Source organism: Methanobrevibacter sp., from assembly GCF_045130115.1.
Taxonomy (GTDB): Archaea; Methanobacteriota; Methanobacteria; order Methanobacteriales; family Methanobacteriaceae; genus Methanocatella.
Genome location: NZ_JBGUPC010000008.1, coordinates 1 through 51,638, shown reverse-complemented (window position 1 = coordinate 51,638; position 51,638 = coordinate 1). Strand labels below are relative to the sequence as shown.

The 51,638-nt window shown below is 35.6% G+C and carries 41 protein-coding genes; 9 read left to right on the top strand and 32 right to left on the bottom strand.

The genetic code is table 11. From position 1 onward, the window contains the following. The 17 genes from ACJMML_RS01735 to rfbD form a co-directional block, all read right to left on the bottom strand. Positions 1–1,275: 4Fe-4S binding protein (locus ACJMML_RS01735; protein ID WP_405305681.1), on the bottom strand; the 1,275-nt coding region annotated here is incomplete at its 3' end. Between the two features lie 298 nt (positions 1,276–1,573). Then, on the bottom strand, positions 1,574–2,479 hold the full coding sequence (locus ACJMML_RS01730; protein ID WP_405305680.1) for an AEC family transporter: 906 nt from the start codon (positions 2,477–2,479) through the stop codon (positions 1,574–1,576). 57 nt (positions 2,480–2,536) lie between these two features. After that, entirely contained in the window at positions 2,537–3,472 is a 936-nt protein-coding gene (gene radA, locus ACJMML_RS01725; protein WP_296782346.1) for a DNA repair and recombination protein RadA, read from the bottom strand. Positions 3,473–3,497: 25 nt separating this feature from the next. Next, positions 3,498–6,098 carry an OB-fold nucleic acid binding domain-containing protein gene (locus tag ACJMML_RS01720; RefSeq protein WP_405305679.1) on the bottom strand — a complete coding sequence of 867 codons (2,601 nt, stop codon included), beginning with the start codon at positions 6,096–6,098 and terminating at the stop codon, positions 3,498–3,500. 158 nt (positions 6,099–6,256) lie between these two features. After that, complete coding sequence (locus tag ACJMML_RS01715) at positions 6,257–7,660, bottom strand: undecaprenyl-phosphate glucose phosphotransferase (protein WP_405305678.1); 1,404 nt, start codon at positions 7,658–7,660, stop codon at positions 6,257–6,259. 53 nt (positions 7,661–7,713) lie between these two features. Beyond that, the gene (locus tag ACJMML_RS01710; RefSeq protein WP_405305677.1) at positions 7,714–8,571 is read right to left on the bottom strand and encodes a glycosyltransferase family 2 protein; all 858 of its coding nucleotides are present in this window, start codon (positions 8,569–8,571) and stop codon (positions 7,714–7,716) included. Between the two features lie 12 nt (positions 8,572–8,583). Continuing rightward, positions 8,584–9,543: a glycosyltransferase family 2 protein gene (locus tag ACJMML_RS01705; RefSeq protein ID WP_405305676.1), complete on the bottom strand. Its 960-nt coding sequence runs from the start codon at positions 9,541–9,543 to the stop codon at positions 8,584–8,586. Between the two features lies 1 nt (position 9,544). Continuing rightward, positions 9,545–10,504, bottom strand: coding sequence for a glycosyltransferase family 2 protein (locus ACJMML_RS01700; protein ID WP_405305675.1), 960 nt, complete (start codon positions 10,502–10,504; stop codon positions 9,545–9,547). 1 nt (position 10,505) lies between these two features. Further along, the gene (locus ACJMML_RS01695) at positions 10,506–11,594 is read right to left on the bottom strand and encodes a CDP-glycerol glycerophosphotransferase family protein (protein ID WP_405305674.1); all 1,089 of its coding nucleotides are present in this window, start codon (positions 11,592–11,594) and stop codon (positions 10,506–10,508) included. A 6-nt stretch (positions 11,595–11,600) separates the two neighbouring features. After that, entirely contained in the window at positions 11,601–11,867 is a 267-nt protein-coding gene (locus tag ACJMML_RS01690) for a hypothetical protein (protein WP_405305683.1), read from the bottom strand. Positions 11,868–11,883: 16 nt separating this feature from the next. Next, positions 11,884–12,150, bottom strand: coding sequence for a hypothetical protein (locus ACJMML_RS01685; protein ID WP_405305673.1), 267 nt, complete (start codon positions 12,148–12,150; stop codon positions 11,884–11,886). A 218-nt stretch (positions 12,151–12,368) separates the two neighbouring features. Then, positions 12,369–13,376, bottom strand: coding sequence for a dTDP-glucose 4,6-dehydratase (gene rfbB / locus ACJMML_RS01680; protein WP_405305672.1), 1,008 nt, complete (start codon positions 13,374–13,376; stop codon positions 12,369–12,371). A gap of 8 nt (positions 13,377–13,384) precedes the next feature. Beyond that, entirely contained in the window at positions 13,385–13,942 is a 558-nt protein-coding gene (gene rfbC, locus ACJMML_RS01675) for a dTDP-4-dehydrorhamnose 3,5-epimerase (protein ID WP_405305671.1), read from the bottom strand. 5 nt (positions 13,943–13,947) lie between these two features. Next, a complete protein-coding gene (gene rfbA, locus ACJMML_RS01670; RefSeq protein WP_405305670.1) occupies positions 13,948–14,814 on the bottom strand; it encodes a glucose-1-phosphate thymidylyltransferase RfbA in 867 nt (288 codons plus the stop codon). A gap of 17 nt (positions 14,815–14,831) precedes the next feature. Then, a complete protein-coding gene (locus tag ACJMML_RS01665) occupies positions 14,832–15,059 on the bottom strand; it encodes a barstar family protein (RefSeq protein ID WP_405305669.1) in 228 nt (75 codons plus the stop codon). A gap of 1 nt (position 15,060) precedes the next feature. After that, a complete protein-coding gene (locus ACJMML_RS01660; protein WP_405305668.1) occupies positions 15,061–15,513 on the bottom strand; it encodes a ribonuclease domain-containing protein in 453 nt (150 codons plus the stop codon). Continuing rightward, positions 15,510–16,346 (bottom strand): dTDP-4-dehydrorhamnose reductase, encoded by an 837-nt coding sequence (rfbD, locus tag ACJMML_RS01655; protein ID WP_405305667.1) that lies wholly within the window; start codon positions 16,344–16,346, stop codon positions 15,510–15,512. Before rfbD ends, ACJMML_RS01660 begins: the two co-directional genes overlap by 4 nt. Positions 16,347–16,420: 74 nt before the next feature. On the opposite strand from rfbD, the gene ACJMML_RS01650 reads away from it, so the two are divergent. Continuing rightward, on the top strand, positions 16,421–17,659 hold the full coding sequence (locus ACJMML_RS01650) for a nucleotide sugar dehydrogenase (protein ID WP_405305666.1): 1,239 nt from the start codon (positions 16,421–16,423) through the stop codon (positions 17,657–17,659). Here ACJMML_RS01650 and ACJMML_RS01645 read toward each other — a convergent pair. Then, positions 17,656–18,888: a DUF2264 domain-containing protein gene (locus ACJMML_RS01645; protein ID WP_405305665.1), complete on the bottom strand. Its 1,233-nt coding sequence runs from the start codon at positions 18,886–18,888 to the stop codon at positions 17,656–17,658. The two genes, ACJMML_RS01650 and ACJMML_RS01645, sit on opposite strands and share 4 nt — an antisense overlap. Before the next feature lie 74 nt (positions 18,889–18,962). Here ACJMML_RS01645 and hacA point away from each other — a divergent pair, with 74 nt between their 5' ends. The 5 genes from hacA (at position 18,963) to mmp11 (ending at position 23,187) form a co-directional block, all read left to right on the top strand. Continuing rightward, positions 18,963–20,207: a homoaconitase large subunit gene (gene hacA / locus ACJMML_RS01640; protein ID WP_405305664.1), complete on the top strand. Its 1,245-nt coding sequence runs from the start codon at positions 18,963–18,965 to the stop codon at positions 20,205–20,207. A 4-nt stretch (positions 20,208–20,211) separates the two neighbouring features. Next, positions 20,212–20,691 (top strand): 3-isopropylmalate dehydratase small subunit, encoded by a 480-nt coding sequence (locus ACJMML_RS01635; RefSeq protein ID WP_405305663.1) that lies wholly within the window; start codon positions 20,212–20,214, stop codon positions 20,689–20,691. Further along, the gene (locus ACJMML_RS01630; RefSeq protein ID WP_405305662.1) at positions 20,666–21,673 is read left to right on the top strand and encodes an isocitrate/isopropylmalate family dehydrogenase; all 1,008 of its coding nucleotides are present in this window, start codon (positions 20,666–20,668) and stop codon (positions 21,671–21,673) included. Before ACJMML_RS01635 ends, ACJMML_RS01630 begins: the two co-directional genes overlap by 26 nt. A 148-nt stretch (positions 21,674–21,821) precedes the next feature. Continuing rightward, entirely contained in the window at positions 21,822–22,238 is a 417-nt protein-coding gene (gene ribH / locus ACJMML_RS01625; RefSeq protein ID WP_330025327.1) for a 6,7-dimethyl-8-ribityllumazine synthase, read from the top strand. Between the two features lie 7 nt (positions 22,239–22,245). Then, on the top strand, positions 22,246–23,187 hold the full coding sequence (mmp11, locus tag ACJMML_RS01620) for a methanogenesis marker protein 11 (RefSeq protein WP_405305661.1): 942 nt from the start codon (positions 22,246–22,248) through the stop codon (positions 23,185–23,187). Between the two features lie 245 nt (positions 23,188–23,432). Here the strand turns inward: mmp11 and ACJMML_RS01615 are convergent, their stop codons facing one another. From ACJMML_RS01615 to ACJMML_RS01585, 7 genes are all read right to left on the bottom strand, one after another. Further along, positions 23,433–26,072, bottom strand: a complete 2,640-nt coding sequence (locus tag ACJMML_RS01615; RefSeq protein ID WP_405305660.1) for a PEP/pyruvate-binding domain-containing protein — start codon at positions 26,070–26,072, stop codon at positions 23,433–23,435. Positions 26,073–26,150: 78 nt separating this feature from the next. Beyond that, positions 26,151–27,638 carry a glutamate synthase-related protein gene (locus ACJMML_RS01610; RefSeq protein WP_330025324.1) on the bottom strand — a complete coding sequence of 496 codons (1,488 nt, stop codon included), beginning with the start codon at positions 27,636–27,638 and terminating at the stop codon, positions 26,151–26,153. Then, on the bottom strand, positions 27,639–28,712 hold the full coding sequence (locus ACJMML_RS01605) for a Coenzyme F420 hydrogenase/dehydrogenase, beta subunit C-terminal domain (protein ID WP_405305659.1): 1,074 nt from the start codon (positions 28,710–28,712) through the stop codon (positions 27,639–27,641). Positions 28,713–28,723: 11 nt separating this feature from the next. After that, positions 28,724–29,377, bottom strand: coding sequence for a tributyrin esterase (locus ACJMML_RS01600; protein WP_405305658.1), 654 nt, complete (start codon positions 29,375–29,377; stop codon positions 28,724–28,726). 15 nt (positions 29,378–29,392) lie between these two features. Continuing rightward, entirely contained in the window at positions 29,393–30,310 is a 918-nt protein-coding gene (locus tag ACJMML_RS01595; RefSeq protein ID WP_303738245.1) for a glutamine amidotransferase, read from the bottom strand. A gap of 339 nt (positions 30,311–30,649) precedes the next feature. After that, positions 30,650–31,987, bottom strand: a complete 1,338-nt coding sequence (glnA, locus tag ACJMML_RS01590) for a type I glutamate--ammonia ligase (protein ID WP_296782395.1) — start codon at positions 31,985–31,987, stop codon at positions 30,650–30,652. Positions 31,988–32,314: 327 nt separating this feature from the next. Next, entirely contained in the window at positions 32,315–34,042 is a 1,728-nt protein-coding gene (locus ACJMML_RS01585) for a glycosyltransferase (protein ID WP_405305657.1), read from the bottom strand. 143 nt (positions 34,043–34,185) lie between these two features. Between ACJMML_RS01585 and ACJMML_RS01580 the strand changes: the two genes are divergently transcribed. Next, a complete protein-coding gene (locus ACJMML_RS01580; protein WP_405305656.1) occupies positions 34,186–36,333 on the top strand; it encodes a Tex family protein in 2,148 nt (715 codons plus the stop codon). Here the strand turns inward: ACJMML_RS01580 and ACJMML_RS01575 are convergent. Both ACJMML_RS01575 and ACJMML_RS01570 read right to left on the bottom strand, forming a co-directional pair. Then, positions 36,330–36,752 carry a winged helix-turn-helix transcriptional regulator gene (locus ACJMML_RS01575; RefSeq protein ID WP_405297271.1) on the bottom strand — a complete coding sequence of 141 codons (423 nt, stop codon included), beginning with the start codon at positions 36,750–36,752 and terminating at the stop codon, positions 36,330–36,332. The two genes, ACJMML_RS01580 and ACJMML_RS01575, sit on opposite strands and share 4 nt — an antisense overlap. Continuing rightward, positions 36,749–36,982: a hypothetical protein gene (locus ACJMML_RS01570; RefSeq protein ID WP_296782403.1), complete on the bottom strand. Its 234-nt coding sequence runs from the start codon at positions 36,980–36,982 to the stop codon at positions 36,749–36,751. Before ACJMML_RS01570 ends, ACJMML_RS01575 begins: the two co-directional genes overlap by 4 nt. Positions 36,983–37,208: 226 nt before the next feature. Between ACJMML_RS01570 and purE the strand changes: the two genes are divergently transcribed. Together purE and ACJMML_RS01560 are read left to right on the top strand one after the other, a co-directional pair. Beyond that, on the top strand, positions 37,209–38,231 hold the full coding sequence (gene purE / locus ACJMML_RS01565; RefSeq protein WP_405305655.1) for a 5-(carboxyamino)imidazole ribonucleotide mutase: 1,023 nt from the start codon (positions 37,209–37,211) through the stop codon (positions 38,229–38,231). A 7-nt stretch (positions 38,232–38,238) separates the two neighbouring features. Continuing rightward, positions 38,239–39,495, top strand: coding sequence for a UbiD family decarboxylase (locus ACJMML_RS01560; protein ID WP_405305654.1), 1,257 nt, complete (start codon positions 38,239–38,241; stop codon positions 39,493–39,495). Positions 39,496–39,518: 23 nt separating this feature from the next. On the opposite strand, the gene amrS is transcribed toward ACJMML_RS01560, so the two are convergent. The 5 genes from amrS to ACJMML_RS01535 all read right to left on the bottom strand — a co-directional run. After that, positions 39,519–40,391 (bottom strand): AmmeMemoRadiSam system radical SAM enzyme, encoded by an 873-nt coding sequence (gene amrS, locus ACJMML_RS01555; protein WP_405305682.1) that lies wholly within the window; start codon positions 40,389–40,391, stop codon positions 39,519–39,521. Further along, a complete protein-coding gene (gene thiL / locus ACJMML_RS01550) occupies positions 40,378–41,301 on the bottom strand; it encodes a thiamine-phosphate kinase (RefSeq protein ID WP_405305653.1) in 924 nt (307 codons plus the stop codon). Before thiL ends, amrS begins: the two co-directional genes overlap by 14 nt. 77 nt (positions 41,302–41,378) lie before the next feature. Next, a complete protein-coding gene (locus ACJMML_RS01545) occupies positions 41,379–45,068 on the bottom strand; it encodes a lectin like domain-containing protein (RefSeq protein WP_405305652.1) in 3,690 nt (1,229 codons plus the stop codon). Positions 45,069–45,117: 49 nt separating this feature from the next. Further along, positions 45,118–48,639: a hypothetical protein gene (locus tag ACJMML_RS01540; protein WP_405305651.1), complete on the bottom strand. Its 3,522-nt coding sequence runs from the start codon at positions 48,637–48,639 to the stop codon at positions 45,118–45,120. Positions 48,640–48,733: 94 nt separating this feature from the next. After that, on the bottom strand, positions 48,734–51,638 hold a 2,905-nt coding region (locus tag ACJMML_RS01535; RefSeq protein WP_405305650.1), incomplete at its 5' end, for an Ig-like domain repeat protein.

Here is a 51,638-nt window from a genome sequence, read left to right as displayed (position 1 = left end):
TTCGTGGTCAATACATAATTGAGCGTTTTTCATGGAGTACATACAACATACTCTGGAACAGTATGGTTTACCGATTTGTTCATCTCTGGAACCGACACAGTGGATGAATGCAACACGTTTAGGTTCTTCACCGTCGGAAGGTTTGATTACGTGACCTCCGGTAGGTCCTGATGCGTTGATCATTCTTTCAATTTCCATAGCGGTAATTACGTTTGAGAAACGGCCGTATCCGTATTGGTAAATTCCGGATGGGTCGAATGGGTCGTAACCGATAGCAGCGACGATAGTACCAACTTCTAATTCAATTTCTTCAGGTTGTTGGTTGTGGTCGATAGCTTCTGGTCCACATGCTTGTACACATAAGTTACATTCGATACAGTAGTCTTTGTCGATTGTAGCACATAATGGTACAGCTTGAGGGAATGGGATGTATGCAGCTTTTACCATACCGACACCTTCGTCGTAGTAGTTAGGTATTTCGATAGGACAAGCTTCTTGACAGGATCCACATCCAGTACATAATGCTTCGTCTACGTATCTAGGTTTTTTCTCAACTTTTACAGTGAAGTTTCCGATGAATCCATCAACTTCTTTAACTTCTGCGTAGGAAATTAATTCGATGTTTTCGTGTTTTGCACAGTCTACCATCTTAGGTGCTAAAATACACATTGAACAGTCGAGTGTTGGGAATGTTTTATCTAATTGTCCCATACGTCCACCGATAGTTGGGTTTCTTTCTACAACGTAGGTTTTGAATCCCATATCAGCTAAGTCTAATGAGGTTTGAATACCAGCTACTCCACCACCGATAACTAATGCAGTGTTGTTTACTTCTACTTTAGTAGCTTCTAATGGTTCGAGTAATCTTGCTTTAGCAACAGCCATACGTGTTAAGTCTTTAGCTTTTGCGGTAGCTTCTTCTGGTAAGTCCATGTGTACCCAGGAGTCTTGTTCCCTTAAGTTTGCAAATTCAAATAAGAACTTGTTTAATCCAGCTTCTTCTACACATCTACGGAAAGTAGGTTCGTGAAGACGAGGGGAACATGCTGCTACAACAATTCTGTTTAAGTTTTTCTCTTTGATGTCCTCTTGGATCATAGCTTGTCCAGGGTCAGAACACATGTATTTGTAGTCGGTTGCGTAAACGACGTTAGGTAATGTCTTAGCATACTCTGCAACGTCAGGACAGTCGACTACTCCACCAATGTTTACACCACAGTGACAGACGTAAACACCTATCCTAATTTCTTCGTTATTATTTATTTCTTCTGCCATATTAATTCACCTTGTACAAGTCGTGAAAAATATCTAATATATATAAAAAATTGCAATTTAAAAACAGTTGTAAAAATTTTTACATAGTATTAGATATATAAATGTAGTAAATACACATATATAAAGCTATTCATAAAAGTCTTGGAGTAAAGTTTATATATGAGAAACTGAAATCTCTTTTAAAATAGCTTTAAACTTTAAATAAAAGTTTTTTATATTATATTAATCGAAATAAAGCATAATATTTATTTTTTGATGAAATGAAAAATTTAGGTTAAGATAAATTTTCAATTTTTTATTACAATAACATAATTATTGCCGGGAGTGTAATCAAAGAGATTACAGTGTTGATTAATATGCAGTCAGATGTCAATTCATAGTCGAGCTTGTATGTTATTGCAAGCAGCAGTGACATCATTCCCGAAGGCATTGCAGCCTCAACAATGGAAATCTTAAACTGAAGATCGATTAATCCCAGCTGTGTTGCTACAACGAATGCAACCAATGGGAAAAATGCCAATTTCATAATTGATGTGAACACAATCATGTATTTACTTCTTTTAATGGCAGAAAAGTCAATAGACAATCCTAAAGCAATCATGATTAAAGGAATTGCACCTTGACCCAAATAATTAACGGTATTATCAAAAACGGGACCGATAGGAATGTTAAAGAAATTAAATCCCAAACCGAAAATCACTGCCCATAGCGGCGGGAAAAAGGCAATCTTTTTTACTGCGGTCTTAGCGGTTCCGCCGAATTTCATGATTAAAACAAATGACAATATCAAAAATATGCATAATGTAGCCATGTCACAAAATATCGCTCTTAGAAAACCTTCTTGTCCAAAAATACCCAAGGTGACAGGATATCCCATAAATGCAGTATTGGCAATCATTACCGTTACCAATACGCTCCACAGTGTAATGTCATCCAGTTTTAATTGTTTTAAAGTGAAATATGAAACAATTCCTGTTACAAATGAAGATGCTAGAATAACAAATGGAAGAATGCCCAATTTCGAAAGAAGTGATAAATCGGCCGAATATATAGCATGAAAAATCATGCAGGGCATTAAAATATACATTACTATTCTGTTAAAGGGGTCTATATCCTTTTCACTTAAAAAATCGATTCTTTTAAGGAAATATCCAAGCCCAATCATTATGATGATTGACAAAATAGTAACTTCAATTTCATTCATGAATAAGTATTAGATAAAAAAAGTATAAAAAAGTTAAGAAAAAAAGAAAAATTAAAATTAGCTAACGATACCTTCGCTAGTAATTTTAAATACGCATTCACCTTCAGGCAAATGAGGGGAATCAACTAAACGTGCGATTCTTTTTCCGGCCAAACCTTTTTTAAGCCAGATTCTGTAAGTGGAAGCGTGACCTAAAACGTGTCCACCAATAGCTTTTGTAGGGCTTCCGAAGAATGAATCAGGCTTAGCTTGAACTTGGTTAGTTAAGAACACTGCAACATTGTAAGTGTTAGCTATTTGCTGAAGTGAATGCAAATGCTGGTTTAGCTTTTGTTGCCTTACGGCCAAAGATTCCCTTCCAACATATTCAGCTCTGAAGTGAGCCATCAATGAATCAACAATAACCAATCTGACATTGGCTCCGCTTTGGATAAGCTCGTTGATTTTATCGACCATTAAAATTTGGTGAGCTGAGTTGAATGCACGTGCAACATGAATCCTGCTTAAAACCTGTTCAGTGTCTAATTCGAATCCTTCTGCAATTTGCCTTACCCTTTCAGGACGGAAAGTGTTTTCAGTATCAACAAATACACATTCACCATCAAGACCTCCAAGTTCTTCCGGCAATTGAACGGTAACTGCTAATTCATGGGAAATTTGACTTTTACCAGATCCGAATTCACCAAATACTTCAGTGATGGATTGGGTTTCGATTCCTCCACCTATCAAATCATTGAATTCTTGGCTTCCAACAGTTATGTGTCCAACATCTTTTCTTCTTTCATCAACTTCCAATGCTGTTTCAAAAGTGATGTTTTCAGCTCTACGAGCAGCTTCAATAACTTTTTCTGCAACACCTTCTCCGATTTCAGCTTTCACTGACAACTCTTTAGGAGTAGCTGTAGCTAATCTCATCATATCAGCGAAACCTGCATCTTTTAATTTTTCTGCTGTTTTTTCTCCAACACCTGGCAAATCACTTAATTCAACCATAATTATCATTCCTTAAATTTATTTTCTAATAATATTTTTTCAAAAGTTTTTTAGGGTTTAACCTATTTTCTTCAGAATATTCATTAAAACTAACATTAGCAATAATCTCAATTGTCATACCGACTAAATCTTCAAGCTTTTCTTCAATTCCATAACCATCATCAACAAGAGAAATGATTTCATCTATATCTTTTTCTATCAGCTCTTCTGCTAACTTGCCAAAGAAGGTTACCGGAATTTCGCCTGTGTCATCTTCAACTCTTGTAGGAATCATAAGAGTATAATCAGGCTCATCAAAAATATGGCCACAATTATCGCATATGTATTCATCTTCGGACTCCTCTACATTTTCACGACAATTTGGACATTTTTTAAGTAAGATTCTGTCTGTAAATACCTCTTTAATTCTTGCGGTTATATGAACATTGGTATCATCTTCTAATAATGCTTCAATTGGTTTTTCAACAAATATTGATTCCATCAGCTCCTCTTGTGATGGCAATTCTTCTAGTTCTTTTTCACTAGGTTCTAAAACAGTTGTTCCACCAGAAACAGTAGCTTGAAGACGATTATCCATATCTAGAGATAAACGAGGGTTTTGTAATTTGAGAGGTTGGCCCATCTCTAAATCCATTTTCGCATCATTATCCCATAAAACCACTCTAATTGAACCTGTATCATCAGCAATTTCAATATTTCTAACAGATCCTGTATCACCATTATCCCTATCAAAATTACGTATATCATTTAATTCTATGACTCTTCCGATGATGATTGTATCCTCTTCATCTTCATCCAGGTCTTCAATTTTCTTATAATCATAAATTGCTTTTTCCAATGTAGCAAGTTCAGGAATAAACATTGCAGATGCTTGTTCTTCAGAGAGTCTAATAATTCTAGAACCACTGCCGATGTTTAAATCAACACTGTACATGCCCAGTCTGGTTCTGGCATTTTCGATTCTGTATGCCTCTCCTACTGCATAATCTCCTTCAGCCTTTTCATTCCAGAAAGATAATCTTACCTTACCGGATTCATCAGCAAAGAGTGCAGAGCGAACAATACCTACACTTGAATCATCCCTTTGGAATTCCCTAGGCTCTTCAAGTGAGAGAATTCTTCCGATAATGTCAATCTCAACACCATCCTCATCATAGTCGAACTGGATTTGTCCAATTGAAACAGGATGTAATTCATTTCTGATTCCATCCAACTCATCTATTTTATCGATTGATAGGTTATCGGGATTAACTGTAATCTGAGTGTTGAAATTGGTATTCATTGAGTATTGGCTTTGGGTGTATTGGTCATAACGGACATCCCCTCCGATGACTTTAATGAAATCTCCTTTATTTATCACAATATTAGTGTCATCGCCCCAAACAGTCACTCTTATCTCGCCTGTTGAGTCTCTAACATCAAAGTTTCTTAATTTACCTTCAGTATTATCAGTTTTTCTGGTAAATACTCTGATATCCTGGAGTCTTGAAACAACACCTATAATTGAAACATCTTTTTGTTCACTTAAATCGCCGATAGGCAAGAATTCCTGTTGAATTTCAGGAACATCGTAATCGCCTTTAATGATTCTTCCATCCCAATGGGTTAATGTGATTTCATTTTCACCGTCACGGTTTGGTCTTTCACGTGCTTGTGCCTGAAGAATTTTGACTGTGTCCCCATCTTCCAATTTTAAATCATTGATTAATTCAACATTTTTATTCCATAATGTGTAAGAGATTTGTCCTGAATCATCTTGTAATTCAAGAGATGCAACTTTTCCTTCTTTTCCATTTTTTTCATAGCTTCTGATAGTTGGAATTCTAATGATTCTTGCAATGATATTGACTTTAGTTTCAGGCTGAATATCAGCAATTTTTGTTATTTCTTCTTCATAAGCAGGGTATTTTGACGGATCCTCCTCCAAATGGACAAGAACTGATCTTGGTCTTAAGTTAGCTTCAAGACCGGAGTACCCTTCCTTGATGTCAACATTCTTAATCTGAATGATATCTCCTTCAGTGACATTTTTAAGCAATTTTATATTTTGAGTCCAGAAAACAGCCCTTATTTCACCGGTGTTATCTTTTAACTCAACATTTTGAACTTCACCACTTTGGCCTTTACGTGTTTTAAATGACCTTGGATTTGAAATTGAGATTACTCTTCCTGCAACTGTAACATCTCTGCTATTTGCTTCCAGTTTATCAATTGTGTCAACGGCAAATTCAGGTTTTTCAGAAACAATTTCAGGTTCTTCAGTAACTAGCTCACCAACAACCATGTCAGCCAAACTTGTATCGGTCATGAATGGATTATCTATTTCCTGTTGTCTAAATTTTTCCATCCTTTCAAAGAATTCTTCTTCAGAAAGTTGATCTTTCACCTTATCAAATCTTTCCTTAAGCTCATCAGACATCTGAGATGATGATTCTTCAGCTTTGTTATCAAAAATAGATGTGTCAACACCATTATGATTTTGAACCACTAGTTGTGCAGCACTAAAATCATCTATAAATTCTACATCTTCATTACTTGATTTAATTCTTTCCATTTCTTCTAAGAACTCTTCTTCAGAAAGTTTATCTTTAACTTTTTCGTATTCTTGTAAAATATTTTCTTGCATACCAAACCCCTCATAGAAAAGTTAATTATAATTTTATATTCATGGCCTATATAAAGTTAGAGAGAGAGCATTTGAAAAGTAATCTCACTAACAATATTATTAAAAAAATTTAATATAAATATTAGTTAAGTGAACATATGTGCCGATACACAAAAGTGCTAATATGCATTAGGATTTTTCTTTAAAACTGTCTTAATCATTATAGCCAAGTCCAGACCCATATGCCAGTTTTCTACATATTCAATATCATATTCTATACGCTTTTTAATTGAAGTGTCTCCACGGCAGCCGTGAATTTGGGCCCAACCTGTCAATCCAGGTTTTACTTGGTGTTTAACCATATATTTAGGAATTGTTTCCTTAAACTGTTCTACAAAGTAAGGTCTTTCCGGTCTAGGTCCAACAACACTCATGTCCCCCTTCAATACATTGAAAAATTGTGGCAATTCATCAACACTGGTTTTTCTGATTAAATCCCCAACCCTGGTTTTCCTTGGGTCATCGGGGGTTGTCCATTCGGATTTTTCTTCACTAGGATCCTGAACTTTCATGCTTCTGAACTTATACATCATGAAGGTTTTACCGTTATAGCCCATCCTTTCCTGCTTAAAGATGATTGGGCCCGGAGAGGTTAATTTAATAGCGATAGCTGTAATAATCATTATGGGTGATGTTATAGTGATTGCTATTATGGATATGACATAATCAGAAATGAATTTGAGGAACTTATTGAAATCGTCATCGAGCGGAACATAACGAATATTAATGATCGGAATATCTTCAATCATGTCAATAGACGGTTGTGCTGGGAAATATCTGATATAATCAGGGATGATTTCCGCCTTAATCCCCACTCTTTCACAACTTTCCACTAGTTCGTCGATTTTATAATAGTACTTTAAAGGAATGGCCAAAACAACTCTGTCATACCTATTGTTTTCGAGAATAAAATCCAACTGTTCAAATGAACCGATGACTCTGCTACCTTCTATTTCCATGCCGACATGCTCTAGCCTTCCTATAAATCCGCTGACGACAAATCCCAAATAAGGATTTTCACGGATCTTGTGGGCAAATGAATATGCCAAATCATTATCTCCAACAATCAGTATATGCTTCAGATTCTTGTTGTTAATTCTTAAATTCCTCAGAATACTTCTAATAATGAATCTTTCGATTATTCCAAAGAATGTTGCAATTACTGACAGCAAGAACAGCATTATCCTTGAAAAGTCCGGCTGGTTTATGATGAATAGAATTGAAACTAAAACAAAAAATGCTATAATATTTACTTTTATTATCTGTGTAGCTTCCGAAAATATGTTTTTATATGTTCTGCGAGGCTTATATAAACCAAATGCAAAGTATAAAATCAGATAAACCGGAATGACAGCCAATATTAAAAATAAAAGATAACTGGAAAAGCCCAAATGACCACCAATTGGACCAAACAAAGTAGTCTTAAATCTTAACCAAAATGAGCATAGAAGTGAAACGGATATCACTACAATATCGATTAAAACCAATAATATATTCAATGCCTTTTGATTTTCCTTTATCATATTAACTACCTAAAAAAACTAGTTTTATAATATATATTAGTTTAATATATTAATTAACTTTTCTTTTTAAACAAATTTAAAAAAAGTTTCAAAAGGCATAAAAGGGCAATGCCCAAATAAACAATCCAGTTAACAATGAATATTGATTCACCTGCATGGTGCTTTTTATAATAGATATACATTGCACGGTAAAATTCATAAATCAATTTTGATTTTTGCTTTTTGCTGCTTGCGCCTTTAAGATGGGTGATTTTTGATTTTCCATAGTAAACTATCTTCCAGCCGCCATGCTTAATACGATAACACAAGTCAATGTCCTCGCCATACATGAAAAATGTCTCATCAAGCAAACCGACCTGATTGAGTGCATCCTTTCTGATAAACATGAACGCTCCGGTAAGACAGTCGATCTCATAAATCCCATCATCAGCCAAATCGGTCAAATTATAATTGTCGTCTTTGCTTTTTGTAGGGATGTGGAACAATCTGAAAAAGGAATTCTTTACATTCGGAAAAGACCTTTTGCATGCCTTGTCAAGTTCGCCGCTTTCCAAAAGAACCCTGCATCCGCATGCTCCAACGTCCTCATGCTCTTCCATGTAATTGTAAATATCTTCAAGGGTATTTTCCCATACAATTGTGTCTGAGTTTAAAAGAAGTTGATATCTGCCGCTTGCTTGCCTTAATGCCTGATTGTTACCAGCTGCAAAACCGTTGTTTTCCTTTGAAGCTATGAATTTAACCTTATCCTTAAAATAATCCTTAAGGCGAGCTAAACTGTCATCTCCTGATGCATTGTCCACTACAAAAATCTCATATGAAAATGGATAGTCATATTCCAAAATGGAATTTATAGTATTTCTTGTTAACTCAAAGGTTTGATAATTGACGATTACTACTGAAAGGTCCATGAAACTCACTAGCTATTTTTTTATGAATTTGAAGGTGTTAATTATTAATCTGTATTCGATTTTAAAATAATTTTTCGTATTTCCTGATTTGAATTTGACTTTATCTATTTTGCTTCGAGTTGAAAGACCTTCCCTTATGCCTGAGATGTATGTCGAACCGAAGCCCTTTTTTACGAAAAACAGATATTTTATTAAAAATCCAAAAAATAAGAATATGAAATTCACGATCTTCATTGGAATAGGCTGGTTCTTATAAACTACCCATACATTGTTACGGGCAGCCAGGCGCACCTTAAACTCATTATATCTGCTTCCGGATGTAGCAGAGCCAATGTGATATACAACTGCATCGGGACATAGTAAATTCCTGTATCCGTTGATTTTTGACCTTATCGCCAAATCAACATCTTCCATATATGCAAAAAAGTTATCGTCAAACATTCCAAGCTCCAAAAGCAGAGCTTTCCTATACATTGCCGCACCGGCACAGGCTGAAAAGATTTCACAAACTTCTGTGTATTCGCTGAATCTGTGATTTTCTCCTGTTTTTTTAGTCCAGGCAAGCAGGTTATATTCATCTCCAACATCATCGATCAATTCCTTGTTGTCGTATTGAAGCATCTTGGCTTGAAGAGAAAAAATGTTGTCATCTGAAGACATCAAATCCACCAATGCTTTAATTGAACCTTTTTTAACTTGAGTATCATTATTTAAAGAAAATATGTATTCATATTGGGCTTTTCTGATTCCTTGATTGACTGCCGGTGCAAATCCAAGATTCTCTGTATTTTCTATGAGCTTTACCGGAAACTTGAAATTGTTATTCTTGATATATTCTCGGCTTCCATCGGTTGATCCATTGTCAACTATGATAACTTCACCTATGAGCTCTGAATCATTGTCTAAAGATTCGAAGAATGTTTTTAAAAACCTTTCCCCATTATAATTTGGTGTAACTACAGAAACCTTCATGCTAATCAATTGAATTTTTTAATCTTTTCCATGTCTTATAATATAATTTTGGACTTAATAAGAATAATTTTATTTTGGATTTGAATTTGCTGTCTCCTTCATATCTGGATAATTTTGAAAGCAAATCGAGTTCCTTCATTTTGCCGATTACTTCATCGAAATCATATCCATTGTAGAAAAAGTAATTCATGTTTCCAAATATGGCCTTTGGAATTCTGGAGGTTATTATCAGGTTGGCTAAGTCATCCCTACCCTGACTCCTGTAAAATTCCGCTAATTTCTCAAAAATATCCACAACTTCAAAGCGCCTGAACTCGGTTGTATTGATGGCTGACTGAGGGTGTTGGATGTAATAATAAGTGGCTTCATTGCTGATGGCAATTTCATCCCCAAAAAGCAATGCTCTGAGGGCAAAGTCAATGTCTTCGCCATAAACCAGATTAGGATTGAATCTTATGCCATTATCATTGATAAGGCTAGCCCTATACATCAGCTGCCAAAAGTTGAACGGCATTTCCATATTCAACTCTTTTTTTATAAAATCATCGCAGTACATCAGTTCGGCTGCAAAATGATGAGGCGATGATAACTTATCTCCATCCTTTTTAATGAATTGAATCATACTGAAATCCGTTTGGCCATTATATAATTCTGACAAATGATTTCCGGTGACATAATCATCCGCATCTATGAAAACCAAATACTTGCCCTTTGCAGCATCAATTCCACGGTTTCTTGCACTGCTTACGCCTGAATTTTCCTGATGTATGACATTATATGAAATTGTTGATTTGGACAATTTTTGATTAATGATTTCCAGGCTGTTATCGGTTGACCCGTCATCTATGACAATCAATTCAAAACTTTTAAAATCCTGATTAATTATTGAATCGAGTGTTGTGCCTATATACTCTTCACTATTAAAAACCGGAACGATAACACTAACATCAATATTATCCATTTTATCCCTCATTATTCAAAAGGTAATCTACAATTCTCTCAGATGAATGACCATCTATTTCATCAAATTGAGTCTTCACAAACTCTAATATTTTGCTTTTATCAAATTCATCATTTTTTATTGTGCCAATCAACTCATCAGATGTGTAAACGATAGGTCCTGGAACGGTTGTTTTGAAATCATAGTAAAATCCACGTTCATTTGCCAAATATTCATCCAAATCATAAGTGAAAAATACAGTAGGCCTATCCAAAATTGAATATTCAATCATTATAGATGAATAATCAGTTATTAAAATATCGCTGATTAGCATCAACTCCTGTTCGGATTCATATCCACTAACATCAATATATTTCCCTTTTGAAGATATGTCCTCTTTATAAAAGTTCTTTATCTTTGGATGAAGCCTCAAGGCCAAAACATAGTCATTTCCCAATTGCCTGTTAAAATCTTCTACATCCAAATAGTTGAATACGTTATTATATTTTTCCTCGTCTCTGAATGTTGGAGCATAGAGAATGATTTTCTTATCTTTGGAGATATCATATTTTTGACAAAAATCCCCTTTCAATTTATCTAAATCATGGTCTTCAAAGTAATAATCCATTCTGGGAAGACCCAATGCTTTAATTTTGGATTCCGGCATTTGAAAAGCTTCGCTATAATATCCGATGATATTTTCAGAAGTGACGATTAAACAATCCGTATTTTCAGAAATTTTGCTCAATATCTCTCTGCTTTCAACATCAACTGAGCCTCCGAATTTTTTTGATGCACCCGGAGCATGCCACAATTGCACAATTGTATTTTCATCTTTGAACTTCATGAAAGCAAGCGGGAAAAAGTTATCGTTTAAGAAGATGTACTTGGAGCCTGCCAGTTTTTTGAAACTGCCAAAAGATAATTTGTCCTTGTAAAAAAAATGGAATTCAAAGTTTCCTCTCTTTTCGAATTCCTTTTTAATATAATCCAGATTGCCTTTAAAGGATTCACGAGAATCAATTATAAAAGAAATTCTATTCTTTTCAACATCTGTATGTTTAAATAAGCTAAACATCAAACCATACAGTTTATGCTTCAAATATGACATGAGAATCTAATGTAAAAATGCTAGCATTCCGGGAATTGCTCCAGCCATTGCTTGGACACCTAAAATGAAAATTGCTAAACCGCCAATGAAATTGATTACCCTTGCATATTTCATTGCTATTTTTGTGCCGAATGTTCCAATTAAAAGCCAGCAAAAAACAGCTATAAAACTCAAAATAGCCAAGCCCAAAGGGTCAACATGTGCAGCAACACCCTGAGCCGCCAAAATCAAGTTCTCAATATTTCCAAAAACTATTAATGGTAAAAAATGCATTATTTCAGGATCCAAACTATTCACCCCTGATTGAAGTAATCATTGCTTGGGCTCCTAAAATGAAAATGGCCAATCCACCAATGAACTCAATGAAACTTACATAATCTATAAGTATTTGTGTTCCAAATGTTCCAATTGCCAACCACATTCCGACACAAATAAAACTTGCAATACCTAATTTAATTGGATTAACGCCTGCTACAACCCCTTGTGAAGATAACACCAAGTTTTCAATATTACCAAAAATAATCAATGCCACAAAAGGTAAATATTGCTCCAACATCCAAATCACCATTCCCCAAATAAAATAAATTAACATTATTATTTTATCAAAATTAATATATAAAATTATCTTAAATTATAATGAATCTTATAGATTAGGTATTGAAAACTAATTAATACAAGCGGCGTAAATCCTAGAACAATTTAAACAAAATTTGAAAAAAAATAAGAAAAAATGAATATTATAAAATAAAGAGGTATATTTCAAGTGTAAATTACCTATCTATTTGCATACATTTTCTCATAATATTCCTGATACTGCCCACTTTTAACCTGATTTGTCCAATCCTGGTTGTCCAGATACCATTGGATTGTCTCTTTAATACCAACTTCAAAGGTATATTCAGGACTCCAACCCAATTCATTCTGTATTTTTGTTGAATCAATAGCGTAACGCCTGTCATGACCGAGACGGTCTGTTACAAATTCGATTAATGATTCATCCTTGCCTAAAGTTTCAAGTATCAGCTTAACAATATAAATATTTTCCTTTTCGTTGTTGCCGCCAATATTATAAACCTCACCAAGCTTGCCCTCATGCAGAACCAGATCAATGGCTGTACAGTGGTCATGCACATGCAACCAGTCCCTGATGTTTTTCCCATCACCGTAAACAGGCAATTTCTTATCTTCAAGAGTATTTGAAATCATCAGAGGAATCAGTTTTTCCGGGAACTGATAAGGCCCATAATTGTTTGAGCATCTGGTAATGTTGATTGGCAGGCCAAAAGTCTCAAAGTATGCTCTTGTTATCAAATCTCCGCCGGCTTTGGAAGCTGAATATGGGCTGTTAGGCTGTAAAGGAGTAGTTTCACTAAAGTATCCGGTTTTTCCTAAAGTACCGTAGACTTCATCAGTGGATATCTGTATATACTTTTCAACACCATATTCCTTGGCGGCATTCAAAAGAACCTGTGTGCCCAGCACGTTTGATTTGATGAAGATTTCCGGATCGGTTATGCTTCTGTCAACATGGCTTTCAGCCGCAAAATTAATGACATAATCGCATTTTTTAACCAGCTCATCAACTACATCCTTATCCCGGATATCTCCTTTAACAAAAGTGTAATTGTCCTTGTTTTCAATGTCCTTCAAATTTTCAAGGTTTCCGCAATAGGTTAGAGCATCTAGGTTTATAATATGATAATCTGAGTATTTGTTAACCATGTATCTTACAAAATTGCTTCCGATGAAACCTGCTCCACCTGTAACTAAAATGTTTGCCATAAAAATCACTAATATTTAATTTTAGCCTCTTTAAAACTTTTCAATTCCGTATCCTTGTCTGATAAAATTATCTCATCAATTCCATCCAGTGGCCAGTCGATGGCAATATCTTCATCATCCCATTTTATTCCGCTTTCATCCTCGCCATGATAGAATTCTGTGCATTTATAAAGAAATTCCGCCTCATCTGACAATACCAAAAATCCGTGTGCAAATTTAGGAGGAATATAGAGTTGTTTCTTATTTTCCTCGGACAATATCACTCCACACCATTTTCCATAAGTTGGGGAGTCTCCTCTTAAATCCACTCCAACATCAAAAACCTCTCCTTTAATAACACGGACCAATTTACCCTGAGGATAATTTAACTGTAAATGAAGTCCTCTAAGCACGCCTTTTGTGGATTTTGATTGATTATCCTGAACAAAAGTTAAATCATGCCCTGCTTCCTTAAAATCATTTTCCTGAAATGTTTCCATAAAGTATCCTCTGTTGTCCTCAAAGACTGTAGGCTCTACAATAAACATGTCCTCAATTCCGGTTTCTATGAATTTAAATTTTCCCATAATAATCATCTTTTAGCTAAATTAAATAAATATTCACCATAATCGGTTTTTTTAAGTTCTTCGGCTGTTTTTAATAATTGCTCTTCATCTATGTATCCCTTAAGATATGCAATCTCCTCAAGGCAAGCAATATAAAGGCTTTGCCTTTTTTGAACTGTTTCAATGAAGTTTGCTGCTTCAAGAAGTCCTTCATGAGTTCCTGTATCAAGCCATGCCATGCCTCTTCCCAGAAGTTCCACTTTCAATTTTCCACGATTCAGATATTCTTCATTGACAGAAGTGATTTCAACTTCGCCTCTGTCAGATGGCTTAACGTTTTTAGCTATTTCAATTACATCATTGTCATAGAAATACAGTCCCGGCACGATATAATTTGATTTCGGATTTTCCGGCTTTTCTTCTATTGACAGCACATTCCATTCATCATCGAATTCCACAACACCAAATGCTTCAGGGTTATTTGTGTAATAACCAAATATTACTGCTCCTTCTTTAATATTAGTTGCCCTTTTGAGTATTTCAGTGAACCTGTGTCCATGAAATATGTTATCTCCTAAAATAAGTGCAACATTATCATCCCCGATAAAGTCTTCACCTATGATGAATGCTTCGGCTAGACCGTTCGGATTTTCCTGAACTGCATATTCAAATTTTATTCCGAGACTGGATCCATCACCAAGCAAATCTTTATACATCGGCAAATCTCTAGGAGTGGAGATAATTAATATTTCCTTAATTCCTGCAAGCATCAATACTGAAATAGGATAATAAATCATTGGTTTATCATAAAGTGGTAATAATTGTTTTGAAACCGCCTTAGTAATCGGATAAAGGCGAGTTCCAGAACCACCTGCAAGCACTATACCTTTCATAATATCACTTATATACTTTATACTATTTTAAATTTTAAAAAATCATTTTCATCGGCCGCATCTTGAAACGTGTCAATAATATCACTACTAACTTCATCAGCATTAACAAGTTCAATTTCACATTCCATCTCACATAAACAGTCGTATAACGCATCAAGATTTTTTCCATAATAATCTGGTAAATCCAAAGCATCCTTTAAATAGTCATGCCCCTCCTTTTTAATCAAATTGCCGTCCAATTGCATTTTAAACCTCTTTGAATGTATTGTAGTGATCATCAGTGTAATAAACCTTATAGTCTCCGGTATTGTATACTATCCTTTCAGCGCCGCGCTGTGTTCCATTTGCATTGATGTCGCATTCTATGTATTTGGAATCGCTGTCTGGAAGCACATGTTGCCTGTTGGTAAACCTGTCTCCACCAATGCTTTTTCCAGGAGCATATTTCTTAAGGGGTCCTCCATGCCATCCAAGACTCTGGGCTTCCTTTTTTGTTATATAGTTACTTGGAAGCTTATGAAACTCCTTAATGTAAGCTGAAACCTCATTAACAGTGCAGTACTCACCGTTTTCAACAACATTGACATCCCCTGCATCATCACTTCCAAAATTTAGAAAGTCGAAAAATCCAGCACTGACAGCCGAAATGCTGACAAAAGCGATAGCCAATGCAATTATTAAAAATAACTTTTTATTCATATAATCAACTCAATATATTCTTTGATTGCTTCCTTATAACTTCTAAGTGGTTTGAATCCTTTTTCTATCCAATTCCTATTTTCCAAAACAGAATAACTTGGTCTTGGAGCGGGTCTTGCAAACTCAGATGCTGTAACAGGAACCACATTGATGTCCTTGCCGGCAACCTCAAAAATGTATTTTGCAAACTCACACCAGGAACAGCTACCTGAATTAGTCAGATGATATACTCCATAATAATCCGTTTCGATTAGCTCTGAAATTCCGAGCGCCAAATCCGGAGTGTATGTCGGTGTTCCAACCTCATCATATACAACGGTTATTTCTGAGTGGCTTTCAGCCAGTTCAAGCATTGTCCTTGGGAAATTTTTACCGTTAACTCCATATAACCATGCAGTCCTAACAATGAAATATTTGTCAAGGATTTCCATAATTGCCTGTTCGCCCTTAAGCTTGCTTTTACCATAAACACTTATTGGCCCAATCTCATCATCTTCAACCCATGGCCTGTCATTTTTGCCATTGAAAATATAATCAGTACTTATATGAACAAGTGGACAGTCAACTTCCCTGCATGCCAGCGCCAAGTTTCGAACGCCATCCCCGTTGACCGCATATGCAAGGTCTTGATTCTCCTCACAGCCATCAACATCAGTATAGGCTGCAGAATTGATGACTATGTCAGGTTTTGCATCACAAATAAAGTCAATTGTATGATTTTTATCTGTAATATCCAATGTTTTGGAATTTGTTAAGATTAAATCATGATTTTTTAAAGCATTGATTAAATCATGTCCCAACATTCCATTAGAACCGGTAATTAGAATTTTCATATTATCACTTAAAACTTTTATATTAGTTTTTATATATCTTTGATGTAATATTTATTATTAAAGGAGTTGGAATTATGAAAGTATGTATTATTGGTCAAGGCTACATTGGACTACCAACAGCAGCATTATTCGCTCGTAACCACTGCGAAGTGGTTGGGGTCGATATATCAGAAGAAATGATAGAAAACTTAAATAAAGGAATTATCCACATCGAAGAGCCGGGAATCTCCGACATCATCAAAAAGGCTGTTGAATTGAAAGTATACAAAGCTAGCCTAACTCCTGAAAAAGCTGACGCTTTCATAATTACCGTGCCGACACCATACATCGTTGAAAACTATAGCTGTGATTTGAGCTATGTAATAACAGCATGTGAATCAATCCTTCCTTATATCGAAAAAGGAAATACTGTCATTATTGAATCTACAATAGCTCCTATGTCAACTGATGAAACAATCAAACCTATCTTTGAAAATGCTGGATTTACAATCGGAAAAGATTTATACCTGGCACATTGTCCGGAAAGGGTGCTTCCAGGAAAAATCATTGACGAGTTAATACACAATGACCGTATAATCGGTGGAGTGACACCTGAATGTGCCAAAAAGGCCGGTGAAGTTTATGGTCAATTTGTTGAAGGTGACCTGATGCTTACAGAAGCAAAAACAGCTGAACTTTCAAAATGTATGGAAAATACCTTTAGAGATGTCAACATCGCCCTTGCAAATGAACTTGCAAAAATTTGTGCTGAAATTGGAGTTAACGCTCTTGACGTCATCGAAATGGCTAACAAACATCCAAGGGTTAATCTGCACTCACCTGGTCCGGGCGTTGGAGGACATTGCCTTGCAATAGACCCTTACTTTATCTATGCAAAAGCGCCTGAACAGGCAAAAATAATCAAATTGGCACGTGACACCAATAACTCCATGCCTGATTTTGTCGTTGAAAATGCTAAAAAAATTATTCCAAATGGTAAAATCGCCATTTTGGGCGTTTCATATAAAGGCAATACCGGAGACGATAGGGAAAGTCCGGCTTATGAAATAATTGCAAAATTAAGCAGCGATTATGAAATAGCCATTCATGATCCGCACATAGCCAATCCTAATTTCGTCAGTTTAGATGAAGCGACTAAAGATGCAGATTTAATTTTAGTATTGTGCGACCATAATGAATTCAAAAACCTTGATTATGATTTGATTTCTAAAAATATGACTAATCCAATAATATTTGATACAAAAAATATAATAAAAGAAGTTCCAAAGGAAATTAAATTATTTAATTACGGGAACTTATTTGAACTAAATTAAAAATTAATTGATTGGTCTGACTGTATCTGATTGCCGTTCCATGCTTTTTGACTACTCCATTCCGCAGATGGTAATTTCCAGAATTCATCGTCAGGTTTTAAGCCTAAAGCTAAAAATACTGTACAGCATGCATAAAGACTGCCAGTGTTAATATTATCTTCACAAATTTCCATCTGTGATGCGTTTAAACCACAAATTAACCATCCTTCAGAGTTAAAGTTTTGATTACCTTCAAATTGTCTTTGAATAACTTTTGTAAGTGCACATCTAACTTGTGCAGGTGAAATATTTCTTGGTAAAACCTTTAATAAGGCAGCCTGTGAAAGCAAGTGGAAAATGCCGCAACGATAGGACAAAGCTTTGCCTAAAAGCGGATATGTTCCTTCAGGAGAAATAATTCTTTCAAGCTGAGAAGACAATCTTGAAGATCTCATCAATTGCACATCCAAAAATTCTCCGTCTCTAAGACCATACTTTCTCATTACACCAAGTATATCATTAAGCATAGGATGAATAACTAAACTATTGAAATAGCCCACTTCAAAATCAGTACCGTTAGAATAGATAGCATCTCCAACATACAGCTCATCCCTAAATTTAGAAACTGCATATGTCAGTCTTTCCATGTCACATTCACCGGTAAACTCTAAAAGAGTTGCTTCAATCATTGATGTGTATAACAGCCAATGATTTTCATATGGGGCTATAATTCTTGTATTTTTAAGTTCACGAATTAATCTAGCTTGAACATCCATAGGTAAATTTAGCCAAATTTGATTTTTTGACCTGAGTAATCCTTGAGCAAATAAAGCAACATCAACTAAAGATTGTTTAGGTTCCACAACAAAGATATAATCATTACTATTAGTGTTTACGGCATTTCTAATACATTGTAAAGTCAAACGAATATATTTCTCACGGACTTTACCCTCTTCAGAAGTATCAGCCCCTAACTCCAACCAAGGAGCAATACCGTTAAATACACGAGCAAAAGCTTCAAGATAAGCGAATTTTTGTCCTTCAGAAGTGCTTGATTCAAAAGGCATGGTCTTCCTAAGTGAACCTTTTGACAAATTATTCAGGACAGGGAATGCAATTTTTTGCAATGTTGAAACCCAAAAAATCCTATCTTCCCAAACAGGAGTTTCTTCCTCGATTATTTGAGGTTCTTCTTCTTTTTTGAATCTTTTAAAAAATGAGTTGCTCATGAATAATATTCTGTTAAACATTATATATAAAGATTAAAAAGACTTTATATATTTTGATAAATATAAATAATTATCATTACTAAGAGGTTAGAAATATGCCAACAATGTCTGAAAAAATATTAGCTAGAGCTTCTGGAAAAGAAAGTGTAGAAGCTGGAGATATAATTATAGCAAATATTGATATAGCAATGACCCATGATTTAACAGGACCTCTTTCTGTTGAGTCTTTTGAAAAAATAGGTGCCGAAAAGGTATGGGATTCCTCAAAGATTGTTATTCCATTTGACCATCAGGTTCCGGCCGATTCAATTGATTCCGCCAATAATCATATTTTAATGAGGGAATTTGTTAAAAAACATGATATTGAGCATTTTTATGATGTGAATGCAGGTGTTTGCCATCAAATTCTACCTGAAAAGGGTCATGTAGTGCCAGGGGACGTTATTGTAGGTGCCGATTCACATACCTGTACTCATGGTGCATTAGGCGCATTTGCAACAGGTATCGGATCAACTGACATGGCTATGGTATTTGCTGAAGGTAATTTATGGTTTAAAGTGCCTGAAACAAATAGATTTAACATTACCGGTGAGTTAAAAGATAACGTGTATGCCAAAGATGTAATTTTACACATTATCGGTGAAATGGGTGCCGATGGATCTACATACAAAGCCTGCGAATTTGCAGGAGATACCATTGCAGATATGACCGTTTCAGACAGAATGGTTTTATGCAATATGGCGATTGAAATGGGTGGAAAAACCGGTTTGGTAGAACCTGATGAAAAAACTATCGCTTATGTTGAAAAACGTTCCAATAAGCCTTACAAAGTGTTTAAGACAGATTTGGACTCATCCTCACTTAATGTAATTGATGTTGATGTTAGTGATTTGGAACCTCAAATTGCCTGTCCTCACAATGTTGATAACGTGAAGCCGATTGGCGAGGTAGACCAAGAGATTGACCAGGTATTTTTAGGCTCTTGTACCAATGGCAGAATCAGTGACCTAAGGGATGCCGCAAAGATTTTAAAAGGCAATAAAATAGCCAATGGCACTAGAATGCTGGTTATACCTGCATCAAAAGAAGTTTACTCAAAAGCATTGGACGAAGGATTAATTAAAATATTCGTTGATGCCGGAGCACTTGTGTCAGCTCCATGCTGTGGCCCTTGTCTTGGAGGCCACACTGGAATCATAGGACCTGATGAGGTAAGTCTTTCCACATCCAACAGAAACTTTAAGGGAAGACAAGGAAGTCCTGATGGAAAAGTATATTTATCTTCCGCTGCTGTTGCAGCCGCTTCAGCAATTGAAGGAAGAATAGTGGCACCGGAGTGATTATATGAAAGGAACAGCTTGGAAATTTGGAAATGATATTGACACAGACATTATAGTTCCTGGAAGATATCTGATTTATACTGATGAAGAAAGATTATCACAGCATTGTATGGAAGGACTTGATGCTGACTTTAATAATAAATGCAAAAAGGGAGACTTTATCGTAGCTGGAACAAATTTCGGATGCGGCTCTTCAAGGGAGCATGCTCCGATTGCACTTAAGGGCGTTGGAGTGTCCGCAGTGATTGCGGAATCATTCGCCAGAATATTTTACAGAAACGCTACAAATGTTGGAGTTCCTCTTCTTGAAGCTCCCGGAATTACAGAAATTATAGAAGATGGAGATGAAATCGAAGTGGATATGGACGAAGGAACCATTACCGCTCCAAATGGCGAGAAAATTGAATTTAAAAAATTACCTCCATTCATGTTAGAAATTTTAAATCAAGGTGGTTTAATTGAATACCTCAAAAACAAAAGATAAATATCAAATTGCAGTCGTTCCAGGTGATGGAATCGGTAAAGAGGTTATGAAAGCAACATTGGATGTTTTGGATGCATTGGATATTGATTTCGAATACATTTATGGTGATGCAGGTGACGAATGCCTTGAAAAGACAGGAACCGCACTGCCTGGCGAAACTTTGGATATCATTAGAGAAGCTGATGCATGCCTATTTGGTGCAGCAGGTGAAACTGCAGCAGATGTTATCGTTAGGATACGCCAGGAAATGAAAATGTTTGCTAATTTAAGACCAGTTAAAGCTTATCCTAATACTAACTCATTATTTGACAATATTGACTTTATGATTGTGCGTGAAAATACAGAAGGTATGTATATTGCTGATGAGGAATCATTTACCGATGAAGGAGCAATAGCAAGACGCATTATCACAAGAGAAGCAGAAAGACGCATTATTGACTATGCATTCAAATATGCAAAGGACAATGATAAGAAAAAGGTGACAGCAGTTCATAAAGCCAATGTGCTCAAAAAAACCGACGGTCTGTTTCGTGAAATTTTCTATGAAGTTGCAAAAGACTATCCGGACATTGCAACCGAGGACTTTTATGTGGATGCAACAGCAATGTATCTCATCACACAACCGGAAAGCTTTGAAGTTATTGTAACAACCAACCTCTTCGGGGACATATTATCCGATGAGGGGGCAGGTCTTGTTGGAGGACTCGGTTTAATTCCATCTGCAAATATTGGACAGGATGGAGCTTTATTCGAACCTGTCCACGGTTCAGCGCCGGATATTGCAGGTCAAAACAAGGCCAATCCGATAGCTATGATGCTTTCAGCAATAATGATGCTTAGATATTTAGGTGAAAACGATGAAGCCGACAGATTTGAGGCTTCAATATTGAAAGTACTGAATGATGCTAATACTTTAACCGGTGATTTAGGCGGTTCAGCTACAACCGAAGAATTAACCAGTGAAGTTATAAATAATTTATAAGGAGATATAATAAATATGAATTTCAAAAAATTAACTAAAATGCAAATGGCAGCACTTTTTATCATATTCATTATGGTAGTAAGTGGGGTAGCAGGATTTTTACTCATTATTTTCGGTGGTGCCGGATAAATTAAAGAGGATTGATAAAATGGCAAGATATGAAATAGCAGCAGTAGTTGCTGAATTTAACTATGATATTACACAAATGATGTTAGAACTCGCTCAAGCAGAAGCTAAAAACAGAGGCTGTGAAATTACAAAAGTTGTTGCAGTTCCAGGCGTATTCGATATGCCTCTCGTAATTAAAAAATTATTACAAAAAGATGAATACGATGCAATCATAACCCTCGGCGCTGTAATTGAAGGTGCAACTGACCACGATCAAATCGTGGCACAACACGCTTCCCGTAAAATCGCTGATTTAGCACTTGAATACGACACTCCAGTGGCTTTAGGAATTACCGGTCCTGGTATGACCAGAATGGATGCTCACAGACGTGTTAAAAATGCAAAAAGTGCAGTCGAAGCAGCTATCAAAATGTGCGACAGATTAAAAGAAATCTAGTGATTAGATGGAAATACTAAAGCCTAACGAATTAAGAGAAAAGTTTAATGACCCATGGATAGCCCCATACGAAAAAGTATTGACTATGGTTGATGGGGACAAGGTGGAACTCGTAGAGTACCATCCATGCATTTCAGGGTCTCATTGGTTACTGCACCAATACAGAAACAATTCAGAGCTCATTGATTCCGCTTACCGTGACGGAAACAAGCATGTCTATAAATGCCATGTCGGCAAGGCTCCGCTTGACCTGAAGGCAAGTTTCAATGCTGCCGGAATTGATGAGATTATCGTTGACGGCGATGAGGTTAAAGTTACCCATGCAGGTCTGGCCGGTGCTGGCGTTGGAGCTGGAATGTGCAGAGGAATGGGTGAAGGCGTTAAATATGTTGAGCTTATTCAAGTTGGAGGAGGCTCAAAAGCAGGTAAGGCTACAGTTGTGACACCTAAACTTGAAAAGGTAGTTATCGGTGTTGACGATACAGACACCAAAGATGCAGGTGCCACCTGGACAATGGCTCATAATTTAGGAGTTGAACTTGCAGGAATGGGTTTCGAATACTTGGATCACATTATTGTTCAACTATATCCTCATAATCCGCACAAAACACAAAACTGTGTTTCAATTGCTCTTACTTTCGCTGTTGAAAGTGACAAGAAGCAGGATTTAATTGATAATGTAATTAAGATTCTCAAAAGGGATACATTATCTGATAAAACAGCAATTGCCATCTTGGAAGGTTTAGATATTCCTGAAAAGTTAAGAGAGTATTCAATTGCTACAAAATCCGGAATGATGGATGTTGAAACTGCAGAATCTGTTGCAGAAGAATTGAACATTCCATTGATTGCGGTTACCGGCGAACAAGGTAAAGTCGGTGCTCTTGCAGCCCTTGGACTTTATGATGATGTTGAAGAGGCCGTGAAAGCTTATGAAAAAGAAATCTAGATTAATTCTAGATTTTAACTTATTTTTTTAATACTGAATTTTAAATATATGTGAAAAACAACCCCGTTGAAAAAATAAACTCGAAAAAATCAAACAGGGTCATTGATCACATAACGATTTTGTCATACGTTTCTTTTATTTGAAAAATCTTTTTTTCAAAAAATTATTACAAATAAAAAGGCATATGTCCCACCCGCCTGCCCTAAAATAATGAAATGTTTTTCATTATCTAAACTATGACCTGATTACTTGAAAATGCATAATGTTTCATCCTTATTCATATCATGGTATAACTCCGCCTTATCTTCATCAAAGTCTATAACCTGTATCATGGAATACACTTCCTCACTCAAATTAGGATTGATATCCTCCAGGATATTCGGATAATCATAGACCATGTCCCTATTGAATTCTAATTTCTTCTCATTTTCAAACAATGCCCCATAGTATATTTCCGCTTCCACCAAATCCTGAAACATGTGGCTTCCAAAAGACAATTCAGGCATATAGCCAACTTCACTATATGCTTCCTCAAGAATTGCAGAAAAATGACTGATATCAGCAAAGACAACTGGAATACCCAATTCAGGAGAAGAGGTACCTATTCTTCCGGGAACTATCAGAATAGCTGTTTTATCGTTATTCTTGCAATAAGCATTAACATCACTGATAACCCTGGATATTGAACTTTTCTGGGCATAAGGATATTCGTAATACTTGTGCGGATCAACATAGCAAATAGTGTCTATCTTGTTCTTGCGTGACATTCCCATGGAGGATTCCTTAATGTGGAAAAAGACGTTTTTGTCTTCAGGCATCTCAATGGCCTCATCATTTACTGAAACCTGAAGAGGGCGGCATTGCAATAGATTTATATTGAATGAATTGTCCTCTCCAACATTGACTGTGTATTCGATGTCGACCGGGTAATCGTATGCTGTTTGTAACGTGCTCAGGATTTCCTTCATCTCGTCGATGAACTCCTTATTCTTTACGATTCCCTCACAGTTGACGAACACTATTTCACGACGTTGCCCACGGTCACGAAACATTCTTTCGGCTTCACGGTCATGTTCGACCAAAATTCTTTTTGCATACCTTGGAATTACACCTAAACCCTCATCGACAGGTATATCATGCAAAGAGATATTTTTCAAATCGATGACATCAAGATAATGCTGTGAATATCTATGCTTTTCCTTTATATCCTTAGTTAGTGTTACTTCAGGCTTATCAAGATTGATGATTCTTGGATAATCCTTTTTCGTCCTGTCTACAGCTTTTGTACCAAGACCCATTACAAGCCTCAACATTCCCTTGCTGTTGTCCATGTCCGGAAGCGGAGAATATGGGCTGTATGAAAATCCGACACCTGCAGCTGTCGGGAATAAATAGTCTCCATGATATGAGCCGGAAACCCTTTGAACAAGAAGAGCCATCTGTTCGTCAGTGTCGTCCAAACCGTTTATTTTCCTATATTCCAAAGCGGAAATGTTCATGGTACTTGAATATACAATCTTTACAGCCTCTTCAAAAGCGGCCAGACGTTCCTCAAGACTGCCCCTATTTACACAGAACACAGATTCGTATTTTCCGGCAAATGCATTTCCATACCCGTCCTCAAGGAAACTACTTGATCTGACAATTATTGGATTCTGTCCGAAGTAATCCAATATGCGTATGAATTCCTTTTTAATTTCTTCCGGGAAGCTGCCGTTTTTAAGGGCTTCCTCCAATTCCTTACCGTATTTGTAATAACCTTCCTGTGTCCTTTGCTTTACCCTAAGGTCCCACAAGTCGTTTGTAACTATATATGTATAGAATAAATCAGAACCTATATAGAACGAATCATCAGGCTCGAAATTGCTGTATATCTCCGGACGATCCTTTTCGATTATTTTTCTTGCAAGCAGCATTCCGCATGTCTTACCGCCCACCAATCCGCTGCCGACACGACGGTCATAAATTGTGATGTAATCCTCAAAAGTGAAGTATTCCTTGATTTTCGAAAGCATCTTTTCATCTTTCGTCATCATCAGCTCACAGATCTTATCGCATTCCTCATCAATGTTTTTGCCTTCTTTATACTCCCTTCTAACCTGAATCATGTATCTTTCCCAGCTGTCCAGGGTCAATCCATCCTGATACTTGTCGGAATTGATGGTCTTGTAGTATTTGCTGACTTCCTGGCCATCCTGAAGAACCTTGACGAAACCTGTCTGAGGGTTGAACTTGTGCCCCAGAAACATGGTCTGGGAATATCTGTTCCACACCTTCAGCGGAGAAACGTAAACCTCTTCGGGGGAATTTGAGTACACATTCAGGAACAACTGTGTAGTCTCACGAATCTTTGCTATTGCATCATAAGAATGCCTTCCACGAATGATTGGGAAATATGCCACAGTGTCCAGTTGGAACAGGAACGGACAGGTGACCTTAAAGAAATTGCCCATCATCAAATCTGTCGACCAGACCGCCTGCAGGTCACTCAGGCAGTCGAAAACATAAAATGCGTCAAAGCCTTCCTTTTCGATGATTCTGTGAACTTCAAGAGTGAATGTTTCAAATTGGTTATATGGATTTACCTGATATATCTTAATCCCGTCACGCTCTATCATGCAAAACTCGGTGTCTGGATTATCCTGTTCGATTTCAAGCAGTTCAAAATCCTTATCTGTCATTTCTATTAATGGAGGATGATTAGCAAATCGAATGTATATCAAGTTCCTGCCATCTTCCTTTGCCTGTTTCACATAGGGATTGACAAAGTAGGAAAATTCATTCAAGTTTGTTACATTCCATACTACATTATCTCCCAATCGGATATTGTCTAAGGCTTCATCAAGCCCGGGAATTCCGGATTTAATTCTATCGAATGCGGCCATAATAATGTCTCCTAATTTTTATTTAATTTTTTTTAAACCCCAATAATTTTTAACAATAATCACTAACTCCACATCAAATTAATATTGTTTGCTTGACATTGGCACTCCAGTTAACTGTGATGCTTCCATGGTCAATGCAAGCAAGTCTTGACGTTCAAGATTTTCTATATCAGTGTTTCCTGCCTGTTGGGTCAAGGATGTCACTTCCTGAGTCATTGCCTCTATATAATTTGCAACTTGCTGACCTTTTCTTATAGGATCCAGTCTTCTTCTGAGCATCCTGTCCTGTGTGGCAATTCCCTTAGGACATATTCCTTCAGAACAGCTTTGACAGACCTTACAGCCTATTGAAATTAATGCAGAGGTTGCAACATACACTGCATCTGCACCTAAAGCAATTGCTTTTGCCACATCCGCTCCTGACCTTATTCCACCGGCAGCCACAAGACTGACCTCGCTTCTTAAGTTTATCTCCTTAAGTGCGTCATCAGCCTTTACAATCGCTTCTATTGTAGGAATACCTGCATGTTCAGTAACTACTTCAGGTCCGGCACCGGTTCCTCCCTGCATACCGTCAACTACAATTATGTCTGCACCTGCCTTTGCTGCAATCTTAACGTCCTGCTCGACCCTACCGGATGCGAATTTCACGATGATAGGTATTTTCCAATCGGTAATTTCCCTTAACTGGTTGATTTTCATGCCTAAATCCTCAGGCCCGACAATATCCATGTGTCTTGCAGGACTTAATGCTGAAGTTCCTTCCGGAATGTTTCTGACTCTAGCCACTTCAGCAGTCACCTTATGGGAAAGCAAATGTCCGCCCATACCTGATTTTGCACCTTGACCTATCTTTATCTCAACGGCTTCGGCATTGTTCAGGTAACTGGCTGAAACACCGAAACGGCCGGATGCATACTGGGCAATCAGCTTATCGGCATAATGCCTCTCTTCTGGAAGCATTCCCCCTTCACCTGTATTGGTTATAGTGCCCACTTTACTGCTTCCAATAGCAAGTGCTATTTTTGCCTCTTTGCTCAGTGCGCCGAAAGACATTGCTCCGATCATGATTGGAGTATCGATTTCGATTGGGTTTTCAGCAAACCTGTCCCCAAGCACTACTGAAGTCTTGCAGGTTTCCCTGTATGAATCTATTGGAGGCCTTGAAACCTGTGCAGGCAATATGCTTAAATCGTCAAATGTTGGGATTTTCCTGGTCAGTCCACATCCGCGCACTTTATATGCTCCGCTTTGGCTTTTACGTTTGATTTCAACCATTGTTGAATTTGACCAGATTCCTCTGCCTTCATCTACAAGAGGCCTGACATATATTGCGTGTGTCGGACACATTTCTTCACATATTTTACATCCTACACAGTTTTCCTGATGAATAGGCAGCGGTTCGTCATTGATTACCTCATATACATTGTGAGGGCAATTTGAATAGCAGCTGTAACAGTTTTTACATGCTGATTTTTTAGGATTGTCACATAAATACCAGCAGCAGCCAGGCCTATCATTGTTCTGTCTGCAAATCTCTATCTTTCTTTCAACAGTGAATGACATCTAATTTACCCCCTCTTTTATATCTCTTAACGGTTTGAATACCGGACAGACCGAATATTTTGTTCCGCCGGATTTAACAATCTCATCAATTTCTCTTGTTATCTTTGCATAAGGCTTCCAGGCCAGGTCATCTTTTTTATCAACAATGAGAGCCTCGGTAACGATTTCATTGGTCAGCAGATAGTCTAAAAGTGTAGTTACAATGGAACCGTCCTGTCCCTGGCTATGTTTTAATGACCTGACTGTCAGCACTTTAATAAAGTCACCAATCGCTTTTGTATTGTCGTTTCGTAAATTTTGAGGTGTAAATGTTCTTGGACAAACTGCAAAACATGCATGGCAGTCCTGAGGGCATTCACCTTTCATTATAGGTTTTGTATCATCAATTGTTATCAGATTGTCAGGGCATACATATTCACATGCTCCACAGAGCACACATGCCCCTATATCGATGATATTTGACTTCAAATCTAAGAAGTTAGACTCTGAGATTTCCTTATTGATTGAATCGTCTGATTTTTGCCTCTGATACAATACTGGCCTAGCAAGAAATTCCTTATTTTCTATATGTTCTAGATTTTTGCTAATTTTGTTTCCAGCAAGTTTATTGAGTAAATTAAATTGAAATTCTGTAAGGTCTTTGGCTTCAATGAATTTCTGCTCTATTGCCCCATTGACTATTTCCTGACCTTTTTCGGTTCTGATTATCACTGTTGACCAGCCGTCATCTGATCCAATGGAACCTACTGAAATGTCAGATGTTTCTGATGTCAATTCAACGCAAATGTTACAGTTTTTTCTGATGATTCTTTTAGCTACTGATAAAGGTATTTTCACTGTTTGCCTGTTTTTCAGCAATAAAAATACGAATCCTTTATCAATCTGGAATTTTTCAATGTCGTCCATTTTCAAATCGTATTCCTCTAAAAGATTTTCAAAGTACTTATATGAAAAATTCTCCATACAAAATAAGCCCAGTTTAACATCAATAGGACTGTCAGTATAATGTTGCAGTTTGGATGCTGCCATAATTTCACATGGTGTTCCAACCATGGCTATTCTATGTTCACTCATTTTCCTAGCTCCTATTGTATATTAACGATTTTTTTAAAATTTTTATAATCCGCATCGCTTAGTTCAAAATCATATCTTGTTAAAATTTCCCTTAGCTCATTTTGGTCTTCAGGGGTGGCTTCCTGCATAACAGCATTTTTTCCCAGGCTTTTCACTTCTCCAAGGACATAAATGCTTCCCCTCATGATTGATTCGCCGACATCATCGGTTACGTCGCCGAGTATTATGAGTTTGCCTCCCATCATGAGCAATCCGGTCATGAACCCGCTGTTTCCGCCAATTATCACGGTTCCGCCTTTCATGATTTCACCAGTTCTTGAACCTGTGCTTCCTTTTACTAATACGGTTCCGCCATAGATTCCCTGTCCTGCACCGTCACCTGCAGTACCTTCAATGACCAATTCTCCTTCGGTCATATTGTCTCCGGCAAACCATCCGGCGTTTCCGTTGATATGTATCCTTGGGCCGTTGACCATGGTGCCGACAAAATAACCTGCAGACCCGTTGATTTCTATTTCAACATCTTCAGTTAAGCCTGCGCAGATATTGTGTCTGGATTCTGGATTGTTAATGATAATTTTATCATGAGATATGGCCTGTTCTTTTATGGTACGGTTTAATTCTTTCTCATCCATATTTTCTGCATCAATTACATATTCTTTCATGGATAAACCCCCTCATCAGATGGTGTAAGCTCTTGTTTCTCCTGGAGCTATCTGTTCTATTTCATTGGAATCTGTGACATCATGCAATGCCATTTCCTCTGAAGCTATTGCAAAAATTTCATCAGTTTCCACCATTACCCCTGGCCTGAGGCCAAGCTTGTCCTTTGCAATTCCGATTCCGTTGGGAGTTCCGACCAATATTGAAAATGGACCATCCAAATCAATTACCGCCTGATCAAGGGCTTCCTCCAATTTATATCCCTGGTCAAGTTTATCGGCCATGTAGTGAACTATACATTCTGTATCGTTGAATGATTCAAAAGTGTGTCCTTTTCTCTCTAGAGGATCTCTGATTTTCCAGTAATTGGTGATTTGGCCATTGTGCACTACAGTTATGTCTGGTATGATGTAGCTTTGGTATGGGTGTGCATGATAGCGGTCCACGCCACTTTCTGTTGCAAAACGAGTATGTCCTATTCCGTGTGTTCCCATTCTGCTTTGAACGTTGAATCTTTCTGCTATGTCCTTTACTTTTCCGGTATCCTTTATCATTTCAAATGAATGTGAACCGTTGATTACCCTTACGTTTTCAAGTTCGTCTATCTCTCTTATGCATGGCTGTAAAAGAGAGTACTCATCCAATGCTATTTTGCATTTGTATACGTCTGAGTCGCCTACAGACTCTATTAATTGCTCTTCAAATATTGGACTTATCTGATTTAATAATGATTTTAAATTGTCTAATGCTCCTCTTCTTCTTTGTACTTCAATATTTAATTGATAATAATTTTCAGGGAAATCTAAACTGCCGTAGATTGCATAACCTGCTGAATCCGGGCCCCTGTGTTGTAGGGATTCCAACATTGATGTCAATGCCTGGCCTACATTGTGAGTTTTTTTATCTTTGTATATTACACCTGCTATTCCACACATTTTTTTACCTCCAAACAAAATAATAGGTGAATACAACATGTAAGTTAATGACAGATCAAATCAATAACTTAAGTCGAGTTTATTTTAAATCTGATATCTCAATTTTTCATCATGCTTGAAATATCATGATTTATCGTTTCATATGCCTAATAACTGCAATTCTAAAATTACCATATGCCTTAAAAAAAATAATTCTAAAATCTTAAAAACTGTTTAACTTCAATATTTCACTGTTTTCTGATTTCGCTTTAATTCTCAACCTCCAAAAAAATTTAAGATCGATTGGCAGCTCATTTAAAGACCAAATCTTAAACAAGACCGCCAATCAATTCAGTGATATTATACGTTTAAGTACTCATCCCTCTCATAATCGAAGACTTGAATTCTATAAGCATCCCATTCGGCCCTTTTGATGTTATAGAATTGATTAAATACTTTTTCTCCAAGAGCGTTTTTAACAACCTCATCCTCTTCTAATGAATGGTATGCTTCCCATAAGCTTGTTGGCAAATTGCCAATTCCTTTTTGGGCAATTTCATCTTCGGAAAGTGCAAACAGGTTTTCTTCAGTCGGTTCGCCAGGATCAATCTTATTGTCCATACCATCTAAACCCGCTTCGAGAAGCACTGCAAATGCCAAGTATGGGTTACATGATGGGTCAGCTGACCTGCACTCGATTCTTGTACCTAATCCACGGGATGCAGGAATCCTTAATAATGTTGACCTGTTTTTGAATCCGTAAGCTATGTAACATGGTGCCTCGTATCCAGGCACTAAACGTTTATAAGAGTTGACAGTTGGGGATAATATTGCTGATAAAGCCGGTGCATGTTTCAGCAATCCTCCAATGAAGTATAATGCTTCCTGTGATATTTGGTTTTCAGTATCCGGATCATAGAAAATGTTTTTTCCGTCTTTAAACAAACTTTGGTTACAGTGCATTCCACTACCGTTGATTCCGAGGAACGGTTTTGGCATGAATGTTGCTTTAAATCCTAAGTTGTTTACTACAGCTTTGACTGCCTCTTTAAATGTTATTACAGCATCAGCTGTTTTTAAAGCATCAGCATATTTAAAGTCTACTTCGTGCTGTCCTGCAGCCACTTCGTGGTGACTTACCTCAACATTGAAATCCAATTTTTCTAAACCTAATACGATTTCCCTTCTGATATCAGTACCTTGGTCTAGAGGTTCTACATCAAAATATTCAGCTTCATCTGCAGGTATGTAATTTCCGTTTTCATCTTTTGTTATAATGAAGAATTCCGGTTCAGGACCCATATTGAATTGGTATCCTCTTTTTTCTGCCAATTGTAATGATTTTTTAAGCACTCCTCTTGGGTCTCCATCATAAGGTTTTCCCTCTGTAGTGAAAATATCACAGATGAATCTGCTGGTACCTTTCACTTCAGGTCTCCATGGAATTGTTGAAAATGTATCGATATCCGGTTTTGCAAGCAAATCACTATCATTAATTGAAGCTAATCCTGCAATTGAGGATCCGTCAAACAATAATCCATCATTTACGATGTCTTCAACATCATCGGCTTTTTTAAGAGGTACTGCCATACTTTTTGGTAGCCCATGTATGTCTGAGAGCTCTAATTTCAAAAATTTTATGTCGTTTACTTCTATTGTTTTAATTATTTGGTCTAATTTATCATCTCTTTCTGACATTCTTTCACATCAATTTTTGAGTTTATTTTTCATTTAGCTGAATATTTAGAAAGTTGAAAATTTTTTACTAAATGAATTTGATATAATGTATAGTCGGAAATACATTGTCGGAAGGAACATTCCTTCCGATTAATAAATTTAGCATTATTAATATATAAATATTTTGAATATGGGAAAAAATGAAAACTAAAATAAAAACAGTATTTTCTTAATTATCAGAGGATTAATGGAAAACCGATGAAAAAAATCATTTAGATGTCGTTAAAAACTAATTAAAAAAATTATTGATGGAAAACAAAAAAATAGATAATTAAATGGAAAATATTTCTAAATATTTGACGTGGAATCTACAGAATCCAATTCAAAATTCAGGAAGGTTCCCTGACTTTCCCGTGGAATTTGTTTTATGGATGTTGTATTCTTATCCTTAAACACTATTTCAACGGTGTGATTTCCATAGTCAAATGTGACATTGCTATCCTTATTAAAGTTAAATGAGGTAATAAATTCATCATTGACCTTAATATCATATGTTGAGTTCTTTTTGAATATTCCTGATGAGTAAACAATTGAAGTATTGTCTAAAAAGATTTCATATGTGCATGAATGAACATCTCTGGAAGAAACTATATACTCTTCATAAACAGTGGAATTCTCATTCTCATAGCTATGGACCATTACCGTTCCTTCAAACACTTGCTTTAAGCGGGTGTTTTGAATCACGTTTCCTTCTTCAAGATTCAGGAAGTTTTTAGCCTCTTTAGGCAATCTTAATACATTAGGTTCGCCGTCCCTTGCATCTTTGATTGTATAAGAATTGTCATCAATCTGTATCGTATCGTTTTCCTTAACACCCAATGTCATCATGGCATCGGCCGGCATGCGTATTATGTCCAATTCATCTTCGATAGCGACATCAACAGTATAAGGGCCCCTTACAGTGATTGCATTGTCCCTTGCTGAACTGTCCGCATAAATAATCAGGTTTCTTGAATTTGGCTCGATTGACAGAACACCATTTTCATAATGTGCCGCTCCGATAAATGTTGAAATCATTAAAAGCAATAAAATGATTGAAATAATGAGCGGAAAATGAATTTTGATAAACGATCGTACAAGGTTTCCCTTAGGAGTCTTTTTAAACATTACGATTGACTTTACGATGACCTTGACAATATAGTAGATTGCAATTATAAGGCCGATTACGCCAATCATTATACCGACAGCCAACGGAACAAAGCTTACGAAAAATATTGTAAACAGGCCTAAGATAACCAAGGACAATCCCACAATTGACATTCGGATAAAATGACCGATTTCGTCAATCATGATAACACGGCCATACTTGTTGGCACGGCTCATGATAGTCCTTACAACCTCATTTGCCATCAGGTTCAAATCCTCAAGCGGGGACATGTCATGCTCGATTGCACCAATGTCGACCTCGGTTATTGAAATTCCCAACACGTCAGCATCAATAACGATACCCACATCGACACCGTAGTCCTTTTCAAAATTAATGCGTTTCAATACATCCTTACGTGCCGCAAACTGACCGCTCAAAGGTTGCTCAAAAGAGATTTCAGGGAAGAAAAAGTTTAGAAGCGGTTTCGCTGTAAGTTCAGTTACACGTCCACGGGCACGTGCGAATTTGGTTTTGGTAATGTCAGTCTTTCCTTCGAGAATCGGCATGATCATCGCCTCAACCTTTTTGGAGGTCAGGTTATGAATGTCCGCATCAATGAAAGCTATAATATCACATTCCGCTTCCCTGTAACCAGTGAACAACGCTTCACCCTTACCCTTGTTGGTTTCATGGGTGATTACACGAGCTCCGGCCTTCATCGCTTCGGCCTCGGTGTTGTCGGATGACCCGTCATTTACAACGAGTATCTCATCAACAAACGATACCTTCCTGACCACTTCCACAACTTTGGCCACGGTATCCTCTTCGTTGTAGGCAGGAATGATTACAGAAACCTTCTGGTATTTTTTAGGTTTTTGGGTTTTGATGCCCGCCAGCAAAAATGCAATAATTACAAAAAACCAATACAATTAAATTCACCGTTTTTAATTTCTACATTATTATTTTTATAATTTAAATAGTTATAAATGTTATTATTAATGCAAACAAAAAATTATTAATCGATAAGTGATAATATTGAATTAAAAAGAAATATTGATTTAGGTAGTATTTGATGATTGTTAAGACACTTGAAAAGGAATTGAATCTGGCCAACTGGCAGGTTAAAAAGGTAATCAAACTGATTGATGACGGAAATACCATACCCTTCATCGCAAGGTACAGAAAGGATGTGACAGGTTCTCTCAACGATGAGACATTGAGGAAATTCGATGAAAGGCTTAAATATTTGCGCAACCTGGAAGAAAAAAAGGATAATGTAATGAAAAGGGTTGAAGAGCTAGGAAAGCTTGATGATGATTTGAAAAGTCAGATTCTCAAGGCTGAAACTTTAGTTGAGCTTGAAGATATCTACAGGCCATTCAAAAGCAAAAAACAAACAAGGGCGACAAAGGCACGTGAAAAAGGCCTTGAGCCACTGGCAAATATCATCTTAAAACAAAAGGTTAAGGAAAGCGTCAAAAATATAGCCAAAAAGTATGTCACCGATGAGGTGAAAACCCCTGAAGAGGCGATTCAGGGCGCACAGGACATCATAGCTGAAATCATTTCGGACAATTCCACATTCCGAAAGAAAATCCGTCAGAATACCTTCCACACCGGCCAGATCGAAACAAAGGCCAAAGACAAGGACACCTCTACGGAATATGACATCTACTACAACTATTCAGAAAAAGTCAAAAGGATACCTCCACACAGGATTCTGGCAATCAACAGGGCTGAAAACGAAGGCATAATCAAAGCAAAAATCACCTGCGACAGCGATGAAATTTTGAAGTATTTAAACAGGCACATGCTTAAAAACATCTCAAAAATACCTGAAAAGATAGAATACAACAAGTATACGACACCAATCATTAAAGAAGCAGTTAGCGACGCTTATAAACGTCTGATTTCCCCTGCAATTGAACGGGAAATAAGAAATTCATTAACTGAAAAGGCCGAAGAGAAGTCAATAGAAGTATTTGCAAAAAATCTGAATCAGCTTCTGATGGAAAGCCCGCTTGTCGGCAAGACAATCCTAGGATGGGATCCGGCATTCAGGACAGGCTGTAAGCTTGCCATTATTGACAAAACCGGAAAAGTGTTGGATACCTCTTTGATTTATCCGACAGCGCCTCAGAATAAGGTTAAAGAATCCATAAAAACTGTTCGTGAACTGATTGAAAAATATGACATTAATGTTATAGCAATAGGCAATGGTACTGCCTCAAGAGAGTCTGAAGAGATTGTATCTCAAATTATCAAAAACACAAATGTCGAATACATTATTGTCAATGAGGCTGGAGCATCAGTATACTCAGCCTCAAAATTGGCTGATGAGGAATTTCCGGAGTTTTCAGAGGGTGAAAGAAGCGCAGTATCAATTGCAAGAAGGCTACAGGATCCGTTAGCAGAACTTGTTAAAATCGATCCGAAATCAATTGGCGTCGGACAGTACCAGCATGACATGAATCAAAAGAGATTGAATGAATCATTGACCGGCGTTGTTGAAAAAGTGGTTAATGAAGTGGGAGTTGACCTGAACACCGCATCGGTAAGTCTCCTGAATTACGTTTCAGGCATTGGAAATACAACAGCTAAAAATATTATCGAATACAGGGAGGAGAACGGAAGCTTTAAAAGCAGAAAGGAATTGCTGAAAGTCAATAAACTCGGTAAAAAGACATTTGAACAATGTGCAGGCTTTATTAAAATTGATAATCCGGATTATCCTCTTGACAATACCACAATTCACCCCGAATCATATGATGCAACCTTAAAATTATTGGATAATCTTAATTACTCCGTTAATGATATAGGAACCTCAAAACTCAAATTAGATAACATTGACATTAAGGAACTGTCTGAAAGATTGGATATCGGCCAAGAAACCCTGAAGGATATCATTAAGGAGCTCAAAAAGCCTGGCCGTGACCCCCGTGAAGACATGCCGAAGCCTATGCTGAGAAAGAACGTATTATCGATTGATGATCTGGAGGAAGGCATGATAATGCAGGGAACAGTCCGAAACATTGTTGATTTCGGTGCATTTGTCGATATCGGAGTTCATCAGGACGGACTGGTTCACATCTCGCAGTTGGTGGCAGATAGATTTGTCAAACACCCTTTAGATATTGTGAGTGTAGGGGACATCGTTGACGTTAAGGTCTTGGATGTTGATACCAAAAGGAACAGGATTAATCTTTCGATGATACTCTAAATCTCCAATTTAATTTCATCAAATGTTAAGTAAGGAATTTTGCTATTCTTTGCACCAACTTCAAATTTAATAAATCCTTCTTCTTCTAATCTTTTAACTTTAGGCTGTACATTACTTACATCTTTATTAATCTTATTTGCCAAATCACGGATGCTTCTAGGCTTTTCATGTTTAATGGTATTTAAAATAATCAAATCCAAATCTGATAAGGATAATTTATTTGTTACCAAACTTTCAGTTAATTCTATTTCTTCATCCAAGTTATCCCTATAATATCTCCAATTTTCTAAATCAACATACATTTTCATATTGTTTGTTCTTTCAAACAGTTTTTCTAGTTCTGAAATGGAGTTATATGTTTCTTCCATTTCTCGAATAAATTCATGCCCTGTTTGCTTTTTGACTAAAGTTATAATCACTTTAACATCTCCATTAACTCCTCAACATCAAAACTATTTGATGCATTTAAGTAATCTTTAATTGTTTCTAAAATTTTTTCCATATCTAGTTGACTTATTTCTACTTTATGAACATGTTTTTTAGGGTCAGGATGAATATGAACCCTATCAATATGATAATTGTCAATCAGGATGTTATCCGGCATGATAACGATTGACCAGCCATTAGGTGTCTTTGCCGTGTAAATCAATTTGTCACCTATCCTATGTTTATTCTGAATTTTTCTTGTCATGTCATATTATATTTTTTATAATATTTATATATTTGTTGGTTTTAAACCAACACAATTATATATGTATAAGTAATTATTATAATACTAAGTAAATTTTATCAGATTATGTAAATTTGCAAAAATCTTAATAGTACTTAGACATAAAATAAATATATTAACATTTATTTTTAGAAGGGATTTTTAAATGACACCAAAGATAATGATTATTCTTGGAAGCGGATCAGATATTGCCATTGCAAATAAAGCAATGGACATATTGGATAAATTAGAAATACCATACAGTTTAAAAATAGCATCAGCCCACAGGACACCTAATCTTGTTCGTGAAATCGTTACTCAAGGTACTGCTGCTGGAATAGAAGTATTTATTGGAATTGCAGGTTTGGCTGCGCACCTGCCGGGTTCAATTGCGGCATATACGTACAGACCCGTCATTGGAGTTCCGGTTGATGTAAAAACAGGAGGTATCGATGCTTTACAGTCAATCATTCAAATGCCTTACCCATCCCCTATAGCAACCGTTGGAATTGACAGGGGAGATAACGCGGCAATACTCGCTGCACAATTCATCGGACTTCATGACGATGAGATACATCAGAAGGTAATAAAATTAAGAAAGGATTATGCTCAAAAGGTAATTGACAGCAATGAAAACCTTGTCCAGCCGATTAACAGGCCATTCATCAGAAATGACTTCATAAAAGTTAAAGAAATTGAAATAAATAAAGTCGAAGCGGATGAAGAGAATGGAGGATGCAAAAACAAGGATGCTGAAGTGGCGATCATTGTTGGAAGACAAGCAGATGTGTTAACAGCCAAAAAAATAACCAAACTTCTTGACAGACTTAAAATTACATATGACATGAAAGTCGTCTGTCCAATCAGATCAAACAAAAAATTCATCGATTATGTCAAGTCCATGAAAAACGCCAAAATTTTCATTGGAGTCAGCTCCAACTCATCACAGGTTACAGGAGGACTTGTAGGCCTTACAGCAAGACCTGTAATCGGAGTTCCATGTACCAATGAAAACGGCGATGACTACATGCTTACAACTGTCAGCATGCCACCGGGAGTTCCCGTTGCAACTGTCGGCATAAACAACGGAAAGAATGCTGCAATATTGGCAGGTGAAATATTTTCAATCAGAAATCCGGAAATGGTGGACATTCTTGAGAAATTAAAGGATAAAAAAATAAGCTTATAGTGATAACATGAACCTTAAAGACGAAAACATTATAGAAATTGCAGATGAGCTTTCAACTGAATATGAAATCTCAAAAGTATTAAGAGAATATCCTAAGGACACAGTTATTGTTAAAAACGTGAAAGGATATGACATGCCAGTTGTAACCGGAATCTGCAATACCCGTGACAAGATTGCTAAATCAATCAACTGTGAAGTGTCAGAGATTACCGAAAAAATCATTGACGCAATGGAAAACCCGCTTGAAGTTACCAAATTCACCGATTTTTCAGATTATGATAATCTAGATATTGATTTAGGAAAAATTCCTATTTTAACACATTATAAAAGAGACGGTGGAGCATACATTACTGCCGGTGTCGTGTTTGCACGTGACCCTAAAACAGGCATCCAGAACGCTTCAATCCACAGGATGATGGTGCTTGACGATAAAAGACTGGTCATCAGAATCGTGCCTAGAAACCTTTATACCTATTTCCAAAATGCCCAAAAGGCTGGTGAGGACTTGGATATTGCAATAGCTATCGGAATGGACCCTGCAATACTTCTTGCAAGTACCACTTCAATACCTATCGACTACAACGAGATGGAAGTTGCAAACGCATTCAAGGATGGCGAGCTTGAACTCATCAAATGCGGTGATTTGGAAGTTCCACAGGCTGACATTATTCTTGAAGGTAAGATTTCAGTGACTGAAACCGTTGCCGAAGGGCCATTCGTTGACCTGACTGACACTTACGACATCATCCGTGACCAGCCAATCATTAACCTTGAAAAGATGCACATCAAAAAGGACAATCCTTGCTATCATGCAATAGTTCCTGCAGGATTTGAACATAAATTGTTGCAAGGTCTTCCTCAAGAGCCAAGGATTTACAAGGCAGTTAAAAATGCGGTTCCTACAGTTGAAAATGTTGTATTGAGTGAAGGAGGCTGCTGCTGGCTTCATGCGGTTGTATCAATCAACAAGCAGACTGAAGGTGACGGTAAGAACGCAATCATGGCAGCATTGTCTGCACACCCTTCACTAAAACACTGCGTTGCTGTGGACACTGACGTGAACATATTTGATACCGAAGATGTCGAATATGCAATAGCCACACGTGTAAAAGGTGACCGTGACATCATGATTGTTCCAAATGTCCGTGGATCCTCATTAGATCCTGTAGCTGAAAGTGATGGTACAACCACTAAAATCGGAGTTGATGCAACCAAATCACTTAAAACATTGGAAAAATTCGAAAGAGTTAGTTTTGGAGAGTAAACTAACTTCTTAATTTATTTTTTTTAAATATTACCCAAATACACATTTTTTATTCCCTTATCTAAAGCTATTTCTTTTGCCTTAAACAGGATTTCAGGCCTTGTCGGTGAAATGTCATTCATCTTATAGTATGGAAATGCCCTTGAGAAATGAAGCGGAACATTGCAGTCCAATTCATTTACTACAAAATCACATAATTCATTAATTTCTTCAATTGAATCATTATAATCATTGATAATTAAATTGGTTACTTCCAGGTGCTTGCTTTCATCATAAACCATTTTTATATTGTCCAAAACAACATCTAAATCTGCACCACAGACTTTTTTGTAGAAATCCCTGGACATTGCCTTAAGGTCTATGTTGAATGCGTCGACAAATGTTAAGATTTCTTCAATTGACTTATCCGAAAAATAGCCGTTGGTGACATAGATTACCTTCAGGTTTTTTTGCCTTGCAAGCAAAGAGGTTTTCTTGGAGAATAGCAAGTGTATTGTAGGTTCATTATAGGTCCAAGCAATTGACTTGCAATTGTACCTAAGTGCATTTTCCACAATCGCTTCTGGAGTTATTTTGATACCTCTTGAATTTTTGTCAAATTCATGTGATATCATATAGTTCTGGCAGTGCAGACATGTCATGTTACACCCGAAACCTCCGATTGAGTATGTAAATGTCCCCGGCAAAAAATGATTCAAAGGCTTTTTTTCAACCGGATCGGGACTAAGTGATGAAACAATACCATATGACTCATCAAACAACTCGCCATTTATGTTTTTATGCTGCCTGCAAACTCCTGTACTGCCGTCGGCAATCTTGCAGTAGTTTGCGCAGATTTCACATCTGATCTTTTGTGTCTTGGAACTCTTTTTGTATAAATCGCTACTCACTAACATAATGCTCATAGCCTTTGTTTTCTATTCTTTCAACATAGCCGTTTTCCAGGGTAAGTTCAACAACATCCGAATCGTTAACCTCACCGATTACCATGCTGTCAATCGGCAACTTTTCAAGATTCTCCCTGGAAATAGTGAATAATAGCTCAAAATCCTCGCCGACATGCAATATCAAATCCAGATAATCAAGGCCCAATTCGCCGGCCAGGTTTTTATACTCATCAGAAACCTTTAACATGTCCTCATAAATCATGAAGCCGAAACCATCCCTTTTAATCTCATATAACTCGCTTGCAAGCCCGTCGGTAATGTCAGTGGATGAAGTTGCATAATCCTTCAGGATTACACCCTCCTTAATCCTTGCTTCCGGTTTTAAGGCATGCTTTACATATACATTATCGAAAGTGTCCATTTCAAATCCCAATGCGGCAAGACCGATGTTGCCGGTAATCGCTATCAAATCACCCTTTTGATAAGTATCTTTCATTATCGGCTTATCTGTCAGGCCCAATGCGGTGCCGGTGATTATTATTTCCGATGCCTCATTTGTGTCTCCGCCAATCAGCGGAATTGAATAATAGTCACAGGCGCTCAGAACACCATCAAGGATTTTTTTAAAGGAATCAATTTCCAAATCCTTTGGAAGAGCAATTGCAAGCAGAAATCCCAATGGCTCTGCCCCCATAGCCGCAAGATCACTCACATTGACTGTGACTGCCTTGAAGCCCATGTCAAAATAGGACATGTTATCAGGAAAGTGCCTTGACTGAATCAGCATGTCACATGTTGAAATAAGATTTGTATTGTCAAAATCAGTTATTGCTGTATCATCCGGCGTGATATCCTTGGAATTAGAAATGATATATCTGACCAATTCCTTCTCGCCGATATCTGAGACTTTCAAGGTCATGAATATTAGTATAAATTTTTAAATAAATAAAATTTATCAAAAAATTTTAAAAAAATAAAAGTAAATAATTAATTTATTTACCTTATTATAAATTTTGATTTTTTTACTATTTTATTGTATGTTGAATCCCCTTTAAAGCTAACTGAGAATTTATAAGTTTTCTTTTTAGAAAATTTAACTTTTAGTAGAGCTACACCTTTTTTATTAGTTTTAACAGAATATTTTTTGCCATTAATCTTAAAAATAAGTTTTTTCCCAGAAATAGGTTTTCCCTTATAGATTTTCAAAGTAGCAGTTAATTTTTTAACCTTTTTGGATGATTTAAACGTTTTTTTAGGAACTGTTAAAGACATCTTTTTCTTTTTAACAATTATTTTGCTGATTTTTGAGGATTCATAATATTTTTCATCCCCTAAAAAGTTAATTATTGCTGTGTATGTGCCTGCTCTTGCAATGTTAATCTGAAGTCTGGCTATTCCATTTTTATTTGTTACTATGTTATAAGTTTGTGAATTTAATTTAATTTGAATATTTTTATTAGCCAAATTTTTAAATTCATAATCTTTTAAAGTTACTTCTAGATAAGGGCCAGATTTTCCATCTATTTTTACAACAATTGCATTTGTATTAATGTTGTTACAACTTATTTGAGTATTTTTTTTATAAATAGACACGTTAAACGTAGCATTACAAGATTTATATATTCCATCACCTTCAAAATAAACACTGCTGAGATAATTACCTTCCAATAAATCTACATCAAATATGACTGTTCCATTATCATCTGTTGTTAGACTAATATTTTTATTATTTATATTAATTATAACAGTTACATTAGAAATAGGATTATTTAATGAATCTGAAATAGAAATATTAAAATATTCTCCAGATTTAGAAAATGAACTTATATTTTTTACCTTAAAAGATGTAAACCCGGCATAAGATAAATTAAAGTTAATAGATTTGTTATTTCTAATACTATCTAAACTAGTTATTGAAATAGAGTTTTCTATTGTATCCTTAATATCCATCGCCATAAATGTTAAATTTAAAATAAGTGATTCAGAGTTTTCTAAACTATCAATGATTAATTTGTTATTTTTAAAAGCTCCTTTAGTGGAGTTAATTGATAAAATTTTAATTACCTTATCAAAATTAAATGATATATTTAGATTTCTAACATAATCGCCAATGTTTGTTAAATTAAAAATAACATTTATTTCATCATTTTTATAAAAATACGATGAATTTGAAATGATATCTACTTTTAAATCCCCTACATTAGCCGTATAAGCTTTAAGACAAACATTTACCTGAGTCATTGTTTTGTTATATAAACATCCGGAAATTTTAACAATTTCAAAATTTTGTGCTAAATCAATCCAATTAATTCCATCTTGACTGATAAATGACTGACTAAACTCTGCAGTTGCTTTACTTGAATATCCATTACGCTGAGATTCAATAGCTACAGGGAACAGTGAATCAAAAGTTGTTAATCTTACATTAATTCTAAATAGATCCCCTATTGATAAATTAACTAATTTATCTAATTTGACTGTATGATAACCTCCATGACTTACATTTCCCGCTTGTGAATGTTTCAACTCACCATTTACATAAACATCAACCCAATAATCAGAACAGCCATAAGTATAAAGACCAAAAGCAGATAACGGATTATCAGATATTGCCGTAAATTGATTAGCTAGCCAAGCTGTTTGATTATTATAACCTAATGACTCATAGGTATTTCCTAAAACATCATATTGATAAATATCTTTATAATTTGTTGTGTTTTCAACATCAGTGAATGCCATCGCCGAAATGCTATCTAAGGAAAAACCTGCAAATGATTTGTCATAATATGAAACATATCCAAAACCATTTTGACCATAACTAGAACCCCAACTATTCTTAATTATAAATGCTCCATTTCCAGGAGGTCTTGATCCTGAAAATTTAGTAGAGGGATAGTTATCATCCCATCCTACAATTGCAACAGCATGATTTGGAATATTAGCTACAGAATTGTATACATTACTATTCATAGAAGTTCCATAAATAGATGCATATAAAGCACCATATTTCATTATTGCACATTTAATTTGATTATTATCCAAATAACCTAAACGCATTGGAATAAACATTGTTCCTTGAACATGTTTTAGTGGATTTAAGCCATAATGTGGAATTGTTGCATAAGAACTGAAGGAATCATCCTCCTCATCAATTGGTCCGTCCCAACGAAGTAAATATGCAAGAGCCATCTGATAATTGCCTCCTTCTTGCCAATCGGTACCATTCACTCCTCTCGAACTCATGATATTTTTTAAGTTATTTTCAGATAAATCAAAGGAGGTATTTTCATATTTTAATAAATATGATTCCAAAGCCGCAAGTATAGTGAAATCCCAACAAGCTCCAGATGTACCTTGATTCTTAGCATCAGTTACCAATCCTTCGGTTCTTAAATCATATTTTGATGGCAAATCATTTAATAAATTTCCAAATGGCTGGGAAACAACAAACTGTTCTTCAAGGCAAATTAACAAATCTTTTATTGGATTTAGTATGGTATTATTAAACGCTGTTGAGTTAATAAAATTATAGAAACCATTTATTTGATAAATTGTTGAATTTTCAAGAGAAGTAGCATTAGCCAAATTATTAAAAAATGTTGAATTAACAATATCAAGTAAAGATGCACTATTGGCTATTGCTGAACCCAAAGTATAATCCCCATAAATTTTATTTCCGTCAAATGTTGAGTTTATTATATAAACGTTATGGGCTTCGTAATTGTAGATTGCGCCACCAATTGAATAGTCCGTTTTAATCGAATTTTCATTAAATGTTGAATTGAATACTGTTAAAAATCCATTGAAATTATAAATGGATCCTCCACATCCATATTCACCATCATCAATTGAATTATTGATAAACCTAGAATTTAAGATACTCAATGAGCCCAAATCATTATAAATGGCTCCCCCATAAATATTCAAACTGGACAATGCCTTGTTATTAATGAATGTTGAATTAAATATTTTATAAAATCCGGCTTCATTATATAAAGCCCCGCCGGCTGCAGAATAATTACCCGAAACGGATTCATGTCCAACAGCTGAATTATCCTTGAAAATACAGTTTATTATCTTAATTGTACTTCTATTGTTATAAACGGCTCCACCATAATACGTATTTCCGGATGCAAATGTCAAATTTATAAGGCTTACAGTTAAACCATTTGTTTTAACTGATAAAATCTCAAACAGGTTATTTCCGTCAAGGACTGTTTTAAATGAATCTTCACCGACAATATTCAAATTTTTGGTTACATCGATTGTTTTGGAAATTTTATAATTGCCATTTGCTATGTAGATGTTTGAGATTCCCCATTGGGAATTCAAGTTTGAAAATGCCAAATCAACTGTTTTGAAAGGATTTGTACTGTTGCCTGACTGATATCCAATGTATGAATCATTAACATAGAAAGTGTTTCTATCATTGTGGCGAATTGTAGGGTTAGCAAAAGTGTCGTCCAGTAATGGATCTTCAATGTTTTCATTGTTTTCGCTAAAGTAGCCAATATCACCGCCCACAGATTGATTGTCCATTAATTGTGAATTTTCAACTTCAGTTTCTTCAATTAAGATTTCATCTGATGTTTCAGTTAAGTTATCCAGATTATCCTCAGAAGCAAAGCTGATTGGGATTAAAATCAACACCAATATGGAAATTATCACCAAATATTCTAGTCTCATATGATCTCCATTTTAAAAATATTAAAATAAGAACAGTTAAAAACCATTCTTATTTAATTTTAATTCTGGCTTTCTTGGAAATAGGTGAAAATTTACTATCTCCTGCAAATTTAACAGTATATTTATATGTTTTTTTAACATTTAATTTTACTTTAACAATTGCTTTACCTTTAGAATTTGTTTTGGCCGAATATTTTTTACCATTTAATTTGAAGGTGACTTTTTTCTTTGAAAGAGCCTTTCCGCTAGCAGATTTAAGTGTAATGTAAACTTTTTTGGATTTGCTGGATTTTTTATAAGTCTTTTTAGGTACTTTTAGTTTTGTTTTTTCCTTAATAACCTTAATAGTAGCAACTTTGGAAATAGATTTATAGTTATTATCTCCTTCAAATTTTACAGTTAATTTGTATGTATTTACCTTAAGATTCAATTTTATGTCTGCTTCTCCTTTAAAATTGGTTTTTACAGAAGAAGAAACGCCATTAATTTTAAAATTAACAATTTTATTTGAAATCGGATTGCCTTCACTATCAGCCAATAAAATAGTTACTTTTTTGTTATTTGAAGTTACGACAATTGTTTTATTTGGCACGGTAAGTTTTGTCACTTTCTTAACCACAACAGAAGAGTCATTATCAATGTCTGGAGTTTGACCTTTAATCTCAATGTCCTTTGCAGTAATTAAAACATTATTTATATTTTTCACAACCAATACATCATTACCGCCTGCAGTTGCATTATAGTGCAAAATACAAGTATTATCAGAAATTATAGCTTCATTGACATCTAAAGTATTATTAAGAATATTATTTGATAATTTAACCTTATAATCAGGTAAAGTACCGTTTAAGTCATTTCCATTATTAAATACAAATTTTAAAAGATATTCATGAGAACCAAGTGTAACATTCTCCGAACCTTTAATTTCAATGTTGACCCATGTTAATTTATCATTGTCAGATACAAAGAAAATATGATTACTACCTTTTAAACCATTTAATGAATTAAAATTATTTCCCCAAAAATTGTTATTGACAAGATAAGAAGTTCCATAATAATCCAATCCAGAAATATCAGCAATATTATTGTCAAAAATTGAATATTCAACGATAGTTTTATCTGTAATTGCTTCACCTAAAAAGGTAGTGTTTGAAAATATGGCTCCGCCGTAATAAGCATTATTATTCATGAAAATACAATTAGAAATAGTAGAACCTTCTGCATTAACAGCACCACCATTATTCGCTGTATTTAGAGTAAATGTTGAATTATAAACTTTTGCAAAGTATCTAGTATATATTGCAGCTATGTCTAAAGCTCCTCCAAATTCAGAAGCCTTATTTAATTTGAATGAACAGTTAACAACAGTTAAATTACCCATACCATTTACAATTGAAATAGCTCCACCAGTTTTAGCTCTATTTGATTGGAAATTACAATTTTTAACAATGACATTACTGTCATAAAGGCCTAAAGCTCCACCAAAATAATTCGCTTCATTGTTTTTGAATGTACAGTTTGTTATATATGCATATGCATCGTACATTCTTCCCCAGGAATCCATTCCTTTATTAATATAGACTGCTCCACCATAGTCTTTTGCAGAATTTGATGTGAAAACATTGTCTTCAAGATATAAATTACCGCCTTTTAGGAAAATAGCTCCTCCTTCATAAATGCTGGCGTCCCTACTTGGGCTTGCAACACCATTTTTAAAGGTTAATCCTTTAATATGGAATTCATCATTGACATCTCCATAAAGGGACAATAAAGTAGCCTGGTTTTTACCGTCTAAAATAGGATTATCGATACCTGTAATATTAAAAGATTTTTCAATAGTGAAACCTTCGACAACATAAGTACCTTTATTAATTACCATATTATAAGATCCGCCTTCACGAACGGCCAACAAATAAGCTTGCCTAAATGTCTTAACGGGACTGTCTTCACTTCCTGTATTGTCATCATCCCCTTCCAATTCGGAAACATGAATAATACCAAAATAATCGGGAGTTGCATTTTCAACGATAAGGGTACCATTAACAACATTATATACTTCATTCATGAGCTGATCGCTCCAATAAACTCCAGAGATGACAAATGTTCCATTTTCTCTTGGAACAAAATGAACTGAACCGATTCCCTCAATCAAATCAGATGAAGGATTGATTGTATCCTTACCTCCAACAGTTATTTTTAAAGGAGAACCACTTATAGGATTACCTACATCATCACAAACACTGACATTCAAATCAATAGCTTTTCCTTTATTATAAACTGTTTTTCCTTCAACAAATGTTATGTTTAAAGTGGAACCCAAATAACCTCTGTTGAATATTGCATTTCCTATTTCTGCTGCCTTACAATTGATTATTGTATTGTTTTTCAAGTAGAGTCCTCCAACAATATAAATTGTACTGTCGACAGTTGTTATACTTGCAATCGCTCCACCGTAATCTGCACGATTGTCTACAAATAAATTATCCCTAATTAATGTATCACCGTAATATGCTGAAATAGCTCCTCCATTAAAACTTGTGTTGTTAATGAATTCATTTCCTTCAATTACGGTCCAGTCAACAGCATTATTCATTTGCTGGTTTTCTACATTTATTGCACCTCCCTGTTGGACGGCGTCATTATTTATGAATTTATTATTTTTAATAAGATGAGCATTATTGTCATTACTATAAGGGCCATTTTGAATATTTATGGCTCCTCCACCATGTTCATAACCGTTAACCATATTATTTTCAAATATTGAATTAATAATTGTTGCAGCATTTCCAATGCAACCAATAGCTCCTCCAACACCTGCACTATTGGCAATGAACTTACATTTATCAACAATAGAATTATTCCCTTCTATATCTATTGCACCTGCATGCACTCCTGCATAATTATTCTCGAATATTGAATTTTTTATTGAAAACAAATTACCATCAACATTGATTGCACCACCAAAATCATCTGCTGAATTATTAATGAATTTCATGTTCTCCATAGTAACATGTGCCTGTTTGATATCAATTGCACCACCGGCAGCATACCAGATTACCTCCCATGAGTGGTCTCCATAGTCCCACTCATCAGCAGGCGCATTACCATTGATTAAAGTTAAATTATAAAATTCAACATTATACTGACCATTGACCTTAAAAATTCTATTGGAATTTTCAGCATCAATAATAACTTCTCCAACTCCAATTATTTTTACGGATGTCTGAATTTCAAGTCCGCTTTCAAAATAAGTACCGTTTTTAATGTAAATATTTGGAACTCCAGTATCTTGAGCAACATTTATTGCCCTATAAAGTGTCTTATATGGTGATGTTTCATCCCCATTATTATAATCATTCCCATCCGTTGAGACATAGATTGCCTCCGAATCTGATAAAACGTTATCCTCTTGATTTATACTTAAAATATCATCACTATTTTGAGATATCTCTTCATCCACATTAATATCCTCAATTTCATTATCAATATGAATATCTGATATGAGTTCAGTTGAATTATCAAAATCAGCAGCAAATGTCTGTGGAACTATCAAAATAACTAAGAATAGCATGAATAATAGAAAAATCTTATTAAAATAAAATTTTATATAAATTCCCCCTCAAATAAAAATTTTTAAAAAAAAAATAAAATAGAGAGATTAATCTCTATTTAACAGTTATTTTAACTTTTTTACTTGTTGCTTTGAAATTTTTGTTTCCTTTGAATTTAATAACCGCAGTATATTTGCCTTTTTTAGATATCTTTTTAAGATTAAAGGTTGCTTTACCTTTGGAGTTGGTTTTCGCTTTGTAGGTTTTTCCTTTTATTTTAAGGGTGACTTTAACCTTTTTAATTGCTTTACCTTTCTTAGTTTTTAAGACGATTTTGTATTTTTTAGCCTTTTTGACTTTGAAGGTTTTCTTTTTAGCGGTTATTTTGGTTGGTGATTTTTTAACTACAACTTTAACATTCTTGGTTGAACCAAGATAATTATTATCTTCAGCAAAGGTTATTTTGGCACTGTGTGTTTTTACGGCCAAATTAGTTGGAACTGATAGTGAAACTTGACCTTTAGCATCAGTAGTTTTAGTGTAAGTTACACCATTTAAAACTATTTTAACAGTTTTACCAGCCAATACTTGATTGTTTGCATCTTTTAAAGTTATAGTAAGTTTTTTGGAAACACCATACACAGTGGATACTCCTGAAGCGGAAATAATGGTAGATACCTTATTAATAGTTAAATTAGTATTTTGTACCATTGGAGCAAATTTGTCGTCACCGGAGTAGCGAACAGTTATATTGTGAGTACCTGCAGGTAAATCTTTTAGTGTAATGCTTGCACTACCATTTTTCAACTCTTTAGTTTCAATATCTTTACCGTCCACATTAACTGTGAAATTACCTGTAGCACCCGGTAAATTAATACTGAAAGTTGGAGATTGACTGTTTTCAGGAACGGTGACATTTAATGCCTGATCTATAGGAATTTCAACTTTTGTAACATTGAACTTAGCATCTTTAGTTCCATCCAAATAGTTAACATCCGCAGGATATGAAACAACAACAGTGTGTTCCCCAATAATTAAATCAGATACTGTTATGTTCAAAATACCGCTTTCAGCTTTAGCATTAGCAACAATATTACCATCAACAGTAACTGTAATGTTAGATATAGCATTAGAAGGAACTTTAACAACAATATTTGCAGTTTCACCAATGAAAATATTATTTGCGGTTATTTCAATAGAGATATCTTCTGGGAAAGTACCGTCTATTTCACCATATTCATTTTGAATATTGTTTCCATCTGCAGAAGTACAATTTTCAACAATATTTCCTGAAACTTCTAAATCCACACCATCGGAATAAATACATGCTCCACTTTCGGCTTCCATGTTTTTGAATTCGTTATTTGTGATAGTGACTGGAACATCACTGGTAGCGGTGTAAATACCTGCACCATTTACAGCAATGTTGCCGTCAAATACATTACCATCAATAGTTACTGAATCAAATTCGCAACCATCTTCTGATCCACCATCAACATAAACAGCACCACCTTTTTGAGCACTATTATCGATGAATTCATTATTGGAAATTAATACATCTCCACCATATTCGGCATAAACGATGTTGATTGCACCACCTTCAGTACAATAATCTCCTCCGTTACCAATGAAAACACAATTAGTGATTTCAGCTGCATTTTGAACTTCAATTGCACCAGATCTTGTACTAATGCCATCAATAACTTTATTGTTAATGAATCTTGAGTTGTTTACCAATGTGCCTTCACCATCAAGTTGCATTGCTGCAGCCATTCCCATTGTATTGTTTTCAAATAAACAATTTTCAACTACTGCATCATCACCTTTAATGTATAATGCACCATGTTCTGAGTATGATTCACCTTTATTATTAGTAAAATTAGTGTTTTTAACAGTTACGCCATCACCTGTGACATCTAATCCAATACAATTACCATATGCTGTATTATGGTTGTTGTCAAAACTACAGTTTTCAACCAAAGCGTTTTCACCTGTAGCACCAGTACTCCAAGAGAATACACCTAATGATACAACAGCATTCTTTGCAGTATTTTCACTGAATTTAGAGTTTGTCAATACACCATCATCAGCATCCCAGTAAATTGCAGAACCATATGATGAAGCTTCATTTGATATGAATTCACAATTGTCAATGGTTACTTCAGCATCTTTAATTGCAATTGCACCACCGTTATCGGATTTACCATTCTTGAAAGTAATGCCTGAAATTAAAACAGTCTCAGTAGTTTCAATATTGAAGATCCTACCTAATTGCTCAGCATCAATAACAACATCACCTTCACCAGAAATGTCTAAAGCAGAAGTGATGTTTAAATCATGTTCCTTGTATGTTCCTTCACGGATGATAATTTTGTGTTCGGTATTTGTATCTTTGGATGCAATTTCAATTGCTTTTTCAATAGATTTTACAGGACTATTTTCAGTACCGTTATTTTCGTCACTACCTTGACTGTCCACATACACTATTCCAGTATTTTCAGGAATAGTCAATTTTACAGTAATTGACACACTAGTTGGTTTATTAGGATCCATTCCACCACTATACATACAGAATGTTTCATAGTCATCATCTTCAACAGGAGTGAAAACTACAGTATATGGAGTATCACTTGCTTTTAATCCGGATATTACTAAAGAGAATCCCCAGTCAGCATGCAAATCTTCCATATTTTTAACAACACCAGATTTTGTGTTACCTTCTGAATCAACATAAGTATATCTAAAGCTAACTTCATCATAACATTGCATGTCTTCATACCAATAAACATTAGCATTTATTTCAGCAGACTCACCCTCATTAATTTCAATATTAAGATTTTCAAAATCAATAAATCCTTCTCCATTTTCAACAACAGGTTCAGAAACTGTAACAGTCAAAGGATTATAATTGAAAGTGTCAAAGTAACACCAGGACTCCAAAGTACCTTGATTAGGATGGAAAACAAGAGTATTAACACCAACATTCAACTTATCACTAATACTAGCCAAATCAAAAGTA

Excerpts from the sequence above, each read along its gene's own strand:
- ACJMML_RS01730 (WP_405305680.1), bottom strand. The coding sequence starts at position 2,479 with ATGAATGAAATTGAAGTTACTATTTTGTCAATCATCATAATGATTGGG.
- ACJMML_RS01660 (WP_405305668.1), bottom strand. The coding sequence starts at position 15,513 with ATGAATAAAAAGTTATTTTTAATAATTGCATTGGCTATCGCTTTTGTC.
- ACJMML_RS01695 (WP_405305674.1), bottom strand. The coding sequence starts at position 11,594 with ATGTCATATTTGAAGCATAAACTGTATGGTTTGATGTTTAGCTTATTT.
- rfbA (WP_405305670.1), bottom strand. The coding sequence starts at position 14,814 with ATGAAAGGTATAGTGCTTGCAGGTGGTTCTGGAACTCGCCTTTATCCG.
- ACJMML_RS01605 (WP_405305659.1), bottom strand. The coding sequence starts at position 28,712 with ATGAGTGAACATAGAATAGCCATGGTTGGAACACCATGTGAAATTATG.
- amrS (WP_405305682.1), bottom strand. The coding sequence starts at position 40,391 with ATGTTAGTGAGTAGCGATTTATACAAAAAGAGTTCCAAGACACAAAAG.
- thiL (WP_405305653.1), bottom strand. The coding sequence starts at position 41,301 with ATGACCTTGAAAGTCTCAGATATCGGCGAGAAGGAATTGGTCAGATAT.
- mmp11 (WP_405305661.1), top strand. The coding sequence starts at position 22,246 with ATGGAAATACTAAAGCCTAACGAATTAAGAGAAAAGTTTAATGACCCA.
- ACJMML_RS01715 (WP_405305678.1), bottom strand. The coding sequence starts at position 7,660 with ATGATAAAGGAAAATCAAAAGGCATTGAATATATTATTGGTTTTAATC.
- ACJMML_RS01710 (WP_405305677.1), bottom strand. The coding sequence starts at position 8,571 with ATGGACCTTTCAGTAGTAATCGTCAATTATCAAACCTTTGAGTTAACA.
- ACJMML_RS01600 (WP_405305658.1), bottom strand. The coding sequence starts at position 29,377 with ATGAAAGAATATGTAATTGATGCAGAAAATATGGATGAGAAAGAATTA.
- ACJMML_RS01720 (WP_405305679.1), bottom strand. The coding sequence starts at position 6,098 with ATGCAAGAAAATATTTTACAAGAATACGAAAAAGTTAAAGATAAACTT.
- rfbB (WP_405305672.1), bottom strand. The coding sequence starts at position 13,376 with ATGGCAAACATTTTAGTTACAGGTGGAGCAGGTTTCATCGGAAGCAAT.
- radA (WP_296782346.1), bottom strand. The coding sequence starts at position 3,472 with ATGGTTGAATTAAGTGATTTGCCAGGTGTTGGAGAAAAAACAGCAGAA.
- rfbC (WP_405305671.1), bottom strand. The coding sequence starts at position 13,942 with ATGGGAAAATTTAAATTCATAGAAACCGGAATTGAGGACATGTTTATT.
- ACJMML_RS01645 (WP_405305665.1), bottom strand. The coding sequence starts at position 18,888 with ATGTTTAACAGAATATTATTCATGAGCAACTCATTTTTTAAAAGATTC.
- ACJMML_RS01615 (WP_405305660.1), bottom strand. The coding sequence starts at position 26,072 with ATGGCCGCATTCGATAGAATTAAATCCGGAATTCCCGGGCTTGATGAA.
- ACJMML_RS01705 (WP_405305676.1), bottom strand. The coding sequence starts at position 9,543 with ATGAAGGTTTCTGTAGTTACACCAAATTATAATGGGGAAAGGTTTTTA.
- ACJMML_RS01545 (WP_405305652.1), bottom strand. The coding sequence starts at position 45,068 with ATGAGACTAGAATATTTGGTGATAATTTCCATATTGGTGTTGATTTTA.
- ACJMML_RS01540 (WP_405305651.1), bottom strand. The coding sequence starts at position 48,639 with ATGCTATTCTTAGTTATTTTGATAGTTCCACAGACATTTGCTGCTGAT.
- ACJMML_RS01665 (WP_405305669.1), bottom strand. The coding sequence starts at position 15,059 with ATGCAATTGGACGGCAATTTGATTAAAAAGGAGGGGCATGACTATTTA.
- purE (WP_405305655.1), top strand. The coding sequence starts at position 37,209 with ATGACACCAAAGATAATGATTATTCTTGGAAGCGGATCAGATATTGCC.
- ribH (WP_330025327.1), top strand. The coding sequence starts at position 21,822 with ATGGCAAGATATGAAATAGCAGCAGTAGTTGCTGAATTTAACTATGAT.
- ACJMML_RS01635 (WP_405305663.1), top strand. The coding sequence starts at position 20,212 with ATGAAAGGAACAGCTTGGAAATTTGGAAATGATATTGACACAGACATT.
- ACJMML_RS01610 (WP_330025324.1), bottom strand. The coding sequence starts at position 27,638 with ATGTCATTCACTGTTGAAAGAAAGATAGAGATTTGCAGACAGAACAAT.
- ACJMML_RS01690 (WP_405305683.1), bottom strand. The coding sequence starts at position 11,867 with ATGCATTTTTTACCATTAATAGTTTTTGGAAATATTGAGAACTTGATT.
- glnA (WP_296782395.1), bottom strand. The coding sequence starts at position 31,987 with ATGTCAGAAAGAGATGATAAATTAGACCAAATAATTAAAACAATAGAA.
- ACJMML_RS01595 (WP_303738245.1), bottom strand. The coding sequence starts at position 30,310 with ATGTGTGGAATAGCAGGTGTAATATACAAAGATAAAAAAACTCACAAT.
- ACJMML_RS01685 (WP_405305673.1), bottom strand. The coding sequence starts at position 12,150 with ATGTTGGAGCAATATTTACCTTTTGTGGCATTGATTATTTTTGGTAAT.
- ACJMML_RS01580 (WP_405305656.1), top strand. The coding sequence starts at position 34,186 with ATGATTGTTAAGACACTTGAAAAGGAATTGAATCTGGCCAACTGGCAG.
- ACJMML_RS01650 (WP_405305666.1), top strand. The coding sequence starts at position 16,421 with ATGAAAGTATGTATTATTGGTCAAGGCTACATTGGACTACCAACAGCA.
- hacA (WP_405305664.1), top strand. The coding sequence starts at position 18,963 with ATGCCAACAATGTCTGAAAAAATATTAGCTAGAGCTTCTGGAAAAGAA.
- ACJMML_RS01560 (WP_405305654.1), top strand. The coding sequence starts at position 38,239 with ATGAACCTTAAAGACGAAAACATTATAGAAATTGCAGATGAGCTTTCA.
- ACJMML_RS01700 (WP_405305675.1), bottom strand. The coding sequence starts at position 10,504 with ATGGATAATATTGATGTTAGTGTTATCGTTCCGGTTTTTAATAGTGAA.
- rfbD (WP_405305667.1), bottom strand. The coding sequence starts at position 16,346 with ATGAAAATTCTAATTACCGGTTCTAATGGAATGTTGGGACATGATTTA.